Annotated in this window: 46 protein-coding genes and 1 pseudogene (1 of these 47 only partly in view); 22 read left to right on the top strand and 25 right to left on the bottom strand. The window is 55.6% G+C overall.

What is annotated here, in order from left to right:
* The 4 genes from H8B15_RS16200 to H8B15_RS16185 form a co-directional block, all read right to left on the bottom strand.
* Positions 1-1,042 carry the beginning of a SusC/RagA family TonB-linked outer membrane protein gene (locus tag H8B15_RS16200; protein ID WP_187320698.1) on the bottom strand. The gene continues 1,937 nt to the left of window position 1, outside the view, so only the first 1,042 of its 2,979 coding nucleotides appear in the window; it begins with the start codon at positions 1,040-1,042; its stop codon lies off the left edge, out of view.
* A gap of 407 nt (positions 1,043-1,449) precedes the next feature.
* Positions 1,450-2,721, bottom strand: coding sequence for an AGE family epimerase/isomerase (locus H8B15_RS16195; RefSeq protein WP_187320697.1), 1,272 nt, complete (start codon positions 2,719-2,721; stop codon positions 1,450-1,452).
* Complete coding sequence (locus H8B15_RS16190; protein ID WP_187320696.1) at positions 2,718-3,941, bottom strand: glycoside hydrolase family 130 protein; 1,224 nt, start codon at positions 3,939-3,941, stop codon at positions 2,718-2,720. The genes H8B15_RS16195 and H8B15_RS16190 overlap by 4 nt, the downstream gene beginning before the upstream one ends.
* 238 nt (positions 3,942-4,179) lie before the next feature.
* Positions 4,180-6,012 (bottom strand): sodium:solute symporter family protein, encoded by a 1,833-nt coding sequence (locus H8B15_RS16185; protein WP_187320695.1) that lies wholly within the window; start codon positions 6,010-6,012, stop codon positions 4,180-4,182.
* Positions 6,013-6,275: 263 nt separating this feature from the next.
* Here H8B15_RS16185 and H8B15_RS16180 point away from each other — a divergent pair, with 263 nt between their 5' ends.
* Positions 6,276-7,151 carry a helix-turn-helix domain-containing protein gene (locus tag H8B15_RS16180; RefSeq protein WP_187320694.1) on the top strand — a complete coding sequence of 292 codons (876 nt, stop codon included), beginning with the start codon at positions 6,276-6,278 and terminating at the stop codon, positions 7,149-7,151.
* Between the two features lie 462 nt (positions 7,152-7,613).
* Here H8B15_RS16180 and H8B15_RS16175 read toward each other — a convergent pair whose 3' ends face one another.
* On the bottom strand, positions 7,614-8,948 hold the full coding sequence (locus H8B15_RS16175) for an ATP-binding protein (protein WP_187320693.1): 1,335 nt from the start codon (positions 8,946-8,948) through the stop codon (positions 7,614-7,616).
* 712 nt (positions 8,949-9,660) lie between these two features.
* Between H8B15_RS16175 and H8B15_RS16170 the strand changes: the two genes are divergently transcribed.
* From H8B15_RS16170 to H8B15_RS16160, 3 genes are all read left to right on the top strand, one after another.
* Positions 9,661-9,921: a hypothetical protein gene (locus tag H8B15_RS16170; RefSeq protein WP_187320692.1), complete on the top strand. Its 261-nt coding sequence runs from the start codon at positions 9,661-9,663 to the stop codon at positions 9,919-9,921.
* A 783-nt stretch (positions 9,922-10,704) separates the two neighbouring features.
* The gene (locus H8B15_RS16165) at positions 10,705-11,004 is read left to right on the top strand and encodes a hypothetical protein (RefSeq protein ID WP_187320691.1); all 300 of its coding nucleotides are present in this window, start codon (positions 10,705-10,707) and stop codon (positions 11,002-11,004) included.
* 69 nt (positions 11,005-11,073) lie between these two features.
* Complete coding sequence (locus H8B15_RS16160) at positions 11,074-12,000, top strand: YitT family protein (RefSeq protein WP_187320690.1); 927 nt, start codon at positions 11,074-11,076, stop codon at positions 11,998-12,000.
* Positions 12,001-12,209: 209 nt separating this feature from the next.
* Here H8B15_RS16160 and H8B15_RS16155 read toward each other — a convergent pair whose 3' ends face one another.
* The 3 genes and pseudogenes from H8B15_RS16155 to H8B15_RS21420 all read right to left on the bottom strand — a co-directional run.
* Complete coding sequence (locus H8B15_RS16155) at positions 12,210-14,468, bottom strand: T9SS type A sorting domain-containing protein (protein WP_187320689.1); 2,259 nt, start codon at positions 14,466-14,468, stop codon at positions 12,210-12,212.
* 468 nt (positions 14,469-14,936) lie between these two features.
* On the bottom strand, positions 14,937-15,221 hold the full coding sequence (locus H8B15_RS21095; protein ID WP_187320688.1) for a LytTR family transcriptional regulator DNA-binding domain-containing protein: 285 nt from the start codon (positions 15,219-15,221) through the stop codon (positions 14,937-14,939).
* Between the two features lie 163 nt (positions 15,222-15,384).
* Positions 15,385-15,570: pseudogene (locus tag H8B15_RS21420) on the bottom strand (hypothetical protein); the annotation flags it as partial.
* On the opposite strand from H8B15_RS21420, the gene H8B15_RS16145 reads away from it, so the two are divergent.
* From H8B15_RS16145 to H8B15_RS16135, 3 genes are all read left to right on the top strand, one after another.
* Positions 15,485-15,847, top strand: a complete 363-nt coding sequence (locus H8B15_RS16145) for an aldo/keto reductase (protein WP_425489806.1) — start codon at positions 15,485-15,487, stop codon at positions 15,845-15,847. The pseudogene H8B15_RS21420 and the gene H8B15_RS16145 overlap by 86 nt on opposite strands.
* A 92-nt stretch (positions 15,848-15,939) precedes the next feature.
* Positions 15,940-17,484 carry an IS1182 family transposase gene (locus H8B15_RS16140; RefSeq protein ID WP_187320686.1) on the top strand — a complete coding sequence of 515 codons (1,545 nt, stop codon included), beginning with the start codon at positions 15,940-15,942 and terminating at the stop codon, positions 17,482-17,484.
* Positions 17,485-17,641: 157 nt separating this feature from the next.
* Complete coding sequence (locus H8B15_RS16135) at positions 17,642-18,241, top strand: recombinase family protein (RefSeq protein ID WP_187320685.1); 600 nt, start codon at positions 17,642-17,644, stop codon at positions 18,239-18,241.
* A 77-nt stretch (positions 18,242-18,318) separates the two neighbouring features.
* Here the strand turns inward: H8B15_RS16135 and H8B15_RS16130 are convergent, their stop codons facing one another.
* The 6 genes from H8B15_RS16130 to H8B15_RS16105 all read right to left on the bottom strand — a co-directional run bounded on the left by H8B15_RS16130 (position 18,319) and on the right by H8B15_RS16105 (position 29,324).
* Positions 18,319-20,568, bottom strand: a complete 2,250-nt coding sequence (locus tag H8B15_RS16130; RefSeq protein ID WP_187320684.1) for a xanthine dehydrogenase family protein molybdopterin-binding subunit — start codon at positions 20,566-20,568, stop codon at positions 18,319-18,321.
* A gap of 34 nt (positions 20,569-20,602) precedes the next feature.
* Positions 20,603-21,655 carry an FAD binding domain-containing protein gene (locus H8B15_RS16125; protein ID WP_187320683.1) on the bottom strand — a complete coding sequence of 351 codons (1,053 nt, stop codon included), beginning with the start codon at positions 21,653-21,655 and terminating at the stop codon, positions 20,603-20,605.
* A 14-nt stretch (positions 21,656-21,669) separates the two neighbouring features.
* The gene (locus H8B15_RS21305) at positions 21,670-22,671 is read right to left on the bottom strand and encodes a 2Fe-2S iron-sulfur cluster-binding protein (RefSeq protein ID WP_343069173.1); all 1,002 of its coding nucleotides are present in this window, start codon (positions 22,669-22,671) and stop codon (positions 21,670-21,672) included.
* A gap of 223 nt (positions 22,672-22,894) precedes the next feature.
* Complete coding sequence (locus H8B15_RS16115) at positions 22,895-23,824, bottom strand: replication initiation protein (RefSeq protein ID WP_185284462.1); 930 nt, start codon at positions 23,822-23,824, stop codon at positions 22,895-22,897.
* Between the two features lie 1,092 nt (positions 23,825-24,916).
* Complete coding sequence (locus H8B15_RS16110; RefSeq protein WP_187320682.1) at positions 24,917-28,981, bottom strand: toprim domain-containing protein; 4,065 nt, start codon at positions 28,979-28,981, stop codon at positions 24,917-24,919.
* Entirely contained in the window at positions 28,947-29,324 is a 378-nt protein-coding gene (locus H8B15_RS16105) for a hypothetical protein (RefSeq protein ID WP_187320681.1), read from the bottom strand. Before H8B15_RS16105 ends, H8B15_RS16110 begins: the two co-directional genes overlap by 35 nt.
* 625 nt (positions 29,325-29,949) lie before the next feature.
* Here H8B15_RS16105 and H8B15_RS16100 point away from each other — a divergent pair.
* Together H8B15_RS16100 and H8B15_RS16095 are read left to right on the top strand one after the other, a co-directional pair.
* Entirely contained in the window at positions 29,950-30,162 is a 213-nt protein-coding gene (locus tag H8B15_RS16100; RefSeq protein WP_185284465.1) for a hypothetical protein, read from the top strand.
* A 69-nt stretch (positions 30,163-30,231) separates the two neighbouring features.
* Positions 30,232-30,654, top strand: coding sequence for a hypothetical protein (locus H8B15_RS16095; RefSeq protein WP_185284466.1), 423 nt, complete (start codon positions 30,232-30,234; stop codon positions 30,652-30,654).
* A 75-nt stretch (positions 30,655-30,729) separates the two neighbouring features.
* Here the strand turns inward: H8B15_RS16095 and H8B15_RS16090 are convergent, their stop codons facing one another.
* Positions 30,730-30,933 (bottom strand): hypothetical protein, encoded by a 204-nt coding sequence (locus H8B15_RS16090; RefSeq protein WP_187320680.1) that lies wholly within the window; start codon positions 30,931-30,933, stop codon positions 30,730-30,732.
* 37 nt (positions 30,934-30,970) lie between these two features.
* Here H8B15_RS16090 and H8B15_RS16085 point away from each other — a divergent pair, with 37 nt between their 5' ends.
* The 8 genes from H8B15_RS16085 (at position 30,971) to H8B15_RS16050 (ending at position 40,045) form a co-directional block, all read left to right on the top strand.
* Positions 30,971-33,619: a VirB4 family type IV secretion system protein gene (locus H8B15_RS16085; RefSeq protein WP_187320679.1), complete on the top strand. Its 2,649-nt coding sequence runs from the start codon at positions 30,971-30,973 to the stop codon at positions 33,617-33,619.
* Entirely contained in the window at positions 33,616-34,755 is a 1,140-nt protein-coding gene (locus H8B15_RS16080) for a TraJ family protein (protein WP_187320678.1), read from the top strand. Before H8B15_RS16085 ends, H8B15_RS16080 begins: the two co-directional genes overlap by 4 nt.
* Before the next feature lie 144 nt (positions 34,756-34,899).
* Complete coding sequence (locus H8B15_RS16075; RefSeq protein ID WP_185284470.1) at positions 34,900-35,388, top strand: hypothetical protein; 489 nt, start codon at positions 34,900-34,902, stop codon at positions 35,386-35,388.
* 68 nt (positions 35,389-35,456) lie between these two features.
* The gene (locus tag H8B15_RS16070) at positions 35,457-36,170 is read left to right on the top strand and encodes a conjugal transfer protein TraK (RefSeq protein ID WP_187320677.1); all 714 of its coding nucleotides are present in this window, start codon (positions 35,457-35,459) and stop codon (positions 36,168-36,170) included.
* Between the two features lie 24 nt (positions 36,171-36,194).
* Complete coding sequence (locus H8B15_RS16065; RefSeq protein WP_187320676.1) at positions 36,195-37,142, top strand: DUF4138 domain-containing protein; 948 nt, start codon at positions 36,195-36,197, stop codon at positions 37,140-37,142.
* 18 nt (positions 37,143-37,160) lie between these two features.
* A complete protein-coding gene (gene traM / locus H8B15_RS16060; protein ID WP_187320675.1) occupies positions 37,161-38,573 on the top strand; it encodes a conjugative transposon protein TraM in 1,413 nt (470 codons plus the stop codon).
* 29 nt (positions 38,574-38,602) lie between these two features.
* A complete protein-coding gene (locus H8B15_RS16055; protein WP_185284474.1) occupies positions 38,603-39,511 on the top strand; it encodes a hypothetical protein in 909 nt (302 codons plus the stop codon).
* A gap of 162 nt (positions 39,512-39,673) precedes the next feature.
* Positions 39,674-40,045 (top strand): hypothetical protein, encoded by a 372-nt coding sequence (locus H8B15_RS16050; RefSeq protein WP_187320674.1) that lies wholly within the window; start codon positions 39,674-39,676, stop codon positions 40,043-40,045.
* A gap of 23 nt (positions 40,046-40,068) precedes the next feature.
* On the opposite strand, the gene H8B15_RS16045 is transcribed toward H8B15_RS16050, so the two are convergent.
* The 5 genes from H8B15_RS16045 to H8B15_RS16025 all read right to left on the bottom strand — a co-directional run bounded on the left by H8B15_RS16045 (position 40,069) and on the right by H8B15_RS16025 (position 45,875).
* Positions 40,069-41,274, bottom strand: coding sequence for a Fic/DOC family protein (locus H8B15_RS16045; protein ID WP_187320673.1), 1,206 nt, complete (start codon positions 41,272-41,274; stop codon positions 40,069-40,071).
* A 188-nt stretch (positions 41,275-41,462) separates the two neighbouring features.
* Positions 41,463-41,705: an antitoxin VbhA family protein gene (locus H8B15_RS16040; protein WP_187320672.1), complete on the bottom strand. Its 243-nt coding sequence runs from the start codon at positions 41,703-41,705 to the stop codon at positions 41,463-41,465.
* A 73-nt stretch (positions 41,706-41,778) separates the two neighbouring features.
* Positions 41,779-43,368 carry a TraM recognition domain-containing protein gene (locus H8B15_RS16035; protein WP_187320671.1) on the bottom strand — a complete coding sequence of 530 codons (1,590 nt, stop codon included), beginning with the start codon at positions 43,366-43,368 and terminating at the stop codon, positions 41,779-41,781.
* Between the two features lie 916 nt (positions 43,369-44,284).
* The gene (locus tag H8B15_RS16030; RefSeq protein WP_187320670.1) at positions 44,285-45,382 is read right to left on the bottom strand and encodes a DUF5712 family protein; all 1,098 of its coding nucleotides are present in this window, start codon (positions 45,380-45,382) and stop codon (positions 44,285-44,287) included.
* A gap of 19 nt (positions 45,383-45,401) precedes the next feature.
* Entirely contained in the window at positions 45,402-45,875 is a 474-nt protein-coding gene (locus H8B15_RS16025) for a hypothetical protein (protein ID WP_185284480.1), read from the bottom strand.
* 659 nt (positions 45,876-46,534) lie between these two features.
* Here H8B15_RS16025 and H8B15_RS16020 point away from each other — a divergent pair.
* Positions 46,535-47,260 carry a ParA family protein gene (locus H8B15_RS16020; RefSeq protein ID WP_187320669.1) on the top strand — a complete coding sequence of 242 codons (726 nt, stop codon included), beginning with the start codon at positions 46,535-46,537 and terminating at the stop codon, positions 47,258-47,260.
* A gap of 14 nt (positions 47,261-47,274) precedes the next feature.
* Positions 47,275-47,745 (top strand): hypothetical protein, encoded by a 471-nt coding sequence (locus H8B15_RS16015; RefSeq protein WP_187320668.1) that lies wholly within the window; start codon positions 47,275-47,277, stop codon positions 47,743-47,745.
* Between the two features lie 133 nt (positions 47,746-47,878).
* Here the strand turns inward: H8B15_RS16015 and H8B15_RS16010 are convergent, their stop codons facing one another.
* From H8B15_RS16010 to H8B15_RS16000, 3 genes are all read right to left on the bottom strand, one after another.
* Positions 47,879-48,250, bottom strand: coding sequence for a hypothetical protein (locus H8B15_RS16010; RefSeq protein ID WP_187320667.1), 372 nt, complete (start codon positions 48,248-48,250; stop codon positions 47,879-47,881).
* 149 nt (positions 48,251-48,399) lie between these two features.
* On the bottom strand, positions 48,400-48,963 hold the full coding sequence (locus tag H8B15_RS16005) for a hypothetical protein (RefSeq protein ID WP_187320666.1): 564 nt from the start codon (positions 48,961-48,963) through the stop codon (positions 48,400-48,402).
* Positions 48,964-49,351: 388 nt separating this feature from the next.
* Complete coding sequence (locus H8B15_RS16000; protein WP_187320665.1) at positions 49,352-50,278, bottom strand: ArdC family protein; 927 nt, start codon at positions 50,276-50,278, stop codon at positions 49,352-49,354.
* Between the two features lie 551 nt (positions 50,279-50,829).
* Here H8B15_RS16000 and H8B15_RS15995 point away from each other — a divergent pair.
* From H8B15_RS15995 to H8B15_RS15985, 3 genes are all read left to right on the top strand, one after another.
* Positions 50,830-51,297: a LexA family protein gene (locus H8B15_RS15995; protein WP_185284485.1), complete on the top strand. Its 468-nt coding sequence runs from the start codon at positions 50,830-50,832 to the stop codon at positions 51,295-51,297.
* Positions 51,298-51,361: 64 nt separating this feature from the next.
* The gene (locus tag H8B15_RS15990; RefSeq protein WP_187320664.1) at positions 51,362-52,678 is read left to right on the top strand and encodes a Y-family DNA polymerase; all 1,317 of its coding nucleotides are present in this window, start codon (positions 51,362-51,364) and stop codon (positions 52,676-52,678) included.
* 193 nt (positions 52,679-52,871) lie between these two features.
* On the top strand, positions 52,872-54,152 hold the full coding sequence (locus tag H8B15_RS15985) for a type I restriction enzyme HsdR N-terminal domain-containing protein (RefSeq protein WP_187320663.1): 1,281 nt from the start codon (positions 52,872-52,874) through the stop codon (positions 54,150-54,152).
* A 36-nt stretch (positions 54,153-54,188) separates the two neighbouring features.
* Here H8B15_RS15985 and H8B15_RS15980 read toward each other — a convergent pair whose 3' ends face one another.
* Positions 54,189-55,316 (bottom strand): McrC family protein, encoded by a 1,128-nt coding sequence (locus H8B15_RS15980; protein WP_281383955.1) that lies wholly within the window; start codon positions 55,314-55,316, stop codon positions 54,189-54,191.
* Between the two features lie 130 nt (positions 55,317-55,446).
* Entirely contained in the window at positions 55,447-57,651 is a 2,205-nt protein-coding gene (locus H8B15_RS15975) for an McrB family protein (protein WP_187320661.1), read from the bottom strand.
* Positions 57,652-57,671 lie beyond the last annotated feature (20 nt).

The following is a 57,671-nucleotide window of genomic DNA, read 5'->3' as shown; positions in this document are numbered from 1 at the left end:
CGTTGTAGCGGTCATAGTAATTCTTGATGGCCAGGCCTTCCTCGCGGTAATAGTTGCCAGACATGGAGAACTTGGTGCGGTCGGTACCGCCGGTGGCGGTCAGGGTGTAGCTCTGCGAGAAGGGGTTGCGGTACACCTCGTCGGGCCAGTACGTGCGGTAGGGCCAGGCGGGTTTGTTGGGGTCTTCGCCTCGCAACTCAGCCACCGAGGGGTAGTAGGTTCCTAGGTAATTCTCGCCCACAAACAGCGGCGCCAGCCCAGCATTGCGGCGCGATTCGTTATCGATAACGGCCACGTCCACCGGGTCCGACCATACGTCCAGCTTGCTGGGCAGGGTCGAAAGGGTGTTCAGCGTGCTCAGCGTGATGCTGGTTTTGCCGGCCTTGCCGCGTTTGGTGGTAATCAGAATAACGCCGTTAGCGCCCCGGGAGCCGTAAATAGCCGCCGAGGAAGCATCTTTCAACACCTCAATGCTGGCAATGTCCTCGGGATTGATTTGCTTGAGATTTCGGGCATCCCCCCACGGAAAACCATCCACCACTAGCAGCGGACTGTTGGATCCGTTGATGGAACTAGAGCCACGAATGCGAACTGTGGCATCGGCACCTGGCTCGCCGGAAGGCATTACTACCTGTACACCTGCAATCTTACCCTGTAATAATTGTTCGACAGATGCAGCAGGCTGCTTGTTCAGCTCGCTGCCTTTTAGCGAGGACACGGAACCGGTCACGTCGCTCTTCGCCACCGTGCCATAGCCGACCACCACTACCTCGTCCAGGCTCTTGTTATCCACTTTCAGGTTGGCATCCAGCACCGATTTCCCGCCGACGGGCAGCTCCAGCGGCAGGTAGCCGATGTAGGAAAAGGTGAGCACCGCATCGGTTGAAGGCACGGCGATGGAGTAGGCGCCGTCGGCTTGGGAGGCGGTGCCGTTTTGGGTGCCCTTCACCAGCACCGTCACGCCGGGTAGGCCTTCGCCGGTTGTCGCGTCTTTCACTACGCCGCGCACCGTCAGCGTTTGTGCCCAGGTAAATGCTGGCAACAGCAACAACCAAAACAGAGAAAAAAGGTACCGCTGTCTCATATACGTTGTGTCAAGTGTAAAAGAAAAGTTGAGTGGGAGTTGGGTCAGGCGAGCAATAGTTTTTTTAAAAAAAAACTATTGTATTCGAGTGCGGCAGCAATACACTTGCTACATCTACTTATAGGTACCGCATAGCTATTATTTCACTGCTATTCGCTGATTATTATTGATAGCGAAACAGCAATAATTAATTAACGAAGAGGTAATACAAACATACTATTTACCCTTCTCTGATAATGATACTTTTTTATCAATTACTTGCCATTAAAGCGCTATTCACAAGTTGCAGGCCTACTCGTTGTGCCAACAAAAGCCACCGCTCAACAAGCGTTGTGCGCTGGTAGCTACCGTATTTCCACTCGCTTTTAGAACGCGGCAGCAGCGGCCCCCGAGGCGCCGGCTTGGGCGTAGCGCATTGATTCATTTTTGCACCGGCGGCTCACTTCCAGGCAGGCGCGGGCGTTGTGGTAAGGGCATTTCCAGAAGCCTGCCTTGTCGTGGTCGGCCATGGGGCGGTAGTCGTCCCACACCCCCCAGCGCCACTCACCCAGGTCGAAGTCCAGCAGGTGCTGGCGGGCAAACTGCCAGGCTTTGTAGGAGTGCTCCAGCAGCGTAGCTTCGTGGGTAAGCTGGTAGGCGTTCAGGAACCCTACCATGGCCTCCGCACTCACCCACCATTCGCGGTGGGTGTCGAGGTGGCCGGTTTCGCAGTTTCGCTCGTGCGGGAGGCTGCCGTCAGGGAGTAGAGCAGCGGCTGTGGCATTGGTTAGCGCTAGGCACGCCGTTTTCACTTGCTGTAGCAACTGCTCGTCGCCGAGCACTTCGGCGGCTTCCAGCAGCAGCCAGGCCGCTTCAATATCGTGACCGTAAGAAATCAGGTCGACGGTAGGCGTCCAGTCGCGGGCGAAAAACAGGCGCAAGTGGCCCGTTTCGGCATCCATGATATGGGTAAGGAAGGTAGCGAGCAGTCCGTGCAGGCGCTCGGCCAGGTGGGCATCAGGCCAGCTGCGGTACAGATTGGCGTAGGCCTCCAGAATATGCAGGTGCGTATTCATGGTTTTAGGCGCGTTGTGGTCCTTCTCGCTCAGGCGCAAATCCTCCAGTAGCTCCCCCGTGCGGCTAAAGGCTTCGAAGTAGCCACCGTACTCGGCATCGTAGCTGTGCTGCTCAATCCACTGAAACAACGCCTGGCTAACTTCTAGGGCCTGTTGGTTTTGCGTGGCCAGGTAGTATTCACTTAACCCATATAGGGCAAAAGCCAACGCGTAGATCTGCTTGCGGGTATTCAGGGGCTGGCCCTGAGTGTCGAGCAGCCAGTAGATACCGCCATATTCGGCATCCATGAAATAATCGAGCAGGTAGCGGAAGGCGCGGGTGGCCGCCTCCCGGTAGTCGGGACGGGAGGTGTAGCGGTAGGCGGCCGAAAACGTCCACAGGATGCGGGCGTTCAGAATGCCCCCTTTGCCGGCCGCGGGGTCTACCTCGCCGGCGCTGCTCATCTGCCCAATAAAGCCACCGTGCTGGTGGTCCACGGTTTTTTCCAGCCAGAACTGCGCGATGCGGGCTAGCTCGGCCTCCATTTCCCGCTGGTAGGCAAGCAGCAGCTCTGGGGAGGTAGAGGGTAGGGGCTGGCTCATGCTCCTACCCCGTTATAAGACGGCACGCTCGTTAGCTGCGTCTGCTCCAGGTATTTTACATTTCTGTCAATCAGCTCGTTGATCTGTCGAACGGAGGCTGCCGAGGTAAACTCATCGGGGGGCGTATGCAGCACGTAATCTACCAGCTTGTCTAGGGTAGAGGTAGCCACGTGGGTGCGCGTGTCGGAGGAAGCGTAGTAGATAAATACGGTGCCGTCGTCGTCCAAGATCCAGCCGTTACCGAATACCACATTCGATACGTCCCCTACCCGCTCCTCGCCCTCGGGCGCCAGGAAGTAGCCGCCGGGTTTGTGCGTTACCTGGTCGGGTTGGGCTAAATCGGTCATGAACAGGTAGAGCACATAGCGCAGACCAGCGGCCGTGTTGCGTACGCCGTGGGCCAGGTGCAGCCAGCCTTTGTCGGTTTTGAGCGGGGCCGGACCCTGGCCGTTTTTCGCCTCGTACACCGTATGATACCGCTTGCGGTCCACGATGCCTTCGTGCGGCACCACGGCGTTTTCCATCGAATCAGCGAGGCCGAAGCCGATGCCGCCCCCCGCACCCGCCTCAATAAAGCTGTCCTGCGGACGGGTGTAGAGCGCATATTTGCCCTGCACAAACTCGGGGTGCAGCACCACGTTGCGCTGTTGGGGGGAGGGCGTTTGCAGGTCGGGTAGTCGCTCCCAGGTCACTAGGTCGCGGGTGCGGGCAATGCCGCACTGCGCTACCGCCGCCGACTCGTCGCCGGGCCGGGCCGCGGGGTCCTTGCGCTCGGCACAAAACAGGCCGTAGATCCACCCATCCTCGTGCTGCACCACGCGCATGTCGTACACGTTGGTAGCGGGTTCGTCGGTATCGGGCATGGTAATGGGCCGCTCCCAGAAGGTGAAATTATCGATGCCATTGGGGCTTTCGGCCACCGCAAAAAACGATTTGCGGTCCAGCCCTTCCACCCTAGCTACCAGCAAGTATTTCCCATCGAGCTTGATGGCGCCCACGTTGAAGGCCGCATTCACCCCTATACGCTCCAGGAGGTAGGGGTTGGTAGCGGGGTTGAAATCGTAGCGCCAGCAAAGCGGGGCGTGCTGCCCCGTGAGCACCGGATAGCGGTAACGGTCAATAATGCCATTGCCAAGGCCTTGCTTTTCGTTGGGGCGGGTCAGCAGCGTGCGGTGGAGGTTTTCCAGGTCGTGGCGGCGTTGATGGAAGCGGTTTTCCATGGCAGAAAACAAAAGTTAAGCGAGAAAATAACGGGTGGAAATAGGATGGGTGGGGGCAATAGCACGCTCTTTTCCATAGGGTTGGCACCGAGCCTACGCGGGGAACCAACAGCTCAAAATCAAACGGCACTACCCCTACCCTACAGGCGTTTAACTCAAATGTAGCGCTGGCTACCACGGGCAGGGTAATGCTTTTTTAGCCTTCTCTGGTACTGAAATGACAGCCGATGCGCCTGGCCTAATATTCGGCCAAGCGGTTCCACCAGGTCTTTTTCAGAATCAGCACCACCACGGCTAAAATGGCAACCGTAATCAACAGGGGCACGTGCTGGGAAAGCAGCAGGTACATGGGCAAAATGGTGAGGCAGAGCTGCGCGATGATGCCCAACACCACGTTGAACATGTTCAGACGGAAGTTGCGGTTGGGTTGAAACGCGGGGTCCTCGGCCACCACCAGGTCGTTGATGGGGCCCCAAAAGCCCCAGGGGCGCACGTTGCGGTAAAAGGTTTTCAGCACCGTTTCGTCGGTGGGAGGCGCCAGGTAGGTACCCACAATGGAGCCCGTGAGCGACAACGCAAACAGCACCGGGAAGTAGTAGAGAAACTCGACCCCCTCGAAAAAGCGCGTGAAGATGAGGGCCGACACGATACCCGTGAGCATGCCCCAGAAAAAGCCCGTGGCGTTGAAGCGCCACCAGTGCCATTTCAGCACGTTGGCCGCAATGTAGCCCCCGTACAGCGCCGACACAATCCACTGCAACACGCTGTTCACATCTTTGGCAATGAAGCCCAGCAGCACCCCCACGGCCACCACGACTACGCCCACCACGTAGTTCAGCGAAATAACCTCCTTGGTGGTGGCATCCGGGCGGATGTACTTCAGGTAGATATCATTAACGATGTAGGCCTGAGCCGCATTTACGGTGCCGCTAAACGTACCCATAAACGCACCGAGCAGCCCCGTGAGCACCAGTCCCATGAGCCCCACCGGCAGAAATTTGTTGATGGTTTCGGGTAGAATACGCTCGAAATCCAGCACGCCGGTAGGGCCTACCAGGTTCATCTGGTTGTAGTAGAGCAAGCCCAGAATGGTGAGCCCCACGATGAGCGAATAGCGAATGGGTAGCAGAATAATTGACACAAAGCCACTCATTTTGCTGGCTTCCTCGGGCGAGCGGGTAGAGAGAATTTTCTGCATGTCGTAGTTCGGCGCCGGGCCAGCCAACGACGCAAACACCCCCTTGAAGGCCATCATCATAAAAAACACCCCGAACAAAGAGTAGCCGTCCTCGTCGATTTTCTGATTCACCTGGCTGATGATGTTGGACCAATCCAGGTTGAGTCGCGCCCCGAAGAAGGGGTCGTACCAACCGGCCGGCACATTCAGGGTCTTGCCTTGCAGCTCCAGGTAGGCAATGACGGCAATGGCCAAGCACGCCACCGTCATGATGGCGTACTTGATGATGTCGCCGAGCACAATGCTGTGCATGCCCCCAATAATGGAATAGAACATGGCAAACAGCGTGAACACAATACCGTACACGTGCGGTACGTATTGCGGGGCCACGGCAAACGGCACATAGTCCTGCACCAGCTCCCAGGGCACGAATATTTCGATGAACTTGCCCAATCCCACGAAGCCGTAGGCCAGAAAGCCCAGGCAGCTCAGCAGGGCGAAGGCAATGACTACCTGGTGCGAGGCCCCTACCCCCGGCCCGCGGGTACCGAAGCGGGTAGCCAGCCACTCGGCGCCGGTGCTGGCGTTGGAACGGCGCAGCCAGCGCGAGAGGTACATCATCAGGAATACCTGGTTGAATACCGGCCAGAGCCACGGAATCCAGATGCTTTTCATGCCATACACGAAGCACAGGCTGACCATCCACATGGTACCGCTGATGTCGAACATATCAGAGGCATCGCTCAGACCCAATTTGTACCAGGGTAAGCTTTTGCCGCCAAGCAGGTAGCTGTCTTTGTTTTCGCGGGCTTTCTTACGGTACCACAGGCCAATAAATACCGTGGACAGTAGGTAGGCGGCAATAATGAGCAGGTCGAGTAGGTGCAGACGCATGTGGGTAGGGAAAGAGCAAAACCTGACATCCATCAACCGTAGCGGCAGCAGATGCGGAATGCTCAAATGTATGCTCCTACTTTATGCTATTTATAATACTATTTTACCCTTATCTGACACTCTATTGACAACAGCGAATCACGAATCATGCGCAAATGCGCATTGAGGTAGTTTTTAGCGTACTTACCATAATAACGCTCAGGGCAGAAGTGAAATACTATTTTATCAGAATCTGATAAATTTCGCTCCTTATTCCTACTGCCATGACGCACAACCTAATGCGGGAAATTACACCGCTGACGCAAAATGACTGCTTCACGCTGTTCACGCGGGTGAAAAAGGAGTTTAATTTCCCGTTGCACTACCACGAGGAGTATGAACTCAATCTGATTCTGAATGCGCCCGGCGCCCGGCGCATCGTGGGCGACCATATTGAGGATATCGACGACTTGGAGTTGGTTTTAGTAGGCCCCAACCTCAACCACGCCTGGTTTACGCACCAGTGTCAGAGCGAGGAAATCAAGGAAGTGACCATCCAGTTTCACAAAGATTTGCTGGACGACAAATTCCTGCGCCGAAATCAGCTCCACTTCATTCAGAAAATGTTCGAGAATGCGCAGCGCGGCGTGCTGTTCTCGCGCGAAACGGCCGAGCGCCTGCGCGGGCGCATTCTTTCCCTGGAACACAAAACAGGCTTCGACTCGGTACTGGAGCTATTGTCTATTCTGCACGATTTATCGGCCTCGCGCAACATGCGCATCCTCTCCGATGCTTCGTTCACCAACGAACAGTTCCACTATAACAGCCGGCGTATTGAGAAGGTGTTCGAGTACATGAATGCCCACTACAACCGCCAGATTACGCTGGCAGAGGTAGCCAAAATTGCCAACATGCCGGAAGTATCCTTTAGTCGCTTCATGAAAAAGCGCACCGGCACTACCTTCATCGACAGCCTCAACGAAATCCGGCTGGGGCATGCCTCCCGCATGCTTATTGACACCACGCATAGCGTGGCCGAAGTGGCGTACAAGTGCGGTTTCAACAACATTTCCAACTTCAACCGAATCTTCAAAAAACGTAAGAGCTGCACGCCTAAGGAGTTTCGTCAGAACTTTTCGGGTACGCGAATTTTTATTTAAAATACTATTTGCCAATTGTTTAACAACAAAATAAACGATGGTAAATTAATGAAGTGGCTAGCTAAGCCGGACGCCGCCAGGCTGTGGTATACAGATGGATATGTACCTAGCGGAGGCAGAAAAGCTAGTGCGACGCATTGGCATTTGTTAACTTTATCCTGCTAGCAGAATCGTCTGAGAGTAGCTCGAATACAGTCCTGCTAGGTCTCATACTCAGCGCCAACCCGTCTGGAAATTATAACCAGACTAGGATGCGCTGGCTATGGTAGACGGAAGCGGTTCCGCTACATTGCGGTATGCTCTCTTTATAGTGAATAAGAAGCTGAAGCTATGCCATTAGGGTAAGCTAGAATTCTTATGAGCCAATCATGAATCAGTAATACATAGCCAAAAAGTGCTTTTTTAGTCACGTAACGCCTATCTATAATCACTAGTTGCACTCTTGAGTAGGAGCCTATGAGCCTATACTGAGCCCACTAGGTGGTACTCCGTGCCAGCGCCTCGGGTACCTATCTTCTGCAGATAGCCCGCTTTCTCTAACTCCGTTAAGTAGCGTGTGGCGGTTGGCTTGCTCAGACCGGTGAGTTGTTGTACCAGCGAGTTTGTCAGCACCCCGTGCTCCTGCACATAGAGCACCAGCGGAATCAACTCTGGGCGCAGCCCCTTCGTGCGCAGATAGGCTTCCGTGTAGCGGACAAATTCCACCACCATGCCCGATGTTTCGAAATAGTAGCGGGGTGCGGGCAGTTGCCGCACCCGACACTCATGAATCATCTTCAGCGTGCCGCGCCCCCAGGATTCAATATAACCTGCTCGAAACAGCGTGTTGGCGACATCCGGGTTGAAGGGCTTGGAGGGGTGCTGGTGCCGCAGGTTTTCCACCGTCCAGCTATCGGGCAAGTGCCCCTCGTTCCAGAACACGATGCGGTCCTCGTGCACGCTGATCTGCACGGGCGTGCTCCCACTATAATCTTTGTGGGCCAAGGCATTGAGCAGGGCTTCGCGTAGCGCCGCTTCCGGAAACGTATACTCTTCGATACGGTTGGCACCCTCGTAGCGAATGTGCGCTTTACCATATTTAGTGCGCAGCAGCTCCAGGGTTTGTTCGATCTGCTGCAGTAAGGGGCCATGCACTTCGTCCTGGTAGCGTAAGTCCTCCTCCGTCGTGAAGTAGCCGATCTTTACGTAAGCACCAGTAACGTATTTCTCCGGCCGGGGGTGGAACAAGAGCACAGCGGCCCGCTTCAGGTACTCGCCTTCCAGTAAGTGTAGGTTGTCCAGCAGCGCCTCGGTGCTATCCTCTAGTACTTGTGCATCCACCCGCCCGCTGCGGGCAGCGCGCTGACGGAACAACGTCAAGGCCTCGGGGGCCAGATCAGCAAGGGTGACCCCGGGTACCGGTACCCCATCCCAATGTTTGCCTTGCTTACGCAGCAGAAACTTGTCGAGGGCTGCCCCCTTGAGCTCCTGCTTGGTGCTGCCGCTACGGTAGTGGTACTGGCCTTTGTAGCTGATCGGATAGGGGTATGCTTCCACAACAATTTCCAGATAGCTTCGCTCCCCTTCCTGACGGCTGTGCACATCCACGAGGATGCCGAGCAGGTCACGAACCTTATTCGGTATTTCTTCCAGCAGCTGGCGGCTGTTCGTGATACCCACCACCTGACCCTCGTCATTCACCCCGATCAGAAGCGTGCCGCCTTGTGCATTGGCAAAGCCGCAAAGCCACTTGATATACTCGTCGCGCCACGATTCTTTCCATTCGGTATTTTGACTTTCGTGGGTAGCGGGCAGCATGCGGACGGGAGTAACAGCAGAAAATGATGCCGTCAAATGTAGGCGTTAAACAGGCGAGCTACTAACAAACGGCTAGTTCCGTTACGTGGCTGCTATCGTAACCTTATATTCCTATTCAGGATAGCACAAGCGTACGAATCCGAATCCCTGGTTGGGCTGTAGTCCAATTTTTTTACTGTCTCGTCCCTCCCATAAAACGGAGGTATCTTGAAAAGACGTTTGGTTTAGCTCAATAAGTTAGGTTCAATAACCTGACAGCCGTTTTGTTTTTGGACTGTCTTCCTGAGCCTTCTTTGGAGCCTTTCTGTGTTACGAAAGCCTACATTGTGCAATAAATCAATAAGTTGTGAATTTCTGAGCCTTTCTCGGAGTCGCTTACCGTAATTTTACGCCCTCGCTGCTATTAAGTAGGCCAATACTCTTCGAAACGGACAACAAAATTGCAGGATCAACCGATAGAGAACTTTTTGTTTCTACTACAGTTCTTTTTGAAGTAGTTGCATTCCGCTAACCGCTAACACGGGTATCAGCTACCCCGGATTATTGCGTACGCCTCGTATCCATTCCAGCCCTTTTGAAACGACTCGCCCTTACCATTTATCTTCTGCTTCCTGTAGGACTACTACTGGGATGGTTAGGGTTGATTGGGCCTGTTGTTTCTACAAGCAGTCAACCCGCTGTCGTACACCAGGATCATCCTGCCCATCATGGCGTGATTCGTCCTTATCAGCAGAAAGGTAAGACGCTTGCACTGGATGAGCAAGAACGCGTGTGCAAGGACTCCATGGTACTGGCCCCGCGCGTGATAGTACTCCTGAGTGACCACCTGTGGGCTACGCTTGCAGGCCCGAACGAGCTACAGCGTTTTTGTTTGTATCCGGCCTTACCCGTGTTGGACCATGCCCTGCTGGCGGTACCAACCCGTACGTGCCACCGGTTACTACGCGCCATCTTGCAGCCTAATGCTCCTTAAATATGCCTAGCACCGGACACGACAGCTGCGTAACGAGTAGAGGCTGTCTGTAGGCTCGCAGCCCTCGTTCGCCTTATTTCTGCACTGCATATAAGCTGCTGCTTCAATCATATTCGGCAACGTCCCACTCCCGGCTACCCATGGTGCCGTACTTTTTACGCGGTGGCTCTAGCTGTGTGCATAGCACGAATGGCTGCTCGTAGCCGAAATGCTATCCTGTCGTTTCATCTCTACTCTGCCGCATTGTCGCGAATGGCAGCGTACGAAGCTGGCCTGTTCTATCGGCGTACAGGTGAGTCTTTTGCTTGCGCAAACCCATGTCCCCCCACTAGCACGACGTAGCACGAATACTTAGTGCGCGTAACACCACCACAAACCCAGTTGCGACGAAGCAACTCGCGGCTTTACAAGGGGGCGTGATAGTACTGTAGATTAGACACTCTACGCAGTGCCGTACTGGCTCCTGTACCCCTTCACAGCAATTGCCGATACCCTCTCTCGGTAATTGTCTGCCTTCTTATGTCAGCAGTGCAGCTGCTGGCTTGCGGCTGCGGTAGATTCTAACAGTACCCTGCTCTTAGCGGCTACTCTCCCCTATTACCGCGGAACTGCTGCTTACCCTTTAACCAATTCGCTCCAGTACCTGCCTCGACGGCTTGGTCGTGCTGTCCTTGCGCGATAAATGGGCTTCGACACGAAGTTGATGCATTCGTGACGCGCTGCTTTGGCGCACAGGCAATCCATGCCGCGGCAGGACCGGATTTCACCCTCATTCTGTTTTATATGGAAACGTTGTTCGGCCTGATCGTCTTGCTGAGCCTTACTCTCTTACTCACTGGGCTCATCAGCCCGCGGACCAGCATGTTCTGGGCCCCGCAACTGGCCACTCGCTGGACTTCTACCTTGCTCTACAGTGCCCTCGCGATGGGCGCCTTCTTAATATTCGGCTTACTAGTCGAAGTAAATGATCTGCGCAGGGAGTCGGCACAACTGGCTAGCCCAAGCCACGGTGCAGCGGTAGAACCCTTCTTCTCCAGCAGTAACCAACAGGACACACTTAACCTGCACACAGCAGACTGGTAATGACCGATTTCGCTTACGCAGGAATGGTCATCCCACTCGTCTTTACCCCCACAAGTCATTCTTTTGCTCATGTCTCAACATTCCACCACTCCTCCCTTAACGGGCGTCTCCACTCCTGCGCCTGCGCCATCTCCTACAAGTATTTTCACCCGCTTGAAAAGCCTGGGATTCATCCTACTGGGCATACTCTCCGCGGGGATGGGACTCAAGGGTTTTCTGCTCTCAAGTCACTTCATTGATGGAGGCGCTACGGGTATCTCCATGCTTTTATCGGCGGGGCTCGGCCTGCCACTTTCCTGGGGACTATTGCTCATTAATTTGCCCTTTTTGCTGCTGGGCTACCGGCAAATGGGGCTGCGCTTCGCCCTGAAAAGCGCCGCCGCTATTGCTGGCCTAGCGCTCTGCCTCGTCGTCATCCCCTACCCCGACCTCACCCCCGATTTGTTGCTTACATCCGTATTCGGGGGCGTTTTTATTGGGGCCGGTATTGGTTTAGCCATGCGAGGTGGGGCCGTCTTGGATGGCACAGAGATTTTGGCGCTACTTATTAACCGCAGTACCCCGCTACTGAAAGTAAGTGATATTATTTTGGTGGTGAACGTATTTATCTTCGGAGTAGCAGCCTTCATACTGGGGTTAACAGAAGCCCTGTACTCCATTTTAACCTACGTTGCCGCCTCCAAAACCCTGGACTTTATCCTGACTGGGATTGAGCAATACACGGGCGTTACAATCATCTCGGAGAATAATGAAGCCATTCGGGAGACGATTACCGCCCACCTAGGGCGAGGGGTTACCATTTACAAGGGGCAGAGTGGCTACGGAAAGCGGGGGCAGCAGCGCGAGGAACGCAACATCATTTTCACGGTCGTGACGCGGCTGGAATTACCGGGCCTGCGGGAGGAAGTGAAACGACTAGACCCCCACGCGTTTATCGTGCAGCATAGTGTCGATGATGCCGTTGGCGGTATGTTGAAAAGACGTCCCCTCCACTAATATTCCGAAGCCATTGGTAACGTTTTTGATGCGGCAGATACCCAAAATAGGGTGACTGGCGGTTTTCCGTCTGAATGTTTGGCTGCTGCGCTACACAGTCCTAGGTAGAAAGTGGCCAAGCTTTCGGTGGTACCCCGTGCTGTTTTACTGCGGCACGGGGTACCACGTCATCCCGAAGAAACCGGCGCGCAGTAGATGCGAAGGTCTTATTACTCTTTTATAAATTTATACACGCTGCCTTTCCCGGCCACGCGAAGCAAATAGACGCCGGGCTTCAGGTTTTTTACACTCAGCACCGGCTGGGTGGGTGCGACGCGCGTTGTGCTGACCAGCACTTTGCCCGTCAGATCGTAGATGGTCACGGCAGCCGCTTTCACTAGTCCGGTAATCGTCAGTTCATTCGTGGCCGGATTTGGATAGAGCGTTATTTCTCCTTTTCTCCCCACTGCCTCCGGCTGCGTCCCTAAGGGCCCACTGCCTGGATCAATGGCAAGGCCGTTTGCCTCCCGAATCAGCTGGAAAAGATGGTCTGGCCGCACCACCACATAATCGGTGGTGAGGGAGGCGGCCACGTTTTTGAAATTGGTGGGTTTCACATCGGTCCAGGGCTGCGCCTGGATGATGACGAAGCGTGGCGAGTTGCCATCCCACCCGGCCGAAGCCGTGGCAATGTGGTCTTGCATGGCTTGCTCGTTTGTGCAGTAGTTGCAGGCAAGGGCCATACCAGGCAACCGCTGCTGGTAGATGGTCAGGCCGCCGCCCGTGTTTTGGGCCGTCAACCCCAGCAAAGAGGGTGCTTGCTCGGCGAAGCTCTGGCCCACATTCTCGTTGATGCCGCCACTGATGGTGTTCCACACCGTGACCACTCGGAAGCCCGCCCGCCGGTTGTAGTCTTCGGTTTTCGCCACGAACTGGTTTAAAGCCTGCTGATTGGGAAAGTTGTTGGGGTAGGCATACCCGTAGCCCGAAGGGCCCGAAATCAGGTTGTCGTTGGCCGTAGCGGTTTGCCAGTAGTAGTTCAGGGCGCCCGGCATGGCATCCAGCATGGCCGGGGAGAGCGTCCAGCCCATCGGCACTGCTCCTCGGTCGGGGTTATTCCAGAGCTTTCGCATCAGGTGCTCAACGTATTGCAGGTTGTCGCCATCACTCAGGATAAAGGCCACGTAGATCTTGTTTTGCAGGGCGGGTTTCGGCGGAATAGGCTTCAGAGTTACTTTTCGGGGCATTCCGCTATGCATGGTCAGGTTGGTGGCGTAGTCGCTGGCGATGGTGGCAATGCCGTAGCTGGAAGCGCGCTCCACGCCGGGTTGCTCCTCCGGCCACCACCCCATCATGTTCGAGCCAGCCGGCATAGAGGCTAGGAAGCTATTCAGAAGTTCACTCTCCCCGGCCACTTTCGGATCCAGCCAGATTACGGCGGCTCCAAGCGCCGTGGCGTATTCCCGCAGAGAGGCTTTGTGGGCTTCTGGATTCAACCCAATCAGCAGCCGATGATCAAGCTTCGGCCAATACGTCTCATAAATGGTCTGATACACTTGCAGTTTGCTGCTAAACTGGCCGCGCAAATCAAGCAGGACCGGCAAATTGTAGGGCGCGGCCGTAAGCCGAGAAACCAAGTCTGGCGAGGCAATCAGGGCTTTTTTATCGTCGGCCAACAGTGTTGCCAGATTCACGGTGTGAATTTGAGCAGGATCATAGACGATCAGGCCCGCTACCTCGCCCCGGTACTTCGTAATCAGGTCCCACTTATCCGCGGGCTCCGACCAGTTCAATCCCAACGACTCCAGCCAGGTATAGGGGCCTTCCGCGAAGGCGTCGCCTTCGTAAGAGAAGATGCGTGGCTGTTTCTTATTCACGATGCCTTTCAGCGACGCAAACAAATACAGTTCGGCAGCCGATTGATTTTGCTGCAGGCCAACCCAGTCCACTTTCGTGTAGGAAGTGCCGCGCCAAAACACGCGCAATTCCAATGATTGGTTGGCCGCTGGTAGCGTAAATGGCAACGTAAAGGTGGTGTAGTCGGAGGCGACTGGAAATTGCCGTCGGGTGAGCGTCCGCACGGCCAGCGTCTGGCCCGTGGTGGCATTGCGCACGTCCAGATCCACAATCGAATCGTTGTTAGCGGTATTGTTATCGACCTTCAAGCGGAACTCGGCTACCTGGGCCCCAGCCGGCACAGTGGTGACATAGGGGCCGTAGACCATGTGCCGGTTAGGCTCGTCAATGCCCGTCTGGCACAGCCACCCATCGCTTTCCAGGCGTCCCGTACCATGTCCAAGCGACGAGCCTTCGGCTTCCCAACGGGAAGTAACTTCGCGTAAATAGATAAGATCCTGCGTTTGGGCGGGTGCCGGAAAGGATGGAAGCAGCTGACCAGCCGGCCATTTTACTTGGGCCTTTGTAGGAACGATAAGCAACTGGAGTAGGCACAAAAGCACCATACTCTGGATTCTGAATGAAGGAAGCATAAGCGTAAGGTTAGGTTGATAATGGATTGTATTTTAGTGGGTTGTCAGCTACACCGCAGTATAGCCGAATATAGAAAATAGGGTGTTAAGTTTACTAGGCTAATGCCGCGTAACAGCTTGCTAAACAGTTTTAGCATTTCTTTTTAGAACGCGTTCAAATCGCCAATATTCATCTGTTAACTATCAATAAGTCAATTATTTACAGGATAAATGCGTGCTGCACTGCCAAGCAACGTAGGAGAATATAGTCCCGAGTTTGACGCTTAAAACGCAATAATTTTGAACAATATGATGGTGGTCGAAGCTATATACTCCGTCATTTGTTGCGCCACTAACGAACAGAGAGTTGAGGTGGTCGGATACCTATGACATAATGTGTCCTGTTTCTCCTAAAACTCCCTCCTTACGCGTTACCACCGTGTACCAGTAGCCGTAGTTTTGCCCCTTTTCTGCTGTCCGGCTGGGCACTCATATCCGGTACCGCTCGACGGCTTCCTGGAAGCTTTTGCTGTAGGGTGCACTGATGGACAGCTGCCGCTCGCCGATTTGCACGTTGTCTTTGTGGGTTATATCAATGGCGTCCAGGGCCACGATGCAGGAATGGTGGATGTTGGCGGGGAGCTGCTGCTGCAAGGTTTTGAGCAGCTGCAACGTCACGATTTTGCGCTGCCGGGTGTACAACGTCACGTAGTCGCGCAGGCCCTCCACGTACAGCACATCGGCCCACCACACTTTGCGCAGCTGTTGCGCCATCGTTGACGAACAGATAGGCCGGCTCGTCGGACTTCAGTGTCGTCGCCGGCGGGGCGGTTAGGCCCGCTACCGGGGCGCGCTCTTGCCGGGCGTAGGCTTTGTGGATGGCCCGCAAAAACCGGTCGAATGTGATAGGCTTGAGTAGGTAATCCACCATATCCAGGTCGTAGCTCTCCAGCGTGTACTCGGAGTAGGCCGTAGTCAGGGTGACTATGGGTTTGCGGGGCAGCAGGCGCAGCAACGTCAGGCCTATTATTGCGGGCATCTGCACACCCAACAATAGCAGGTCCACCGATTGGCGGCGCAGCCCGGAGTACGACCTGTTGCCGTGGCTCGCGAGCCGGGGCATGCCAATGATGGCCTACAGCCCGATCGAACAAGGACGGCTGCTCCAAAACGCTCGGCTTCAAGAAATCGCGGCGGGCTTAGGCGCGACGCCGGCGCAGGTGGCCCTGGCCTGGGTCCTGCGTCAGGAGCAGGTGCTGGCCATCCCCAATGCAGGCAGCGTCGCCCATGTGCAGGAAAACCGGGCGGCCGCCGAGCTGCCCTTGTCGGTCAGCGACTGGGCCGCGTTGGATGCTGCCTTTCCCCTCCCCGGTAAACGCAGGCCGCTGGAGATGCTGTAGTGCCTGGTAGGCGTGTCTTATACGTCCCGTTAAACGGACGTGGCTGTTGCAGAAGGCCTATCCTTTTCCCTTGCCTAGTCCGTAGAGAGTGGATGCAAGGCAAGAAGCAGTTTCTCGACAAAGAGGTGGCTCGCTTTCGGCTCTCCGAGCGCGTTCCGTCGTATAATCTCTACCGCCGGCTGGCCGAGGTGGTGGACTGGTCGTTTCTCTACGAGCAGACCCAAGACCTCTATAGTCACACCGGGCAGCCCTCGCTCGACCCGGTGGTTTTCTTCAAGCTCGTGCTCGTGGGCCGGCTGGAAAACCTGGTTAGCGACCGCCGCCTGATCGAGCACTGTGCCCTACGGCTCGACATCCTCTTCTTTCTGGGCTACGAGGTCGATGAGAACTTACCGTGGCACTCGACGGTGAGCCGCACCCGCCAGCTCATCCCAGCCACTGTCTTTGAGCACCTGTTCGACCACGTGTTTGCCCAGTGCGTGGCCCGCGGCTTGGTGAGCGGAGACACACAGGCCGTCGATTCGGCCCCCGTGAAGGCCAACGCGTCACTGGACCGCCTCCAAGAAAAGCAACCGCCGGTCCCTGTGGCGTCCGAGCCGGTAGAGAGGGCATCCCTGGGGGCCACCCCAAAGCCGCCGCACCCCAGCGCGGTGTTATCAGCCCCAGCCCATCGCTTGCGGCGGGAGGCTGCGCGCCGTGCCCGTCGCCACGTTACTACCAGTAGCCCGTTAGGGGCGCAACACGCGCAGGCGCAGCTGGTGAGCAATAAAACGCATTACAGTCCCACCGATCCCGAGGCCCGTATCTCCGTCAAGCCGGGTAAAGCGCGGGCCCTGAATTACCTGTGTTCGTTGGCTGTGGACACCGCCCGGGGCGTGATCAGTCAGGTGCAAGCGGATTTCGCCGACAGCCGCGACAGTGTGCACTTGCCCGGCATCGTGCAGGGGCTGCAACAGCGCTTAGGCGCCAACGGGTTGTACTTACAGGCTGTGCTGGCCGATGCCGGCTACTCCAATGGCGTGAATTATGCGCTGCTCGAGCAACAAGGTATTACCCCGTGGATCCCCGTGTTCGGCAAGTACAAACCCATCATCGAGGGCTTTCCCTATGATCCGCAGACGGATCAGTTTACCTGTCCGGCGGGCGAGACGCTACCCTTCAAGACGTACGATACGAATGCCGACGGCGGGTTGCAGAAGATCTACCGCGCACCCTATCAAGCCTGCCAGCACTGCCCGCGCAAAGGGGCGTGTGCCCCCAAGAGCAAATGCCGCCAGATTACGCGCACGGCCTACGACGCGCACTATCGACGGGCCCTGCAACGACAGCAGAGCCAGCTAGGCCAGCAGATGCGCCTGCGGCGACAAAGCACGGTGGAACCCGTGTTTGGCAGCCTGTTACACCAGTACGGTCTGCGCCGGCTCAACACGCGTGGTCGCGCCAGTGCCCACAAGACGATGCTGCTGGCGGCGATGGCCTACAATCTGAAAAAGCTCCTGAAGTATCAGCCGAAGCAGCTCCTAGGCGTGGCAGTAGCCCTACCCAGGCCTCCTATACCTTGTCCGATTTGCCTGTTCCAGCGAGGCAAAAGGAGCCGCCAACTGACAAACAGACTTAGTGGTCGCGAAAGTACCTAGCAGCGCTTGAGTTCTGCAACAGCCACGGACGTTTTTCCAAGACGCCCGCCGCCGCCGATCCGGTAGCGGTCTGTCTGCTTGGTTTTGTCTCGCTTCCTGTTCTCAGCAATCAACAGCTCAGTATCTTCGTGCCCTTTGACTTTCTGAGAACACACCGATGATTTTTGGCTACGCCCGCGTGAGCACCGCTGACCAGCAGTTGCACCTACAGACCGATGCCTTGCAAGCCTATGGCTGCGATGAGATAGCCCAGGAAAAAGTATCTTCCGTGAAAGAGCGGCCGGCGCTACAACACTTACTCACGCGGCTTCGCGTGGGGGATACCCTCGTGGTGTGGAAACTCGACCGACTCGGGCGCTCGCTCAAAGACCTGGTGACCTTGGTGACCGGTTTTCAGGAGCGCGGGGTGCAGTTCATCAGTCTGCAGGACCACCTGGATACGACCACTGCCCAGGGCAGGCTTATGTTTAATCTGTTTGCTTCCCTAGCGGAATTCGAGCGCGATATCATTCGGGAACGCACTAAAGCGGGCTTAACGGCTGCGCGGGCCCGCGGTCGGCAGGGCGGCCGGCCCAAGGGGCTTTCAAAAGAAGCGCTGTCGAAAGCGCAGGCGGCGAAAACATTGTATCTGCAGCAGGACAAAACGGTAGCCGAAATCGGTCAGTTGCTGGGCGTAGGCCGTGCCACGATTTACCGCTACCTTCTCCTCCTAGGCGTGCCCACGGGCGGGAGGGTAGCCACACTACCAAGCGTTTAGCGTAGGGATATAGCCAACGCTTGGTTTGCTGGTGATGGGGTGCTACGTCAGAAGCTAAGAAGCCGTAATGCTTGGGGTTACGTTTGCAGTACTTTATCGGGGGTAAGGGGGATAGAGCGGTAGCGCCGGCCCGTGGCGTGATAGACCGCGTTGGTGATGGCCGCGGCGGTGCCGACGCAGCCAATTTCCCCGATGCCGCGTGCGCCCAGTTCGCTGATATGGGGGTCAGGGATGTGGAGCCACTCTACCTGAATGTCGGGTGTGTCGGCCATGCTGGGTACGTGGTAGTCGGCTAGGTTGCGCACCACGGCCCGCCCGTTCCGGGAGTCGTAGTGGGTGGCTTCCAGCAGGGCCGCCCCTACCCCCATGGACATGCCCCCAAGGATTTGTGAACGCGCGGTCTGCGGGTTCATTAGCCGGCCTACATCGTACACCCCACACAGCCGGGCCACCCGAATGGAACCGCTGGCCTCGTCGACCCGCACCTGGGCGAATACGGCTCCAAAGGAGTAGAACGAGTACGTATCCCGCTCGTCGCCCGGCTTCGCCCCGTCCGTCGCAACGACAGAAGGTAGCTTAGCCCGACGCAGGATTTCGCCGTACGTTTCGCCTGTAGCAGGGTTTGCTTGCAGAACCAGACGGCCCTGCCGGGCTTCAATGGCCTCGGCCGCCGCCCCAAACAGCGGCGACTGCGCATCGCGCACAGCGATGCGTTTGAGTGCCTCCAGCACCGCCCGGGCCGCCGCCTGTGCGGCCGGGCCGACCGTCGCCGTGGTCGTGGAGCCGCCCGTCGTGGGGGCCGAGGGCAGCGAGGAATCGCCTAATTCGAAGCGCACCTGCTCGACGGGTAGCGCCAAGGCATCGGCGCTGATCTGCCGGAAGATGGTGTAGGCGCCGTTGCCCAGCTCGTGGGTGGCGCTTTGCACCAGCGCCCGCCCGTCGGCGAAAATCGTGGCGCGGGCCTGGGCCTCCTTCCTCCCGGCCGGGTACATGGTCGTGGCCATGCCGTAGCCCAGCAGCTGGCTGCCGTCGCGCATGGAGCGCGGCTGCGGGTTGCGCGCATCCCAGCCGATCAGTTGCCGGCCCCGCGCGTAGCATTCGCGCAGGTGCTTGCTCGACCAGGGCTTGCCGGTTTCGGGGTTCTGCTCCGCGTAGTTGCGCAGGCGCAGCTCCACGGGGTCCAGCTGCAGCTTGGCGGCCAACTCGTCCAGGGCGCACTCCAGCGCCCAGCCGCCTACGGTTTCACCCGGCCCACGCATGGGGCAGGGAGAGGGCAAGTGCAAATGCGCGAGTTGGTGGGTAAAGCCCATATTGGGCACCGCGTACAGCATCCGCGACACCCGGGCGCAGGGCTCGGTGTAGCCGCTGGACTGAGACGAGTGCGTGAGCGTGTCGTGGCGCAGGGCCGTGATGTTGCCGTCGCGCGTGGCTCCCAACGACAGGGTTTGCCGGGTGCTGGGGCGTTGCCCGGCCACAGCAAACATGTCCTGCCGGCGCCACTCGATTTTCACTGGCCGGCCCACCAGCCGCGCCGCCATGGCCGTGAGCAGCGGCGGCGCATACAGCCAGCCCTTGGACCCAAACGCGCCCCCAATAAAGGGGCAGATGACGTGCACGCTGTCCTGGGGCAATCCCAGTGACGTCGCCATCACCTCCTGCAATACTTCCAGTCCACGCGTGGTGTCGTAGAGGGTAAGAAAATCGGTGCCGTTGCGCTTCTCCCAGCGGGCAATAGTCGCCAGTTGCTCAATGGGGTTGTGGTGAGTGATGGCCGATTCGTAGACCTGCCGCAGCTGCACCGGCGCGGCCGCCAACGCGGCATTGGGGTCCCCAATCGTCACCTGCAACTTCTCCTCGTCGTTACCCAAAAAGGTTTCGGGCCGGGTGGTACGGCTGGCGGAAGTCATCGCCAGCTCGGGTGGCTGCTCATTGTAGGTGACGCGCACGAGCGTGGCCGCATACCGGGCCCGCTCGTGGGTATCAGCCACCACCACGGCCAGCGGCTGACCGGCGTACTCCACCGTGGCGTTCTGTAGCGGCTGGCGGGTCTCCGTGATACCGCCTTCGCCCCGAAACTGAGTTCCCCTTACCTGCTCGGGAATGGGATGCAGGCGGGGCGCATTCTCGTGGGTCAGAACGGCTAGCACGCCGGGCGCTTTACGCGCCGCACTGGTGTCCAACGCGCGCACTGTGCCGTGCGCCCGGGCACTGTCCACCACGGCGCCGTACACCAAACCCGGCACTTCCCACTCGGCGGTGTAGCGCGCCGCGCCGGTGACTTTCAGGCGTCCGTCTACGCGGGGAAGAGGTTGTCCAGTGGCTTGCATCAGTATCGGGTTGTGATAAATATGGAAGGAGGAACTAGCGAGGCCCGGCTAACTGGCCGGCCATGCCGCCCACACTGGCCGCGAAGGCCGTGCCGGCTGGTCCGGCCAGGGGCCGCAGGCCGCTGGTTTCCAGCAAGGCCCGCACCAGCAGGTTGCGGCCCATCGGAATCTTGTAGGCGTTATGCGCCAGCGGCTTGGCGTCGGCAAAGGCCGCGTCGGCGGCCGTGCGAAACAGTTTTTCCGTGGGTACCTGTCCCGCGAGCATCGCTTCCATTTTGTGCAACCGCCAGGGCTTATGGGCCACTCCGCCCAGCGCCACGCGCACCCGGCGAATAGTCTGGCCGTTCATTTCCAGCGCGACGGCGCACGACACCAACGCGTAGGCGTAGGAGGCACGCTCCCGCACCTTCAGGTAGTGCGAGCGGCCGGCAAAAGCCGGCAGGTCAAGGCTGGTAATCAGCTCCCCGTGCGCCAGCACCGTGTCGAGGTGGGGGGTAGTGCCCGGCAGGCGGTGCAGCTCGGGAAAAACGATGGTGCGCGGGCCAGTAGGGCCGCTGGTTTGCACCTGGGCATCGAGCGCGGCCAAGGCTACCGCTACGTCGCTGGGATGGGTAGCGATGCAGGCGGTGGAAGCCCCGAACAGGGCATGCACGTGGTTGTAGCCGTTCAGAGCCGCGCAGCCGCTGCCGGGTTCACGCTTGTTGCAGGCCTGGGTCGGGTCGCGGAAATACGGGCAGCGGGTACGCTGCAACGGGTTGCCCGCCATGGAGGCCACGTTGCGAATCTGCACCGAGGCACCCGCCAGCAGCGCTTCGCTCACGGCCGTATACTGCTGCTGGATAGTGGGATGGTAGGCCGCCGCGGTGTTGGAAACGCCCGCGCCGATACGCAGGCCGCCTGCCAACGGGGTAATCTGCTGAAGCGGCAGGGCTGATACATCGACCAACAACGTGGGCCGGTGCACGCCTTCCTTCAGCAAATCGACGTGCGAGGTACCGCCGGCAATGAAGGTCGCGCCCGGATTCTGGGCCACGGCGGCCACAGCCTGGTCGGTGCTTTCGGCGCGCTGATACTGAAAAGGATGCATAGGCTAGGTCGGCGTTACGCCCGCTGGACGGCCTGGATGGCGGCGATGATATTAGGGTAGGCCGCGCAACGGCACAGGTTGCCGCTCATGGCTTCGCGAAGCTCCACAGCCGAGCCCGTGGGGGTGTGCGGGTCCTGCAGCAGGGCCGCGGCCGCCATGATCTGCCCCGGCGTGCAGTAGCCACATTGAAAGGCATCGTGTTGCAGAAATGCTTCTTGCACCGGGTGCAACTTGTCCCCTTGCGCTAATCCTTCAATGGTGGTGATGTTCTTGCCCTGGCTCATGACGGCCAGCGTCAGGCACGAGAGGGCGCTTTGCCCGTTGAGATGTACGGTGCAGGCCCCGCACTGACCATGGTCGCAGCCTTTTTTGGTGCCCGTCAGGTGCAGGTTTTCGCGCAGCGCATCGAGTAGGGCCACGCGTGGGTCGAGCTGCAGCTGGTGGGACAGGCCGTTGATGGTGAGCACCACGGGAACTTGGTCACTGCTCGTTCCCGCGGCGGCCGTTTCCACGGTGTGCGAATCAGATGCACTGCTCCCGCAACCGGGTAGCAGCAGCAACGCGGCCGCCGCCAGTGTCGCCGTCACAAAGGTGCGCCGCGAAAGTCCCCCACTTGCCGCCTTCTCGTTATCGGCTGTTACGGGTGAAGTATACAACGCTTCCAGGGCGGTCAGTACTTGGCCTGACTGCAGGTCTTGGCCGGGGGATACCACCGTTTTCCAGCGTACCACGCCCTGCTCATCCAGCAGAAACAGGGCGCGCTGCCCGGCTACGCCGAACTGCGCCGCCAGCGTGCTGCGGCAGTCCAGCGACTGCCAGTCGTCTGTTGCCGTGTCGACAAAGGCCGCTCCGTCGCCGAATTCCTGCGACAAGCGCGCAAAAATAGTGCTCTGGTGGGCCAGCATCGGGTTCCACTCGTCGGGGGCAAACGCCAGGATGACGGGCTGACCGCGCAACGAGGACAACGGTGAGCCGCTGGGTAACACACCGTCCGGCGCGAGGTCACCGGTTTGCACAGCTTGGAGTAGGGGTCGCCCCATCGGAATCGTTCTACGTGAGTAATCTCAGCAGATACGCACTGGCGCCTGCTACGTTGTGTCCTTGAAACAGGCAGGCGCAGCGCAGCTACAACACGGCCTATCGGTAGAGTGTAGTTTCATCCTTCATGCTGAGCCAAACCCAATCGTTGGCCGTCTAGTAGGTCGGCCTTGAAAAAAGCGTAGCGTATTTTCAAGCTAATTATCGAAGCCCTTGCATCTTAAGGAACAAGCCGCCAGGGTTCTTCGTAGCTTTGATCTTGTCGGTCTTGAGCTTAAAGATAAAAGAAAACAAGGCCTCAATGTGCGTAGTGGATTGCAGTATCTGCTGCACGAGGCTTGGCTCCTCAATGCCCAGATTTTCCAGGTGCTTGCGGGCGGCTTGAGCTTTTGCGTCCTCGGCAGCCAACTCAAAGGGAATGGGCAACTGCTGAGGTCTTACCTGACTCACGTAAAACTTGATGCTCTGATAGGAACGGCCTTTTTTCAGCAGTTCATACTTAATACTCAGATCTGTGTGTTCATTGATCTGGGTGGTGGCGATGTCCAGCACGTATTTCTGTAAGGCAGAAATCTGCGCATACTGCTCGGGCTCCTTGCCGGTCGGGTCCTTGAGCTTGAGCATGGCCTTGAACTCATCCAAAGAGTATGTTTTCGTCTCGCCGATGTCCTTCCACTGGGAGGCAAGCTGGTAGATGCGCTTCGCATACTTGCTGGAAAGATTAAAAGCAGCCTGCAAGCGGTAGCTAGTGAAATTGCTTTTCAGATCAATCAAATACGGGCGCATGCGCTCGGAAATCTCCAGTTCAATGGTGCCCTCCCCCTTGCGGTACAGGGCAGAAGCAAGTAGGCTGACTTGCAACAGGGTCTTGCCAGTGTCAATATGGTAGACCCTACTATTGAGGTTCTCGGTGGATTCGAGTAGTTGCTTGTAGTTCCAGGTGCGGCCGGTGAGCTCCATTAGTTCCTGCACACGAATCTCGTAGATCGTGCCGGCCTGGTCGTGTTTCGTGAGCTTGGAGAGCAGGGAAAAGACAATATCCATCTCGCAGGCGCTCATTTCGTAGCGTGCGGTCGTTAGCGCATTGTGCTGACGAATTTCAATTGGCGATAGAGTCTCAGACGCAGCCATAGGTAATAATTCTAGAGCATAGAGTAAGCAAACATACACTTTTAACCGGGAAATAATAGATACATAATATTGGTCTATTAGTAATAGGTTTTATAAGTCGCCTCTCACTTATAAAACCTATTAGTTCGGCTTATGAAACCTATTAGTTAGCCATCCGCAGCTTTTGTCAAGACTTATAAATTCTATTAGTTTGGAATGAAATGACGTGATGGCATCCTTACTGACTTGATACTTATGACTCATGAGAATCAATCACATGATATAATTAATAGATGTGCATATCTTACCTATTAATTAGCTTATGAAAGCTATTCTTTAGACTTATGAAACCTATTACTAAGCTTATAAAAGCTATTACTAAGCTTATAAACTCTATTGTTTCACTTATAAAACCTATTATATTTTGCTTGTAAATGACTGATAATATGCAGTTTATGGCCTCTGCAAATACTAGTAAAATCATAAATACTCACAAGATTGTTGAAGGTGGGGTACAAAAGCTTATAAAAGGTGTGTGGTTGAGGATGAGACGAGGAAAAACAACAAAAAAGGAGGCACAAAGTAGTAAAAAAAGGGATTGCACTTTTTAAAGATTTTTTTGCTTTTTTCTACTACGAAGTGCTTGTATCACTCACATTTGAGGTTATAGCATGTAAGCTATTTAGTCTAATTAATAGGTTTTATAAGTCTTTTCAGTAGGATTCGTCAAAACTAACAGTTAGTTGTGCAGGTACACATTACCACATTGATACAGTGCTGATAACTATACAATAGAATGTTAGAAAATCATCTAATTCCTGATTAAAGGCACCCGCTTGGTTACGGTATTCAACTGTTACCACGACTCAATCATGTACTAAAAAGCCGCTAAAGGCATTGATAAGACTCAAAAGGAGTAAGCAAGGTACCTTTAGACTTATAAAAGCTATTAGTTAGCGAATTGTCCTATCCTCTCTCAAGAGCAAGACTATTCCAACTAATAGTTTTTATAAGCGCTCGAAGACGAAACATGCTACATAATACATGTAGCTCTTTTCATTCAATCTGTTGATTAGTAATTGTTTATGAGTAAGTGCACAAAGTTGAACATAATCAGCGTTCAATTTCAGCTTCCTTAACTCTACTAGGTACTGTAGCGAATAGGGCAGCTTGCCGCCGTTCAGCGCGATCTGACGGCGATTCTTCTACTGTGACTCCCATCTGCTGCCCGACTTTATCTAATGTCTGACTAACCCGCTCAATTTGTGGCTGTCCAGTAGTATACAGGATAGGAATTTCGCTGTAGCGTTGGCTTCCTTTCTCACTACTTCTTATTTCGCCTACAGTTGCACCTGCCTGCTGCAAATCCTGCTGGATACGTGTCGCCTTCGAGGTTTCAGATTCTGCCCGTTCTAAAGGCTCCGCTACGCGCACTAGTGCAATCTTTTCCGCTGATTGTGTAACGTCTTCACTGTTAGTTTGTTTAGTAGCAGGTAGTGTTCTTTCTTCCCGTGCGGTACTGTCGTGGTTCTTATCAGGTGTGAGCTGCTTGTCGGTTAGCTGTTCAAAGTGCGCTTGTTGCACTACCTGTGTAGCATGCTGACGGCTGTGAATAACCCCATTGAACTCATGCACTTGAATCGTATCGCCGCGAGTAGATAGCTCATCTAAGGTTTGACTAATAGCTACTACGTGAGGATGATCTACTCGATACACTACTTCTAAGTGGCGCAGAGGCTCCTGCGTGAACGGCTGGGCGACCGTGGCTATGTCACTCACCTGCGCACCCTTTTGGGACAAGGACGATTGGATTTGCAGGGCAGTTTCTAGCGACTGATCACCTCTCACTTCTACCAATGCTTGGCGCTGGCCCAATGGCTGCATACGCTCCGGTATTGTCAGCAGCGCAACCGGTACCGCCTGCGCCTCATAGAGCTGCTGCCGCCGGGCTGCCTGGTCTACCTCGTAGTCAACTACGCGAATTCCGGGCTGACGAGCTAACTGATCCAGCGTCTTACTAAGTGCGGCCGCTTCGGGTTGGTCTTGACGGAAGGAGAAGTGCACCCGGTTTTCTTGTACACCCTCATTGGTTGCGTACGGCCGCTCACCAGGTGGTAGCGACGCCAGCGCTCCACGTCCTGCTAATGTTTCCTGAATGGCTGCCGCATACACGGTATTGCTGGGCGCTAAGGGGTGCGTAGCTGGCTCCTGCACGACTACATAGCCCGCAATTTCACGCCCTACTGCCTGACCTGTTGTAGTTGAAGTAGCCTCACGCGTTGGTAAAGAGGCAAGCTCCTTCGCGAATTGTGGTGCCTCGATTACCATCATTGGTACTCGACTCAACTCAGGTACTATACCCTCTTCCTTCTTTCGCGTAACAGGAACAGGTTGTAATGGTGCCTGAGCAGCTGCGCGCTGCCGGTCTACTGTATCCTGTTCCTGTTCTTCTACGCGAATGCCCGGGTAGTTGTGCGCGGCGTTCGTAAGTGTCTGATGTACTTGGGCGATAGTAGGCTGGTCGATGCGGTAGTGCACCGGAAAGGAACTGTGACGAATACCCTGTGCATCGGTAATGCTGGTTATCTCCCCTGTTTGCACAATGCCCGCCTTCTCCAAAACCGCTTGTAGTCGTTCAGCCCGATTAGTTGGTGTGGGAGTTAATTCTTGCACGTGGATGGTCGCTACCTTTTCGACAGTGTGTGCGTCATTTGTAGAGCTTTTGCTGGCTTCTACCTCAACGCTTCTACTAGGTGATTTTCCAGCGTTACTACTCTCTTGCTCTGGCGCTACCCGTCGGGCTGGCGCTGGCTGAGCAGCCTCAAATTCTTTGAGCAAGACCACCCCCGCCTCACGCAGAGCCGTGTAGAGCTGCGGATCCCGGCGTAAGGTTTTATCCTGCTCCCGCTCCGTAACGATTACACGGGCTGTTTTTTCCAGGGCATCCAGGGTTTGACTGATAACCGGTGCCTGTTCTTGACGCAGATCGTAGGTTACGGCTACTTCTGTTCGGATGCGGCCGCTGGCAAGCGTAGCCTGCAACTCCCCTACGAAGGCACCTGTTTGTTGCAGAAGCTTGGCAATCTGCTGCGCCTGCGTGGTTTTGCCTTCAGCCGGCCGTTCTTCATCGATCAGCAACATCGCTTTTTGCTGGCTGTTGCCCGCAACGATTGCCTGCACCGCAGCATCAAAAGCTTTGTCTTCTTGCCTTCTTTGCCGGACAGCTGCTACATCGGCCGCTGACTGTTCAGAAACATGTACGGGGGCAGCCGTAGCGGCGCTCGTCATGGTTTTTTCGCCTTGAAGCCCTGGGTTTTCCAGAATGCGTACAGCCGTCCGTAGTACCTCCGTTTGCGGACTGTCAGCCAGCCCACGCACTTTTTCCGTGCTATCCAGTGCGTGCCTTACCACTACCCGCGAAGCGCCGGTGAGGTGGAGCTCTTGATCAATTACCCGCACGACTTCCCGCAAACGAGCGGCTACTACCCCCTGACCGCCCTCCTCCAACTCTTTGGACACAGCAGTAGCGGCTGTTTTGAATTGCTGGCGGACCTCCTCCAGAGTAGGAGCAGCGCGCACCGCTACCGGTGGTTCGTTGCTGGCCGCTACCGCTGACCCCACCAATACGCGCACGGTAGTACGCTCCTGCTGCTGGCGGGCCTTAAGTACTTCGGGACTGTTCTCAGCTTGTTGTCGCTCAGCTTCCCGGCGTTGTGCTTCTTGTCGCTGCTGTTGCTGAAGTGCTTCTGCCTGCTGTTTTTGGGCTTGCTGCGCCTGCTTCTGCTCGGCTTCCAACTGCCCTTGTTGGCTGATTTCGGCAGCACTCAGCCCTTTGTTTTTCAGCTCTACATCCTGATTATAATCTTTGCTGAGCGGATATTCCACGCGCAGGAAGTTGGCTACTACTTTCTCCTGGCCAGCGGCACGTTGGGCTTCCCGCTGACGGTATAGCTCCTGCGCAATAACTTCCAACTGGCCCGTATCGGCATTCGGCACCACGAGGCGCACCACCGTCTCTTTGCTACCGGTGCGTTGCACCTGCATGCTCATGGAGTTTTCGCCATCCTGGGTAGCGTTGATCCGACCAACTCGTTCCGTCAACTCCCGGACGTGCGTGGCGCCCTCGTGCGCTTTTTCGTGCTGAAACGATACCCGTAGAGCCGAGTGATATTTTCCTACTGCCGTGGCGTGCCACTGCACGGAGCGAGTTGCATCCTCGTAGGTTGAATGGCCCTCTAGTTCCTTGGCCGTGCGCGGGGGCTGCAACTCATTGAGGTAGTTGATATTAAAGCGCCGACCGCCCGCATCTTTATCATTGGCCAGCACTGCTTCGTGGGGCTGGTGCTTGTCAATCACGCGTTGGATCAACTCCATCTGGCGCTCGGTAGGCGTACCCGTGGTGGCCACGTAGATGGTGTTGCGGCGGTCCGTTTCTTGTTTGAGCTGATGATAGCTCATGCTGTCCAAGGCCGACTCACTAATGACGACGCGCTCTACCTTGGTGCCTTTGCCTTCCGTGGGGCTCGTGGCAAAAATGCCATCTTTGGGCACTGCCAGCAATTGCCGGAACCCTTCGTTTTTCTGCTCGACGCTGGCAATACCCCGTTCGTTATACAACGGGAAAGCTACATTACGATGCCCATTCTGCTGCGCCGTGAAGACCCTACCCTGAAAGGCCGGATTATCAATCGTCTCGTCGGTGAGGCCCCGCTTATGCAAATAGCTGCGGTCGGTCAGTTGGGGCTGCACGCCCAGCACCTCCAGTACCAACCGTGCCCGGCGTTCCGCCTCATTCTCGTTCGGTGCTGGAGCTATTGAGCGCGGTGGACCAGAAATAGGCGATTGTCGTTCGGGTTGGGGCTGGCCTAAGTAGTCGCGCAATTCTTGCCGTACCTGGCCTAGGTTCAGCCCCGCCCCTCCCCCACCCCGGGCCTTCACAAAATCGATGATGCTTCCTTGGTCCCGCTCGTCATGCGGATTGAGGTACACTTGGTGGTCACCCTTGCGGGTAACGACGAGCTTTTCCTCCTGCCGCGACAGTTCGACGGAACTGCTGCGCTCTTTGTCGATGTGGTAGCCGTAACGGTGCTGCGCGTAGGATACCAAGTCTATCGACTGTTTGAACCGGGTGAGTTCGTCGGGATCATGCTCCCTCGGGGTTGTTGGTTGAGTTGTCATGCTGAGCTAGCTGGGCGTTGAACAAGTCCAGCAGCTCTTGATTCGGGAACACGAATTTGTAGTGTCGCTCATTGTCCACGCTGTCTGTTCCAATCAACTCGGCGGGAAAGTCGAACTCCTTCAATATCCGCTGAACCAAAAGCGGCGCCGGCTTGCGAAGCTTATTGTTCTTGAGCGTGACGAGCATCGAGTAGTTGATAGCCGGCTTACGGGTAGCGGCCCATTCTTTCAGCCCTCCGTGCGGGAAGGAGCGTAGCGCAATCTGCACGAAGCGCAGACCTTCAGAATAGGGAACGAGTAGGTGCGGGCTAGGAAAAGCTCGATGAAAGGAGGACAGCTGCATAGCGACGAACGGGGGGCGAGGTAGAATCGGGATAGAATTCAGGTGTGAGTACCTTGAAAGTAGTGGCAAAATTTCAAGGTCATTCCTGCCCACGCAAATTAATCCCGAGTCAACTCCTTGGCCGCTACGCAGCTTGTGCTGAACTCTACATCAAATATACACTTTGGACAAACTTTAAAAAAACTTTAATAAACTTTTGGATGAACTAATTATATCCTCTATACTTGCTCATACTCTTATGACTAGCTGGGCTTTACCGATTTGCGCGGTTGGCAGTAGTGCCCTCCTGATTGGGCTCATCATCTGGTGGCGATACTACAGCAGTTCCGCTCGTACGCTAGCAGAAGAAGAGGCAAATGAAATGTGTATCCCTGCCAATCACGCCTCTATTAAACAGTTCACCTATGCCCTTTCCGACTACCTGCCCACTCCGTTCCCACTCTCAGCTGATTCTCCCACCACTCCAAACACTACTTCCTCCCCAATCTCGGAACACGCGGCAGCTCATCGCCTCACTCAGCCTACCGCGAGCCCAGCTGCCGCACCCGCTCCGACAACAAAAGACGCAAAGCCTACTGCTCCTGCTGAAAAGGCACCCGTAGCTAATGCAAACCTAGCTACCAAGGTGGCCGCATCTGATTCCAATGCTGCGGTAGCTGCTACTGTTACACCTCTTCCGCCAGCACTGCTGGATAATGTCGTTGGCGCTGCTACGGAAGTGATGTCAGCCAAAGAGAAGCGGCGCCTGAAGCGTGGTATCGCTACTATCGATTTTCAAACGACGGTCAGTTGCACTAGCCCCGACGAAACGGCTCCTGTGATGGTAGAAACCGCCTAGTAGAACTGCTGGATTGATTTCATGGGGTTATACCCCCTCGTTTATTCTTCCACTTTATTTCTTCTACTCATGCGTAAACGTCTTGTTACCCTGCAAGCAGCGGCTCAGGCAATGGTTGGCCGCACCCTGACCAGTTGCCTGCAATTGGCCAATCACACGCTCTACTTCCGACCCAAAAGCCGCTGGGAAGCCCGCGCCCAGGCGTTGCTGCTTGCCTTACTGGCAACGCAGCAGGCCGCGCTGGCCCAGGGAGGCACGGCTGCCGCCCTGAACAAGGTGCAAACGACTATTTTCACTATCGTTCAGGTAGTCTTCATCATCCTGATCAGCATTGGCTTGGTGCGGGTGGTCATGAAGTTTGCCAACGGCGCCCCGGATGCGCTTTCGTCGCTGGGGTGGCTGGTGGGCGGTGTGGTGCTGTGGTTTGGCTTCCAGTTTTTCAAGAACGACTTGGCTTCGGCTATCGGCGGCACGGGCGGGGTTTCACAGTAGGCAAGCGCAGTAACACTTACCAGTATGCAATCCTACAAAAGCATTGAACGACCAGCCCAGGTTTTGGGGATGAATCTACAGGACTTGGGCTTGGTCGTGGGGCTCTTCATTGGATCTATTCTGGGGCTGGGAGTTGCTTCGTTGGTCGTGCATGTGCCCACGCTTCTCTACCTGATCATTTTTCTGCTCACCCTGGGCCTTCTGATGGGGCTGCGGTATCTGGCAAAGCACAAACCGCCCGGCTTCTTGCTGGGGTGGCTGGCTTTTCAGTTTGTGCAACCCCGACGAATTGCGCTGGGCTTAGAATCCGTGCAACATGAAACAGATCAGAACCACGTCCTTCCGGCAGGCCGACCCGGTCTTTAGCTTTGAGCAGGATAAAGTCATTTTCCGAGATGGGCGGGTAGGCATCGGCTTTCTGGTGGAACCCGCCGAAATGGAAAGCTGGGAGAAGAACGACTACGAAAGCGCGCAGCAGGCATTAATGAACCTGCTGCGCATTTTCCCCGCCCAAACCATCGTCCAGAAAACGGATATCTACTACGAGCGGGTAGCAGGCTACCAGAATACAGCAGCTACTTACTTCGAGAGTAAGATGAATGCGCACTTTGCGCCGCGGCCGGTTCTCTACCATAATTCTTACCTGTTCGTCAGCTTTGCCCCAACGGCAGAGCAAACACCGACGCGCACCAATGCCTTGAATGCGCTGATTGCGCGCGGTGGCGAAGCCATTCAGAAAAATCCGTTTGCCAGCCTCCCGCTCACACTGGAACTGGCCGAGCGCAACTCAGCGGAGCTGCTGCAATCACTGCGGGTACTGAAGGGGGTAACGCTCACCCGACTAAGCGAGAAGGAAATCCGGCGGGTGTACGCGCAGTACTTCAATCTGGACTTTGAGCACCAGCCCACCCAACCGGCTCGGGAACTGTCTAACGGCGGGGCTACTGGCTTGCGCCTCGGAGAGCATCAGATCAGTGTGGTTTCCATGATTGGGCAGGGAACCGATTCTTTTCCGGCAGTAGCGGGTGGTAAGGGCTACAACGTAACGCAGCCCATGATCTACCCACTCACCCACTACCTGCAGTGCCCCCATATTCTGACGCAGGCTTTTCTGGTAAATGACACGCGCACAGCTCTTAAATCTCTGGATAATGACCGAAAGCTGAACAAATCCCTGGCCCGCCTGGCCACGCAGGATAATATCCTCCGCTCTGAGGAAATTGAGTTATTTACGGCGGAGGTGCGCGCCGAGAACAAGTCCATCGTGGGCCTGCACACCTCCGTGCTGCTGTGGGAGAGCGACGCACGCGCCCTGCGCGAAAACGTGGAGAAAGTCACCAGCTCCTACCGGCAGGTATTCGGGACAGAATCGGTCGTAGAAAGCTTCCTGGCGCTCTACCTTTACTTTGGCCTACTGCCCGGCAACGCCTACCAGATTCCGGATCGGTGGCTGACCACTTCCACCGACCGCGCCCTGTGCTACCTGCACTGGATTACCTCCTACCGCTCCGATAAGAAGGGAGAGTACCTGTGTGACCGGTTTCGCAATTTGCTTAAGGTCAATCTCTTCAATACAAACCTGGATAACCAGAACGCTGTGATAATTGGGCCTTCTGGCTCCGGCAAATCCTACTTCTTTGGTAATCTGGTCGTACAGCGTTTCGAAAAGGGAGCCCGCCAGATCATCATTGATATTGGGCTGGGGGCGGGTCTGGGCTCCTACCGCAACGTGGTGCAGTCACTAAACGGTGCAGATTTCGAGAATACGTATTTCGAGTACGACCCGGAAAACCCAATTGAATTCAACCCCTTTCTGATTCCCCGCAAGGGAGATACTGGGCCGTGGCTCTACAACGATGACAAGCTGAACTTCCACCTGACGCTCATCTCGGCGCTGTGGAAGGGCACGACCAGCGGCAATCAGAAGATCGAGCTGGACAAGTCGGAGCGAGCCATTATCGGCCGCTTTCTGAAGGAGTACTACAAGACGCACCTCAACCAGCACGAGCGGCTGGGGCAGGTGGATGAGGAATTCCCGGGCATGCAGGGCTTCTTTGACTACCTGACCAGCTACCACTACCGAATGTCGCAGCCCGCCCCAACGGGAGTCGTGGATGCGGATCATCAGCTGCGCGTGCAGCACGGTATTGATTCCCGTTACATCGATTTTCCGCAGCTGTTTCTGATTCTATCGGAGTTTGTGGCGGGTGGACGCTACGAGAAAGTGCTCAACGCCCGTCGCGACAAGGACTTAAGTCAATACCACCTCATCTGCTTCGACTTGGCGAAGGTAAAGACCGACCCTACTCTGTATCCGGTCGTGGGGATGCTGATTACGGAACTGGCGCTGGATTTATTTCGCCAATTTCCGGACGACGTCAAATACATTGCCTTGGATGAGGCGTGGGCGCTGCTGGCCGGCGTGCTGGAAGAGTTCATTGTCAGTATGTACCGCACCATTCGCAAAACGAATGGCAGCATCACCATCATCACGCAGGGAATCAAGGAAATTACGGATTCTAGGATTGGCTACACCCTGATTGATAATAGCTCCACCAAGATTATCCTGCGACACTCCAACAAGGATTCGCTGGATCGGATACAGGTGCCGCTTGGTTTCACGGCCCACGAAATGGACTTGTGCCGCTCCGTGCAGAGCGGAGACAGCTTCCGGGAGTTTTTCATCAAGCAGGGTTCCAAAGGACAGATTTACGCTTTAGAAGTATCACCCCAGCTCGATGCCATTCTTTCCTCGAAGCCAACCGAGCGCAACTATTTGAATCGTTTGGTAGAGCACTACAAGCGGGAAATAACGGTGCCTGTGCGTGATAAAGAAGGTCGAGTGGTACTGAATCCGGAGACAAATGAGCCCGTCATGACAACCTTCGTGCAGAAGCGTCTGGCACCGGCGGTTGATCAGTTTGTGGAAGATAAGATGGCGCAGCGGGGGGCGCTGGCGGTATGATCTCCCCTACCCTGCTCCTGTTCGTTGATGTTGACCCCAAGTTTTTCACGGCTTGCGAAAAGTCGCTTATTACGGTACAGCATCTTTGTCAGGGCGTGCTCATACCCAGCTTTCTGGGTATTGCGCTGATTACGACCATCGGGCGGGGATATCTGCAAAGCAATTCGCTTTCCATGGATTTTGGTCCTCTGCTGAAAGGGCTGTGGCTTTACCTGTTAATCGGCTTTTACAGTGAGTGGGCAACGCTTATTGGCGATGCTATTGGAGGCTTCGTAGGGTTGTTGCGCTTACCTACAGCTGGTGACTCAGCTGGGCAGGCTATTTATCAGATACTCACGCCGGGGGCCTTGACGCAAAATTCGGCTGGGCAGACAGTTAGTATGGCCGAATTTATTGATCGAGCTGGCTCGTTGCTAAGCAATTTGAACGACGCTTGGCAATCATTCAGCTTTGTGGGTCTGCTCACGCGCTTTTTTACTGCCACAACAGTACTAGTGGTGCGCAACGTGATGCTGTACATCCGGCAATTCGTGCTTGGATTCCTGTATGTTTCAGGTCCCATCACATTGTCTTTGTCTGTTATTCCTGCTTTTGCACAGTTAGCAAAGCACTGGTTACAGAATTTCGTCTCCGTCCACTTATGGTCATTGACCTTTGCAGTTTTAGATCTGCTCTACAGCTTCTACGCCCAGCAGCAGACGCAGGTAGGGCCTATGTTACCCGGTACTCAACAAGCCGATCAGGATACTAGCTTCCTGATTATGTCGGTGGCATTTGTGGTGCTCTACTTCATGGTTCCCTACCTGACCAGTCTTGTCATCGGTGGCTCGGCGGTACAAGGATTTTTGGCATCATTTGGTGGCATGGTGGCAGGAGCTGCCACAGCGGCGGCAGGTGTTGCAGCCCCTGGTGGGGGCGGCCTGTCGAGCGCCCTCGGGCGAATAATGGGCAACGGCCGCAGTGCAGGATCCGGTGGAGGCAATAGCGGAGCAGCAGAAGTTCATAGTAATGCTGAGCAAATTGCTACAGCTCCAGCAGCTGAGAATTCAGCGGCGGCTTCGCTCCCGCGCGTCACGATGGCGGAAGCGTTAAACCCTACTTATCAGCAACGTAGCTCTGGCATCTGGACGCGCTAATACGTATTTTACTTTTTCACTATTGCCGATAGGTCTATGAAAAAGCTCCCGTTTCCCCATGCATTTTCAGTTGCTTTTGCAATGAGCTGCTTTCCGCTCTCCGCCTTGTCACAGCAACGTACACTACCCTCTCTGCCACCAGCCGTGAGCGTTGACATCCGGCCTGTGCTGGAGTCGTGGGTAGCTACCTTGGATCTACCCAGCGTTGCCAGCCAAAAGCGCGTGGAGTTAGTGAGTTTGGAGCAGGGCGCAGCCAAGCCTATGCTGCTCAATCGCCCCTCCCAATGGCCACGTACTAGCGCAGCTGAACCAGTAAAGCTGGCTGGCTATCGGGTACCCTTTACGGCCGTAGTGCGCAACGTGGCTAAGATGGGCGGTGACCCCATCCTGCTCTCTCGCTACGTTGCTGCTAAAAGAGATACACTCACGCCGTTCATCGTTGAATCACTCAGCACTGACTCTGCTATGGTTCGGCGGTATGGGGCGCCCCAGCTGATTGCGCCTAATCGCACCTTCACCGTCAGCGGCTTTTTCTACTGTTACGCCAGCACATCGCCCACGGTGGTCTTTAGCTATCCCTATTACCCAAGCGCGGCAGGTAAGATTACGCTGCCAGTGAAGCCTTTGCGGTAGAGCGAAGCTGCTCGCTTCATGCTGCTCTCTACCACCGTTTGTTCTTTCACTCCTTACTCAGTTTGCGGATGGAAACTTCAGTAGCTCCTGTAAAAGACTTAAACAAAGCCTTCTCCACCATGCAGATCGTCGCGCTGGCTTCAGCTGTGCTGAGCACTGTGGTCGTCGTGGCGGCAGGCTTTCTGGTGTGGTACGCGTTCAACGTGAGCGGCCAGCGCGTGTACGTGGTAGGCAATCAAGGCAGCTTTTCTGCGCTGGGTACGTCGGCTGAAGAGCACACGGCTTTCGAGGCGCGCAACTTGGTGCGCACCTTCATGACGACCATGTTCTCCCATGATCAGTACAGCTTCAAGCAGCACCTGGACTTGGCGCTGCCGCTAATTGATGATGCGGGCGGGCGGCGGATTTATGAAGGATTCAAGAAGAGCGACGTGTTTGCCAACTACGTGCGCTACGGTGCCCGGGCCACGCTCAGTGTAGACAGCGTCGCCCTACACCTGGAGCGCCGCCCCTACACTGGCACTGTCTACACTCGGCAACGAATTTTCATTGGGGATCAGCAAAGCAAGTCGTTACCCCTAGCAGCTCGCTTCACCCTGATTGAGACCAACCGCTCGGAAGCAAATCCATTTGGGTTGCTACTCAGCAATTTCGACTACATCCCCTACAACCCACCCGTTTCCGAGGAGGAGCGCAAGCTACTAGCCCAGCAGGCCGCCGAGCGGACGGCGCAACAAGCCGAAGCGGCCCGCCAGAACGGCATCGCCACGCCGGCCCAGTAACCTCTACTCTGTCAGTCTACGCTTATGAAAACTATTACTTCAGCGTGGCTAGCTGCCACCTCGCTACTGTTAGCCTTGTCGTTTTCTACTGCTGCAACAGCCCAAATCATTGGGCGACCAGCTGCCCGACGTCCGTTGCCCGCTCCCCTACCGCTTGGTACGGCCAAGCTAGCGCAGGAAGCCGTCGTTCGACCGGAAACCCGGCCAAGCACCGCGTCGACCACCCCGCTGCAGGACGTGGCCGTGTCGGATAGCTCGACTACTTACCTGGTGTTTCCTGCGGGCGTGAGCCTGGTGGATGTTGGCATGCTGAACAACTACTTAGTGAAGATTGAAGCTAACGCCGTCTTCGTTCGAGCCCGCCGCAAAAACCCGCCTCCTACCCCTATCCTGGTTCGGCACGGCAGCAAATACTGGATGGGCCGCCTCGTGTTTGTTAAAAGCCCAGTTCTTCAACTGTACGACTTCCAGAATCCTGCCACGGGTCTGCCCCCAAATGCTTTGGCACTAGACCGCGACCCGGAGCAGAAAGCTCAACTAGAAGATAAGCTGGCCTTACTCGACAAAGCCAAGGAAGAGCACCAGGCGGTGGCGGTGATGGATAACCGCTTGGTATTGTCCCTGGCCAACATTCGCAACGATAAGAATTTCACCTATCTACGGCTGAAAGTCATCAACAAATCCTCGATTGACTACAACGTGGATTTCACCGATTTCGAGCTCGTCGAGAATACGGATAAGAAGTTTTTGGGGAAGAAAAAGAATGAAGCCCGGCGTCCACTGGCTCCATCGGGCGGCCTTTCTAACCAGATCATTGCCGGCAATAGCACGGGCTACCTACTCTACGCCATCCCCCTATTTGCCGCCACGGACCAGGGTTTTCTGGAAGTGACCTTACGCGAACTGAATGGGGCGCGGGTACTTCGGCTACCGGTGCCATCCAAAGTAGTCAACACAGCTTCCACTCTGTAACGGCGCTGCTGCAAGCCAATGAATACTGTGTATGAAGGTGATGGTGCCGAGTTGCCCGTAGCTGAAAGCACGCCCGTCATGGGAGAGCCTCGGCAGCCCGTTACTGCTCTCAAGAAGAAGAGCGTTAGTCTGGGCCAACTTGCCCGAACATACTGGTGGGCTCTTATTCTTTTGATTCTGATGTGCCTGATTGGTGGGCTGGTGCTCTACGCCCGAATGCTGGTGCGCGAGGATCAGGCGAGCAAAGATCCTATTGCCGGTTCTTCGGCAAATATTGCGCAAGTAGTACCAAAGCCTGCCACGGAGGAGGTAGCCCCGCCGTCCGCTTCGGAAGTGATGGCGCACCGCGAAGACATAGAGCGACGCGAAGCCAGCACGGAAGTTAAACCAACCGCCGATCAGCTGGCGCACACCGCCTTCCCGGTTGATACGGTGGGAAGGGCAGCCCAGCAGCGCGCGCAACGGCAACAGATGATAGCTACTACCAGCCCTTCGGAGCCTGTCCTACTACCGCCGGCATCGCCTGCAAAGCCGACACCGGCCGCAGTAGTTAAGACTCGCAGGAGCAGCGCTCCGGCTCCTGCACAATTGAGTGCTGGTAAGGCCCGTGGGGTACGTGCAGCGCGGGTGTCACCAGCCGCTGTTGCACCGGACGGAGTGCCGTACGAAACCAACGAGGACGTAAACCAGATGCTGGCGGCGGCCCCAGAGGCTTCCCGCAAAGTGTACGAGCAAATGACCGGGCGGCGCTACCGGGAGCCAGCTGTAGTGAACAGAGCTGCGGGCACTGCCGCGCTGAATGCTCTACCTGGCATGGATGGTTTCTACACGATCAGGCAAGGAAGTGCCGGGACGGGCAGTGGCGAGTTAGTGCCCGAAGTTTTTTATAAGTGCCTGGTCAACGGCGCGCAGAAAGTACGCTCGGGCTCCGTCGTGCTGCTCCGACTCGCGGAAGACGCCGTAGTCAGCGGCGTCACGTTTCCTAAAAATACCGTCTTCGCGGGTATTGTTTCGGTTAACAGCAACCAGGTAACAATCACCGTCAATCGATTAGCTGCCTACCGAGTAGAGGCTAAAATATTTGACTACAACTACTTGCCAGGCATTATGATTGACCCGAGCAAGAAGGCGCCAGTTAACCCCAATACAGGCATACAGCTGAGCGCGCAGCAGGCAGGCTTCAACGAATTGGGCGCCGCCATTGACCGGTCGCAATCCGCTGCCAATAGTACGGCCGGTATCGCGGCCCGGGTAGGTACCTCGATCATTCAGCGTTTGCCGCGCTCCGGGTCGAGGTTGCGTGACGTGCTGTTGCCGGACGGCTATCCTATCCTTATCACCACCGCCACAGCGGGGCAGGTAAGCAATACGGAGACAGGCAGTAGCAATGCCGGTGGTGCTCCGCTGCCCTTTCTCAACAACGACAAGTAAGTAGTTCTCACCTTCACTCTTTTTGTCACATGAACCCGAACGCAAAGAAGTTTTTGGTGCTCCTGGCAGCCAGTGCCGCCTTATTAACCCCTGCTGGTCCCTCCTACGCCCAGTTTGTCGTGAATGATCCACTGCACATGGGCGCGCACATCGCGCAGTTTGCCAAGCAGTTGAAGGAGTGGGCTGAGACAATACAGAACTACAAAGTCATCGTCGATGCCAAAGATATTGCGGGCGTTACTCGCGACATCTCCGGCAAAATTCGCGACATCAGCGGCGACATCAAAGACCTGCAGAGCCGCGGTTTGGCCTTGCAGCAGCAAATTCAGGAGGACTTAAAAAAGGTGGCAAGCGTGAAGGATTTGCGACTTTCCAATCCGGCGCAGCTCTACGCGTACGGTATGGCCTTGAGCGGCATCGGTCGGAGCAGCGCCTACTATCCCAGCCTGAATAGCGCCAAACGCCTGAGGGAAGCGTTGGAAAGTGCGCAGCAGAAGGATGTGGCCACCGTTTTTGAAGTGTTTGATAAGCAAGATGTGACGAGCACCAAACGCCTGACGTATGATGAGTATAAGCAGTCGGGTACTGAACAGGTGGCCTCTACTATTGCTTTGGAAGAAAGCGTCAATAAGAAGAAGATCGAGACGGCCTTTCAGTACTACAAGATTGCCGACGAAATGACGGCCCAGAGCGTGGAGCTGCAAGCCACGCTGAAGAACCCCAACCGTTATTCTATGACGGAGGCCGAACGCATTGCCTCCATGAATACCGCCAACAACAACATGGTGGAAGCCATGAAGCTCCGCCAGGAGGCTGACCGACTGATTGCCGAGTCCGCCACTATGTCGCAGGCCAAGCAGATTGCCTCGGCCGCCTACGCCGACAACATGATGGCGCAATCTCTGATTCGGCTGGACGAACAACGCACCCGAAACTAGCCAGACGATGAAGACGCTGATACTGGTGGGTTGCCTGATGGTGGGCGCGGGTACATGGCTCCCTGCGCTGGCCCAGCGCCATATCAAGGGAGTGGGAGCTACGGTAGAACCGAGAAGGGTACGTACGCGGAAATCAGCTATAATCGATTCGTGAGCAATGCTTTGTCTCTACGCCTTGGCGCTACTCGAGAGCGGGGCACACTAGGGCTTAAGGGCGAATACTCAGCTTACGGACTCACGGCGCTGGCTGCCCCGCAGCTGTTCCGGCTTGGCGAAACGGCTTATCTGCATCTGCTGGTAGGTGTTGTCGGGCGCTATGAACGCACCGGTGAAAATGGTACCAATGGCCAGGACAGGGGCACAGATCCGCAACGCGCTACCGTCGGGCCACAAGCTGGAGCGGAACTGGATGTCTTCTTCGGGAATCGTTTCTCGCTGGTCGGTACCGCTACTAAAAGCGCCTTGTTTGGGGGCGCTCTTATCGACCGTTGGCCAGGCTTCTACGGGGTGGGGCTACGCTACCATCTTTACTGATCAATTGATTTGCGTGACCTAATTTACCGTTCCAAGCCACCCGCGTCTTTGCCGGGAGCACGCACGGCTAGCTGCTGGGCAATGCTGGGATGCTGCTGCAACTCTACCAATGTTTTGGTAGCATGGTGTAGTTCCTGACCAACGTTCCGTAACTCGGTTGATTGCAGAGCCAATCCTAGGGCTACATTCACAGGCTTGCCATTTTCGACACCTAATGGGGCGTTATGCTCTACTGCAGCTGCTACCTGGCGCAAGCTTTCCGCTTCTTTGGGCCAGTGTGACGTAAGACTTTCCGCTAGCTTACCCGCCTTCTCCACAAAGGTTTCGCGCGCCACAACGTGCTGAACAACTATAACAGTAGCAGCCAAGCGCTGGGTGTCCTTCACCAGTTCCGCATCTTGGCTTAGCACGGGATGCGTTCCTACTTCCCGTGCGGCCGCACGTATCTGATTGCCCAGTTCGGCTACCCGGTAAGGCTGAAAAATTACGTCATTTACCTGTCGTACCAACTGAGTGCCGCGGGTAGTGTCCCCCCTGTCTATGTCGCGTAGGCCTGCCCCTACTTCGTAGGAGCTGGCCTGCATCACGCGTAGCTTCTCCATCATGCTTAGTATGGGAGACGGCTCTAGCACGGGCCGGGCTTGCTGCGGATCACGGGCGGCCACAGCAGCCGGTCCAGGTAGGGGTTCGGTAATATGTTTGAACAGCTGCGCCAGCGCCGCCAGGTTTTGAACGGGGTGTTCAGGTCCGGCCGGTCGAAGCATGGCTAGATCCCGCGCCTTATTTAGCTCGCGTGGATCTACCCTGCTGAAATCTACAGCGTAGCCGGCCTCCTTTCCAAGCTGGGTAAACGCTATTTGCAGCGTGCGGCCGTTGCCTTCCCGAAAGCCATGCGTGTGGTTGAACTGATCGAAATAATAGGCGGCTCGCTCCGCAAACGTGTCTTTGGTTGGGTGCCCCCGAAGGATGTTTTCCCGCTGTAGCTGCTCGCCGATAGCATCTAAGCGCTGCTCAATCTGTGTGTAGGGAGCATAGCGCATGACGCGCGGCTGAAATTCGTTTTCGCTCGCGTAAGCAAACGTGCGTTTCTCCCCTTGGAATGCGCCTGCTGCTCGGGTCTGTCCGGCCCACTGGTACACATCCTGAAATATATGCTGGTGAATGGCCCGAAAGTATGCTGCATCGAATGTAGCAGCTAACTCTTTGGCTCCTCCCAGCAGTTGCGCCATGCGTGGAACGGAAAAATCGGCTTCGTGTAGCGCTAATTCCTTAGCGGAGGCAACGCCCAGCTTATTTTTTAATACTCCTGTTGTTTCATCGAGGAAACCATCCATTAGGCTATACTAGGTTGATTTAGCTGAAAACGCCCCGAGAAACACACTTTAACACGCTACGACAAAACGCCATAGAAACATAGCTAATTGCCAGTTTGCGCAAAGCCACTGGCCGCCCGCAGAATCTTACTTTGCATAATCTCAGCTACTACCTCTTCCATTGTTAGCTCGCCTTGTATGTAGCGGGCATATTGGGCATGCGCTTCCGCACTCGGCTCCCGATCCTGGCTTCGGCTAATAGCCAACGCCTGTTCCACAATGTGTTGCCGTTGCTCGGACGTCTGCTCGTTCGCCGCAAACTTGGGGTTGAAAGTGTTGGAATGCATATTGTTCACGGTTAAGATATTAGTTTATACGTAATTAACAAGCCAAACGCCTTACTACAGTGGGTCAGTTGCATCAGTACTGATAGGAATTGTTTGGGGCTTCGGCAGCACCCAGTCGATTGTAAAAGGAGTGAATAATGGTATACACGTCTTCCTGAATCAGCTCAAAATTTTTATCAAGAATTCTCTTTTGCACAGATAAATTAGTTGGGCGCCGAGCCTCCTGGCGAGCTAATTTCCGACGTTCCAACAGACTAAGTTGCGCAATGGCTGGCTGTTCGTCGGCCGCACCAAGAGAGCTGGGTGGTGTTTGGCTGAGCACTTCGGCTAACTCCTTCTCACTGTTTGGCTCCGCTCTTTCCATTGCTAGGGAGAACTGGACGAAAGGTTGAATGGGATGCTTTCCTGGGTACTCTTTGCGTAGGAACGTCGCCCGAAAGAAAGGCTGATCGGTTTCTACCGTCTGGCCCACAAACTCTCCTTGTTCCAAGGAAATCATATCTGTAGGCTGAAGGATGCTACGTTCTTGAAAGCTCACGCTTTGACTGAGGCTACGGTTGGTGTGGCTCCCCTTCGTCGCCCCACCCTGCGACTTGCCCGCACTCACGGATACCATCTCCTTATCCTGCTTCCCCATCATCTTCGACACGTATTCTGCGGTGGTCATGGAGTTTACCTTGCCAATCAGTTGATTGTTCAGGTTGGACACCAGCACTTCTGTTTTATCCGCACCCAGCGCATCCACCATCTGCGACTTGTCCTGGGTCATGTACACCATGGCTACCTCGTTGCTACGGGCCGTGGCCGGGAGAGTCTCCAGATCTGGAATGATAATGGTAGCAGCTTCATCCAGAAACACGAAGCTGGGATGCTTATGCTGCTGGTTCATCAGCTTGAGCGCCATCCCGATAATCAGAGCAACCAGCGGGGAAAAGGTAGCTTTAAGGGAGGCATCGTTGCCAATGGTGAGTAGCTTGGGCTCCTGCGGGTCATTCAGATTCAGCGAAAACCCCTCTCCCCTTTCCTCATCCGGACTCAGTACCCACACGATTTCGGGGCTGTTGATGGTGCTGAGCGCCAGCTGCAGCGTAGCAATCACCCCCGCCAGCTGCTTGCCGGCTTTTTCCTGCACGGCGGTGACCAAACTGGCAATGAGGGCCGCACATTCTGTATCGGTGCTGAGCATGCTGAGCACGTGTTTGTAGTTGGAATATACAGCAGTGGCCACCACGTGCGGCAGCGTGCAGAACTGCGGGAAGTTTTGCCGGTAAAACCAGATGATAGCCGTCAGGTAGGCGCCTGCACTGGCCTCGAAAAAATCGTCGCTGCCCCGGTGCGTACCGGGGTTTAAGTTCTTCAATATCGTCTTGCTCGCATCGGCGGCGTAGGCAATGACAGGCATGTTTTCCGGCCGAATAGGATTGACTTTCTCCGTCCGTTCCATATCCGAGAAGTTGATGATGTGATGCCGCAGCCGCCCTACCTCGGTCAGTGGACGGGCTATTCCTGCCAATGAGCTAACTCGGTATAATAAGCTTTCTTTCTTACGCTTATACCGCTGCTCGGCCACAACAATTGCTTTCTGCGCCGCACTGGCCAGCACCGGAAACTTAAAGTCGTAGATGAGGCCGCACATTCCATTTTGAATGAATTGCTCAACCATGGGCTCGCCAATGGAATATGTTTTGCCCGCCCCAGCGCCGCCGAATACCAACGTTCCCCGATACGGATTAGGGATGTTCACCCAGCCGCCATCTCGTGTCTGAAAACTGACTCCGTACCTGGTTTTCTGGGCCCTTGCCTCACTCCCTAAACCGAAAGCCGTTCTCTTCAGCGCAGCTCGCAGACTACCAACCACCATACTGCTCAGTAGCAGGATGCTAACAGTAGCTGGGTAAAGTACTGCAATAACCTCTGTGCTGTAAGTTTGAATGGTGACCAGTACATAAGTACCCAGAAGAAGCAAGCCGCAAACCACCCAGCTGATTTTTCGCACAAGCCGGCCGGCCGGTCGTTTGCGGCTGTTGGTAACGCTGGCCTCCCGCGCCTTCTGCAAGAACAGCATCGCCACTGCCAGCCCTACTACGCTGAGGCGAACGTATAGCCCAAAGGCTGCATAAAATCGCTGGATGCCTACCTGCACCCGCTGCGTCAGTTTCTCTTCAATACCCGCGAATTTGGGAGGTGCCTGGCTCTGTGTCGCGCTACTTGTTCTGCTCACTACCTCGGGTTGTCTTCCGGCAGGTGAGCTATGTGCCTTGCTTGCTTCAACCGTCCGTATTCCGGTAGCAGCCTTCGGTGTTGTTAGAGTGTAATACTCGCCACCTGCTGTAAGTAGCAATATGATAGCCGCAACGACTGTAACACTCAACTTATCAGGTGGTCGGGGAGTCGGTGTCTGGCTCATATAGATAAATAGTGGTGATACTTTGGACAAACTATTATAAGGTAAGAATCTTTCTCAGTATTTGCTTACAGGTTCTTATTTGTTGGGCGTAAGATATTATAGAGGATCGTGTACCAGCTGCTTCTATGCCAGCCTTAGGCGAATTGCGGTTGTAGGGAGAAGCTATTTGGTGCTAATACAAATCAATTTCTCCTTTGTCCCGATTGTGTCTTTCACCAATATCCTGTGTTCGGTAGCGGTTGATGTCCCGCTCATTTTGCACTATCTGCCGCAGCAAAGCTCCCATGCCGCGTCCAATTGTCGACGCTTCCTCCCGCTCTCTTCCGGTACGCAACAGAAAATAGGCGTTATCAACCGGCACACCCGCTTCCACCCGTTGCTCGAGCCTAGCTAAGCGGCTATAAAACGTTTTGTCATAGCTTCTTTGCTGGCCAATCTGTGTAATACGGTCCGTCTCAAGTCGCTGCTCTGGCGCCAAACGCTGATTCATCTCTCCTACCCTATCGGCAATGTGCTGGCTTCGTCGCTGCTCGCCTGCCGAGCTTTCTGCACGCTCCCGTTGCCGTCGTTGCTGCGCGCGTGCAATGGCTTCTTTTACGCCGTTCCGTAACTCATTGACGGTAGGAAAACCGAAGGTGCGTAACTGGCCCGCTAAGTCCGGTGGCCCAAACTGTTGAGCGAAATGGGCCGGCCCACTGTTTTGCCACTCTATCATGTCGAAGCGCTTTTTCGGCCCCTGCGGATTCAGGGTAATCTTCCGGGTAGCGTCGCGGGCCGACACGAGGATGTGCACATGTGTTTGCAAGCCTTCCCGCCGCTCGCCTACTTTAGCGCTGCCGGCTATTACGGCCTGGTCTGTTCCCCGATAGGTGCGCTCTTGGTGCAGGATAGCTCCCCACACCAAATCAGCGCTCTGTAGTCTCTTTCCTGCGGGTAGTGCAAAGTTCTGCGCGTAGTGCTCCATTCTGGCCCGTGTGTAAGCCTTCAGTTTCTCTAGGTCGTTACCAATAACGTCTAGCTCCCTAGCGTTCGGGCTGATAACCAAAGAGTAAAACTTGGCTTGCTCCTTCCGTAGTCCTTTGCTATTACGATCTATGGCTTGCTTTATCTCATCTGCTCCTATCCCATCCTGAGTAACTGTGAAAAACTGGGGTTCGTGCCCATCCTTCTTAGCTTCTTTAACCAAGTAGTTTATTGTGCGTACCACGCTGCCGGTATTTTGATAAGCTTGCTTTCCATGCGTGCGCGGGTCGATAATCTTGCAATACATATCACTAGTATTTGAGGTCTTATTTAGGTGTATTGGTAGACTGTTTTCTCGCTTCCGGTGCTACTTTTTGCAGGTCAGTCAACACCAAATCGACCATGGTCTCTATCTCCTTTTGGGCTGTTAGCAGCAGCTCGTGAATGTCTGTAGGAGACCAGTTATTCAGCCGGCCAACCACTGCCGTCAGCATTTGGAGCGTACGCTCCTGCGTTACGCGTGTCCTCACCAGCTCTGATAATACTTCCGCGTGTATACCGCGCTCTTGTTCTTTCAGGTAGCGGAACACCCGCTCGCCTACCTGGTGTACTTGGCCCATGATAAGCTCTCCTTCGCGCGCGATAGTGGCTTGGGGATTCAGCTTGCGCGTGGCGAAATACCGCACCGCGGCATCGGTGTAATCTTGGATGGAAAGCTTCCACCGTAAGGCTTCTTTCGCTGCTACCGCGTGGGTACTTGCTGGTAGTTTGACGTTCATCCGCTGATCTTCCCCTGCCATCTTCTGAGTTGGTTTTAGTAGAAGAATTTATCCAAAAAAATGCTGATATTCAATATGTTACGCTGAAAATTATCCGACCTGACCTTTTTATTTAATGTAAAATGCATATAGTCAGATAGTTAGCTTGAGATGCGCGATGGTCTTCTTGCTAAATCAAGTTACAGAAACCACTCTGTATAGCAGCGCTTCTCAATACGGATGAGTACTGAGCCAACCATCTATTCAGTACAGGATTGCTACTGTTGTTCTTAAGATGGCACGTGCTAACCCACCTCTCCAGGTTCATAATGAGGTCTATAAGCTCGCATGTAGCAGCGGTAATCGCCTGTTGTTATGTTGATTGTAATTTAATGAGTTAAATATTTAATGAATTCATTAAATACAATGAATGTAGAGTATGCTTCCTTTCTCCCTAATTAAAGAATTCTATAAATACAAAATTCTTTAATTAAAGAAATAATTGTATATGTATATAATGAATTCAAAAAGTTAATAAATCATAAATTCATTATATATTGATGTTGTTAGTCCATGTTTTAAGTAATTCATAAATTCATTAATTAATATGCATATGAATTATAAGAATAAAACACTCATGATTTTTTGAATTCAATAATTATATTTGCTGCGCACATTCTTCTTACTTGCTTCTCGAACCTATGGGAAAAATTATCAGCGTAGCCACCCAGAAAGGAGGTGCCGGAAAGTCGGCCCTTACCATGCTGCTTGCCTCTGCCCTGGCCGTTACCTATGACCTGCGCGTACTGGTAGTAGAGGCCGACTCACAGAAGACTATCAGCGACCGTCGCACTGAGCAGGATCAACCGTGGCTGGACGAGTTACAAACGGCCAATCCGGAAGCGGATTTCCCGTATCCCATCGTTTATCAGCCCATGGCTAAGGTGTTCGACTACCTGGACAGCGTAGAGGGACAGTATGATGTCGCTTTCGTGGATATGGCTGGCCGGGCCGATAATACTACCATGATCGAGGTACTGTCGGGCTGTGACATTATCCTGGTACCGTTGCTTTCTGACTTAGGGGAGCGGCAGAGCACCATTTCTTTTCTGCATGTGCTGGCGGGCATCAAGCAGCGCTACGCGGAGCGAAACCTACCCTTTGAGTTCTATGGGGTAGCCAACAAACGGACCCGCGCGAAGGAGGAGGAGGAGCTGGATAAAATGATTGAGGAATATCAGATTCCGCGCCTGAATGCCTTCTTGAGTGAGCGGGCCATTTTTAAGCGTGCTTCCACCTTGTACAGCCACCTAGAGCCCTCGTTCTTGCGTTGGCGCGGGGGCGAGAAAACAGCCGCAAACGAATTGCGGGCTTTATGTGATGAATTAATTGCGCGCACGGGGCTTACGGCCGAATCCGCCGCCTAACTTTCCTACCTGCCATGAAATTACCTCCATCCAAAGCAGCCCAAAGCCCCCGGCGGCCCCGCCTCACCCCTGCCGAAGCCTTAGCAACCCTGGAATCCACGGATCCGGATATTGCCGCCTCCGCTCGCAGTCAAATGCCGAATCCGCCCGCCGAGGAAACTGCACCGACCGTAGAAAACGAGGATGATCTAACGCCACCTTCACCACCAGTCGCATCAGCCCCCGTTAGCAAGCGCAAGCCCGCCGCCGAAAAGCCAGCTACTGCTCCGGCACGGCGCGGCCGGCCACCGGTGCATACGGCGGAAGGGGAAACCGAGCGGGTTGCGGTGTACATTGGCGCCAGCCTCAACCTGGAAGTAGCCGAGCACCTCGTTACGCTCCGGCGGCAAGGGGAAAAGAAGTCCCACCGGAGTTTTACGGAAGAAGCACTTCGGTTTTATATCAAGCACCTGCGTAAACAAGGGGTACTGCCTGCTGCGGAATAGCGGCTAGCGCGATTGAGTAGGAAAAGCTGCCTGCTTGTCCTTTGCACCGGCTACGATGGGGTAGGGGAGGGGGTAGGCAGTCTTTCTTAACTTATGCAGGCTTATATAGTCCATATAAGCTAACTGGATAGGGTTAAGCGTGGTCAGAGTCTGCTAGCTTGGTCTCAGGTAGCTCACCCTTCGCAACCAGTTCCCTTCGAATGAGTTCAAAAAGAACGTCGGGTGCCAAGTTGACAATAAGGGCTAGGCGGTATACCTGCACTACCGTTACTAACTCCGGATGCTTTCGCCGCTTTTGAATGGAACGGTAATCCAGCTTCCAGGCCGCAGTGAGTTCACGCACGGTCAGCTTCGTAGCATCCAGTAGTTCGCTGAGCGTGTGAATCTGCGTTGCAGTGGGGGTATAGTAGAGAGGCGTAGCAAGCGCTTGTTCCGGCGGCACGGGTTCAGCTTGATTTACGGTGACTTTTGGTTGTGGGGAGGTGCGTCGGGAGGGAGGCATCAAGCAGCAAACAAGTAGGATGAGGTAGCGCACCTATTACGCAACAACCGTTGTAAGTAGATAGCCTCAACCGTTTCGGAAGGGAAAAATGCAAGAATAGTACTTCGCCAACTAGCGCACGAAGTGAATTACATAATTCATTAATTATAGAATTAATGAATTAATAAATGCTCAATACAGGCTGACTCTCCTTGTGTAACGGCAGAGCGGTATGCAGTAGCTTCATCTAGTAAGCGGCCGGGGCAGGAGCGACGGTGAAGCAGCGCGGCGGCCTGCGCGGCCAGAACGGCTGGGCTCGTCGAAAAACTGGGGCGTTGTTGTGCTAAGCTGCGGCGAAGGCGACTCACAAAAGTCGGATGAGGACAAATAGACCGTACCGCTACTACCGTGTTGCTGGTGGCTTCCAGTAAAATCAGCTCCAGCACGGTACCCGATTTGGTTCTCAGCCACCGGGCGGCTTCTGCTTCGGTCATATCCAGCAGATTCAAGCCACTTTCAAAGGCCCAGCCGGTGCCGGCGAATTCACAGGCGACAAAGGGCAAACCGGTGCCGAGGATAGCGGCTCCGTAGTATAGTGGCGCGCAGGAAAAGAGGGCTTTGTCGTCAGGAGTCGGCGCTGGAAAGTAATAGAGGAAATTAATGAAGCCTTTGGTGAATACCGCCTGGGCGCGTTCTGTCCCTGGGTTATCGTTCGCGCACGCATAGGGTTGGCCCACAACGGCGGAGGGAACCGAAAATGGAGGAGTAGATAACATTAGACCAAGAAGCAATGAAGTGAATACTCATTTTTTCGTGGTTGCAATAGAATAGGTCAAAGCAGGGCAGGTCGAACCAACTGGTTTCTTTCAGAAGAGAAGATCGGAAACGCGTTATGTAGTAGCGTTAAACGGGGCTCCGGCAGGGGAGGCAGAGAGATGAAAGCAGGGCAGTAATACGCCTAAGCACCGAGAGAAATAAGCTTCCTCTTCACAAAACCAGGTAGCTTATGAAAGATAAGAGCTACGCAGCAGAAATCAGTTATTTACAGAAAAAAAGATTCTTAACTCCTCCTAATATCAGAATAGGAATACGCTGCTCACTAAGATCCCCTAGTTGCTGCAGCTACTAAGCAGCTGCAGCGGGCGCACAAGGGGCTTCAAGAGCCGACTCACTTGGGAGGATACCCAAAATCAACTCAGTGGCACGTTGCGCACGGCTGGCTGCTTGCACCACTAATTTTTTGTCTCCGTGAAGCTGGTCGAGCCAGAACTGCACGTAGGCTGCGGCGTTGTCTGTGGTGCGGGCCGGATCGAAGCCGGCATGCGCGCAGAGAAAAGCCGCCCCCATTTCAGCGGTTAGTTCCTCCCGTGCATAGCCTGCTTGGCCATTAGGGCGAAGCGCTTCCTCCAAATCGGGTCGGTGCAGGCGCTTGGGATGCCCGGTGGCGTGCGTCAATTCGTGAAATAGGGTTGCGTAGTATTCCTCCGCGCTATGAAAATGCTTCAACAGGGGCAAGCGTACGCAATCCAGTAACGGGCTGTAGCTGGCATTGCGGGCACCCAAGCACAGTAAAGGCCGGTTCGCCCAGCCGCTCACAATGGCTTCACCGGCCGTTAAGGGGGCATGCTGCATAGTAGCAGATGCTGGCGGAAGTGCAAGGTTTACGCCTTCTACATCCGTAATATTGAATACTATGTAATGCTTGATAAACGGGAGGCGTTGCTGCTCGCCCGTTTCAGGGTCTTCTTTGACCAGCGTATGGTAGTAGATGACTGGCAGCCCCTTCGCACCTTTGCGAATATATCCCCCTAACGCGCGGGCTTGGCGGAACGTCACAAAAAAGGGGAGGCCGTCGTTCGCTATGTGCAGCAGAAAAGCATTAATTCCACTGTAGGCCCGGTTGCTGACGTAATTGCGCGGCAACCCATACTGATGGTTCCACGGCTTGCGCCACGGAATAACGCCCGCTTCCAAAGCGGCCAGCAAGCGGTCGGTGACCAATTGATACACGTCAGGCCGTGTAGGGGAGGAGGGAGGTAGGTGCTTTTTCATAACTTGAAACATAATAATCTGTTTGTCAATTATTTGTGTAATGAATATACGAAATTTTATTATATAAAGTTGACTATTATACAACAAGTTATGGCATAAAAATCAACAAATTTTTGTAAGCCACACCGTTCTCCCAACTGCCCAACATTTGTGATTTAGGCAAAATGAAATCCAGTGCCATAGGCCTGGGAATGTGAAGTAGAGCCGCCGTCTCTAAAATGTCTCTGTAGTATGCGACCTGAAAATTAGAAATAGGAATCTACCTGATGCGCAAGTAGCTGTACCTACTCGTAATTGAGCAGTGAAAAATCGCTTTTCAGGTCCTATTTAGCTAGAAGTTGTTCGTTAATTACTATAATATTTAGTTGATTATTTAGAAAGTAACCTATGCTGAAGAAGGATAAAAATCTGCATAGTATATCGTTAGCCGATGTCATACACATTTTAAAAAATTATTTATGTGCAAAGTTTATGTACTTCATGAAACGGAACGCAAACAATATGCTAATATTTTTAGTATACTTGCTGTTCCTGTCCTGATTTCGTGCCGTATGACAACCATTGAATTAATCAAGGTTAGTAGCCCTACCACCACCGTGTGGCTTCCTTTGTTTGCCTGCCTCGTGCCGGCAGGCTTTCCCTCACCCGCCTCTGATGAGCTAGAAGAGCTGTTCGACCTAAATCACCTGCTTTTCCGCCATCCCGAGGCTACATATCTGGTGCGCGTCGCTGGCGAGAGCATGCAGGGTGCGGAAATCCACGCCGGCGACCTGCTCGCCGTCGATAAACACTTGGAGGCCGACCACAACCACATCGTGGTGGCCGTCGTCGAGGGCGAATGCACCGTCAAGCGCCTCGTACGGCGGGGGAGTAGCTGGTGGTTGCAGGCTGAGAACCCAGCCTACCCTGATTACGAAATTACCGAGCCCGAGAGCTTGCGCATCTGGGGCGTGGTGACGCATGTGGTACACGAACTGTTGCCTGGCAAGCTCACGGCCCTGCTGCGTAGCCGTGATTAGCCCCCAAGCGCTTCCTGCCGTTTCACTCTCATTTCTTTAGTCGCCCGCGGCGGCCCCTTCCTCTATGTACGGCCTCGTCGACGGCAACAATTTCTACGTTTCCTGCGAGCGGGTCTTCCAGCCCCGCCTCGACGGCCGCCCCGTCGTGGTCCTGAGCAATAACGATGGCAACGTCGTGAGCCGCAGCGCCGAGGCCAAGGCCCTGGGCATTGCCATGGGGGCGCCCTACTTCCAGGTGCGCGAACTGCTGCGCTACCACCAGGGCCACGCGCTCAGTTCCAACTACGCCCTGTACGGCGACATGAGCCGGCGCGTGATGGCCCGCCTCGCCGAGCAGGTGCCGGCCGTGGAAGTCTACAGCATCGACGAGGCCTTCCTGGACCTGCACGGGCTCACAACCTGGTGCGGCACCTTAGATAGCCGCGCCCAGGCCCTGCGCCGCGACGTGCTGGCCTGCACGGGCATCCCCACCTGCGTGGGCATGGCCCCGACCAAGACCCTGGCCAAGGTGGCCAACCGCCTGGCCAAGAAGTACCCTGAGTTGCAGGGCGTGCTACGCCTCGACACCGATAGCCGCCGGGAGCGGGCCTTGCGTGTGCTGCCCGCGGCCGACGTATGGGGGATCGGCCGCCAGTATGCCCAACTGCTCACGGCCCATGGCATCGGCACAGCGTGGGCGCTAAGTCAGGTCTCGGAAGTCTGGGCCCGCAAACATTTGGGCGGCGTGGTGGGCTGGCGCGTCGTGCAGGAGCTGCGCGGGCAGCCCTGCCAGGGCCTGCAGGCCAGCGAAGACGGGACGCTGGCCCGCCAGAGCATCAGGTGCTCCCGCAGCTTTGGGCAGCGGCTCACGGCCCTGGAGGATCTGTGGGGCGCGGTGAGCACGTACCTGAGCCGGGCCGCCGAGAAGCTCCGCGCCCAGGGAGAGCAGGCGCACTTGCTCACCGTCTTTCTCACCCAGGACCGCTACGATACCCGGGTTCCGCCGCCTTATACTCGTTCCGCCACACTGACCTTGCCGAGTGGACCGACCAATGACACCTTGCGGCTACTTGCGTACGGGCGGCGCTTGCTGGAGCGGATTTACGAGCCGGACCGTCGCTACGTGAAAGCGGGCGTCGTGCTTGACGGATTGGAACCGCCGGGCCGCGGGCAGCAACTGGACTTATTCACGCCCGCAGCTGCCTCGCCTACCGTTACAGAGGACCGCCGCCAACCGTTGATGGCGTGCGTCGATGCCTTGAATCAGCGCTTCGGGCGGGGCACAGTACGGCCCGCGGCAGCAGTAACGGCTGTGGGCCAGCCCACTCCCTGGCAGGGCAATGCCCAGTACCGTAGCCCGGCCTATACCACGCGGCTGACGGATCTGCTGCTGGTCGGATAAGCAGCGCCCGAAAAGCATAGCTAGGTTTCTCAAGAAGTTAGGAAGCGCAAAGATCGCGAGCCGTTGATTCGTGAGAACAGGGAATGAAACAATCTTTGGTCGCTTTTTGGGGCGCGAAGCAGCCCAGACGGGTGGGCCACTAAAACGTCCGTATTTTGGGACGGACGAGACACACTATTTTACTATCGAGTATATGAAACTATCTGTAACATCATCTTTGCCAGGAGAGGCCGTTGCATCCGATGGCCATATATTTCAAGAACGCCTATACACCTCTAAGCCGTCGTACCGACGAGGCGGTAAGTCTTGCTATCTGTGCCACGCGCGCAAACGCCTGATTCAAGCTACCCCAGAAGAAGCAGTACGCCAAGCGTTCATTCGATTTCTGCTACATGAAGTCAAAGTACCGCCAGACAGCCTGCGAGCGGAGGTGCCTATGTCTTATTTCGAAGTAGGCGCTGTCGGAAGAGCTGACATCATCATTTTTGCCCGGAAACGAGATGGCCTTGATGAAGCCGTAGCCATTATTGAGTGTAAAGCGCCTAGCTTACCTATTCTAGATAGTCATCTAACTCAGGTAGAGCGCTACGACGAGATAGTAGGTGCGGAGCTAGTCATTGTCACCAACGGTCGCGATATCCGGATTCGCCAGCGACGTAAGGGTGCCTATCAGGAAATAGTGCATGTACCGACGTATCAGCAAATGGTTGCTCGCACGAGTCTTAAGCTTCAAACGGACCTTGGGGTGTGGCTTTTCGAGCGGGCTACGCACCGCCCCCTTTCCAGAAAACTTATCACCTCACTACAGGATGAAGGCATTGTAGGGTTGGATACGCCCGCTACGCTGCACTCTTTTCTTGTGAATTTGCATGGGTTGTTCGAAAACGAGCCGACCGTTACTCCTACACTAACAACAGATGTCTTGAGCCGCTTTCATGATAATGGTCCCCGTTACGAAAGTTATGGCAATGCAGCCGGCGGGTCCTGGCCCAGCAACTACCGCTGCTTTTTGCTTCGGTACCGTCGTAACGACTACATCGTGGGCTTAACCATTTGTGCCAAGGAAAAACGTGAGCACACGTCTGCTCAAGGGACAAGTGCGGGCACAACTATGTTATGTGTGTCCGTTGATGAGGGCACCCGCAGCCACCTTTCTCTGCAACTTGCCCTCGACCGATTCACCCGTTGCGTAGGGGAACAAGTTACCATCTGGCACGACGGCACACTCACGAATGGGAAGAAGGGACCCGTGAAGCGTCAGCAAGTCCTTGCTTACGTCAGCAAGCATGCACCGGATCTGCTCAACGAGGAAGGGGAGATTGTATTAGGCCACGTTGATAATGCACAACGATTACTGTGGGATCAGCCCCCTACAGTCAGCTTGGTTGCCAATCTGATTCGGTACGCATTGCTTCGCGACGAGTACCGCCGGTTGTACAATCGACGCAGCAAAAAAACGATTGCAGCCCCCTAACGTTCACTGCGCACGCTGCATTGAGTAGTCTGTGTGTTATTGTGGTAGGGTCATTAAATAGCTAAGTAATTGCCGCCCGAAATCCAGATTCAGCCTTCCGTCTGGTAATAAGATGTCGGCAAATAACACGTGGCCCTGCACAGCTATTGCCAGCCGACCGGGCGCATAGGGCTGTTGCGTGGAACGACTCGGGTGCGGAGAAGGATTGGTGGGATACACCAGCAGGCCGTGCGCCGCTCCCCACAAATGGCAATAGGCGAGGAGTTGCTGTAAGTCGGCCGCGGAGGGACGCTGGGAGGTCGGTACCTTCCACTTCGTATCCAGCACCACCGTAGCCCCGCCCGGCAACGTGACGACGATATCGGGCCGAACGGCTACATCATGCCAGAGGTATTGACTGGCTTGGGCCGCCACCCGGCAATGCAGGGCAGGGGCTGCTCGTCTTACCTGCTGCGCGACATACGATTCGAATAAGCGGTTCATATCGAATAGCAACGCGACGGCGGTCGTGCGCCCCGCTTGGGGGGCCGGGCTATGCCGTTGTAGGAGCAACAACGCCAGCTCCAACGCGGGTCGGTAGCGCGCCGTCGCGTGCGTCAGCACCGGCAGTTCGGTAGGCACGGCAACGGGCGGCATTTCTGGCCACTGCCCGAGCATTGACCGGGCCCGCGTCGCGAGTTGCTCCGAGGTAGCTACTGCGCTGGCTACGTGCAGGGCCTGGCGAAGCAACGCATGCAATGGGTGCGTGGCATCGTAGGTATGAGCCCGGGTATAAAATTGTTCGGCATGGACCAAGTTGTGGCGCAATTGCTGGGCAAAGAGCAACCGGCCCCGTAACACCCGCTGATTCCCTTCCACGGGACGATACTGTTTCTTCAGGCCCTGTCGGAGCAGCGTCTCGACCTGGGTTAGGAAGGCAGCAATAAACACATCCAGCATCGAGTGCCGGGCCTGCGCGAGGGCCGCAGCACTAGGTACGGTCACCGGGAGCTGGTGCGTCGCCTTGAGCAGACGTAGCAAGACGTGTTGCCAGTGGGCGGCTTCTGCGTCCCCCGTCCTGGCGCGGTGCGGGTCATCCAGCTTGGGTAGTATTTCCAGCGTCAGACCGGGGACTTGCATCACGCCGACGTAGCTGGTGAGCTTGATGCCCTGGCGTAGCGGCATAAACCAGCGCGCCGCGTGCCGCTCTTGCAAGGCCAAGAGCGCCGTCAGATGCGCCTCGCGCAGGCCCGGGGTGTCCCCTAGTCGAAGCGTTTGGTGCTCGTAGGCCACCAGCGTCATGGTAGTCGCCATGTCACGAAGCGTACAGGCGACGGAACACCTCCGCAGTCCACTCGCTCACGGGCGTGATGTCGTAGCGGTACCGGGGCTCGTCGGGTAGGTCCTCTTCCTCAAAGCCGGGCAAGAGGCGAACTGCTCTCGGGAGGCGGCGCACAAAACCGGTTCCCAGCACTTGCCCCAGCCGCGCCCACTGGCCATAGAAGTACTCCTGCAGTTGGGGAATGATCTTCTGCTGAAAGACGGTCCGCAAGTCCTCTACGGTCCGTACCTGCAACAGCCAGGCGTGCCCGAGGCGGTGGTCCCGGTCCAGCAAGGTTTCCAGCCGCTCGTTGAGCGCCGTCAGCAGGGCTTGCACGTTGATGCCCTCCACGTTATCGGGCAGCTCCTGCGGCTGCGGCGCCAACTCATGGAAGCTGAAACGCCGCCGCAAGGCCGTATCGAGTGCTTCCACCGAGCGGTCTGCCGTATTCATCGTACCGAGCACAAACAGATTCGGTGGCACGGTGAACGATTCTTTGGAGTAGGGGAGAGTCACGCGCAGCTCATTGGCCTGCCCGCCGCGCTTGTCCTCTTCCAGCAGCGAGATCAGCTCGCCGAAGATGCTGGCGACATTGCCTCGGTTGATCTCGTCGATAATGAGCACAAAGCGCGGTGCGGCAGCGTAGTCTTCGGCCGTGAGGGCATGGAAGTCGTAGTCACGCGCGACACTCGCCGCTACTTCAGGCTGGTCGACGGCCCGGCGCAACTGCTCGGATAAGTCGAATGCGTCCACCGACGTCGTCGCCAGGGTCGGGAGCTGCTGGGCTTCGAATTCCTTGAGGGCACGAAACGCGGCCCAGTACACGGTCGTATTGGCCCCGCCGATGGTGCTGACAATATCGCGACTCACATTGGTAATAGCCGCGACGGTGGGAAACGTCCGGTAGACTTTTTCGAGACGGGTTTTGCTGACGGCAAATGTTTTGGTGGCATCCCCATTCTGGTGATAGAAGCGCAGCGTTCCCTTAGAGGTCACCTCGTCCAGCACCACACTACTATTCGAAATCGTGGGCAGGATCACATTGCCCACGCCGTGCTGTTGCAGGCGCTCCAGTAACTGGTTACTAAACAGGCTGAACAGGGTTTCGAAATCCAGCGCGACGGGTTCGGCCGTGCCAATGGCCTGCTCGCGTAGTTGACGTTGCAGATGCAAGCCGTAAATGGCCCGCTCGGCCAGGCGCTTGAAAATGCCGGCGGCAAGGTGGTATTGTAACATACTAGTACCCTCTTCCTCGTCCCTGTCGTCTAAGCCGGGCTTGATGCCTTCCACAAAATCTTCGTAGCCAAAGGACTGGTGAAAGGACACGAAGCCAATCTGCCCATCCCGACGAAACTGCTCGAAGGCTCCCCGCATCGCGCCGTGATTGTCTCCGTAATGACCTTTGACTTCGGCCAGCGGCAGGTTATTCGGATTGAGCAGGGTCAGCGCCCACAAAGACGTGCTGTACGTCTTGCCCGTGCCGGGCGGGCCGTACAGAATTTGATTCAGAGCATGTGGCATAGCACGCGTAATGGGAGGTTCTATCGAAGGATCAAATGACTGGCGGCGCAACACTTCGCCCAGCACGAGTGCCTGCGACAACTGGCGCAGCAGCAAGGATTTCGTGGAAGTCGTCGCGACCAGCGTCGTGGGCGTGGTGAGTGGGAGCCGCACCACCGTCAGCCACTGGTCAGGTAAGCCGGTGTCTGTCTCGTCGTTGTACTTGGCAAAGGCGCGGGTTAGTTCCTGTCGCAAGTGGCTGGTTAAGTTGGCCATCACCTGGGGCGAGCGCGTCTCAATGGCGCTATCGCGACGTCCGAACCAGCGATTCCGCCCCGCGCTGCCGCTGATCATGCGAAACCCGATGAGTACTTCCGTCTCCGTTTGCCAAGCGCTGCCGATGTCGTACACCAGATGACGCCACCCGCGCGCATACTGGAAGGCGTGCTCTAGCTTGTTGCCTACTTGCCGCAGGAGCATGCGAATAGTGCGTTGCGTGGCCCACTGCCCCGCCTCGGCGCTCCCGCGTCGTAACTGAAAGGTCGCCGCGTTGGTGCGAACCAAGGGTTGCAGGTTGTCCGCCGTCACAAAGAAGTCCTGATAGTGCACCGAAAACGGCTGCACTTGCAGCGTTACGTCGCGCACCAAGTCAAAGAACTGCTCCACCACTTCCGGAGCTACCAGGCGCACGTCACTCATAAAGCAAAGAAACGAATAGC

Source organism: Hymenobacter citatus (genome assembly GCF_014333615.1).
GTDB classification, from domain to species: domain Bacteria; phylum Bacteroidota; class Bacteroidia; order Cytophagales; family Hymenobacteraceae; genus Hymenobacter; species Hymenobacter citatus.
The sequence above is the reverse complement of the archived record's forward strand: the minus strand, read 5'-3'. Positions and strand labels throughout refer to the sequence as shown.

What these genes read in the sequence shown, in the direction of transcription:
- H8B15_RS16195 (WP_187320697.1), bottom strand. Translation starts at nt 2,721, where the DNA reads ATGAGCCAGCCCCTACCCTCTACCTCCCCAGAGCTGCTGCTTGCCTAC.
- H8B15_RS16190 (WP_187320696.1), bottom strand. Translation starts at nt 3,941, where the DNA reads ATGGAAAACCGCTTCCATCAACGCCGCCACGACCTGGAAAACCTCCAC.
- H8B15_RS16185 (WP_187320695.1), bottom strand. Translation starts at nt 6,012, where the DNA reads ATGCGTCTGCACCTACTCGACCTGCTCATTATTGCCGCCTACCTACTG.
- H8B15_RS16180 (WP_187320694.1), top strand. Translation starts at nt 6,276, where the DNA reads ATGACGCACAACCTAATGCGGGAAATTACACCGCTGACGCAAAATGAC.
- H8B15_RS16175 (WP_187320693.1), bottom strand. Translation starts at nt 8,948, where the DNA reads ATGCTGCCCGCTACCCACGAAAGTCAAAATACCGAATGGAAAGAATCG.
- H8B15_RS16165 (WP_187320691.1), top strand. Translation starts at nt 10,705, where the DNA reads ATGGAAACGTTGTTCGGCCTGATCGTCTTGCTGAGCCTTACTCTCTTA.
- H8B15_RS16160 (WP_187320690.1), top strand. Translation starts at nt 11,074, where the DNA reads ATGTCTCAACATTCCACCACTCCTCCCTTAACGGGCGTCTCCACTCCT.
- H8B15_RS16155 (WP_187320689.1), bottom strand. Translation starts at nt 14,468, where the DNA reads ATGCTTCCTTCATTCAGAATCCAGAGTATGGTGCTTTTGTGCCTACTC.
- H8B15_RS21095 (WP_187320688.1), bottom strand. Translation starts at nt 15,221, where the DNA reads ATGGCGCAACAGCTGCGCAAAGTGTGGTGGGCCGATGTGCTGTACGTG.
- H8B15_RS16140 (WP_187320686.1), top strand. Translation starts at nt 15,940, where the DNA reads ATGCAAGGCAAGAAGCAGTTTCTCGACAAAGAGGTGGCTCGCTTTCGG.
- H8B15_RS16135 (WP_187320685.1), top strand. Translation starts at nt 17,642, where the DNA reads ATGATTTTTGGCTACGCCCGCGTGAGCACCGCTGACCAGCAGTTGCAC.
- H8B15_RS16130 (WP_187320684.1), bottom strand. Translation starts at nt 20,568, where the DNA reads ATGCAAGCCACTGGACAACCTCTTCCCCGCGTAGACGGACGCCTGAAA.
- H8B15_RS16125 (WP_187320683.1), bottom strand. Translation starts at nt 21,655, where the DNA reads ATGCATCCTTTTCAGTATCAGCGCGCCGAAAGCACCGACCAGGCTGTG.
- H8B15_RS16115 (WP_185284462.1), bottom strand. Translation starts at nt 23,824, where the DNA reads ATGGCTGCGTCTGAGACTCTATCGCCAATTGAAATTCGTCAGCACAAT.
- H8B15_RS16110 (WP_187320682.1), bottom strand. Translation starts at nt 28,981, where the DNA reads ATGACAACTCAACCAACAACCCCGAGGGAGCATGATCCCGACGAACTC.
- H8B15_RS16105 (WP_187320681.1), bottom strand. Translation starts at nt 29,324, where the DNA reads ATGCAGCTGTCCTCCTTTCATCGAGCTTTTCCTAGCCCGCACCTACTC.
- H8B15_RS16095 (WP_185284466.1), top strand. Translation starts at nt 30,232, where the DNA reads ATGCGTAAACGTCTTGTTACCCTGCAAGCAGCGGCTCAGGCAATGGTT.
- H8B15_RS16085 (WP_187320679.1), top strand. Translation starts at nt 30,971, where the DNA reads ATGAAACAGATCAGAACCACGTCCTTCCGGCAGGCCGACCCGGTCTTT.
- H8B15_RS16080 (WP_187320678.1), top strand. Translation starts at nt 33,616, where the DNA reads ATGATCTCCCCTACCCTGCTCCTGTTCGTTGATGTTGACCCCAAGTTT.
- H8B15_RS16070 (WP_187320677.1), top strand. Translation starts at nt 35,457, where the DNA reads ATGGAAACTTCAGTAGCTCCTGTAAAAGACTTAAACAAAGCCTTCTCC.
- H8B15_RS16065 (WP_187320676.1), top strand. Translation starts at nt 36,195, where the DNA reads ATGAAAACTATTACTTCAGCGTGGCTAGCTGCCACCTCGCTACTGTTA.
- traM (WP_187320675.1), top strand. Translation starts at nt 37,161, where the DNA reads ATGAATACTGTGTATGAAGGTGATGGTGCCGAGTTGCCCGTAGCTGAA.
- H8B15_RS16055 (WP_185284474.1), top strand. Translation starts at nt 38,603, where the DNA reads ATGAACCCGAACGCAAAGAAGTTTTTGGTGCTCCTGGCAGCCAGTGCC.
- H8B15_RS16045 (WP_187320673.1), bottom strand. Translation starts at nt 41,274, where the DNA reads ATGGCGCAACTGCTGGGAGGAGCCAAAGAGTTAGCTGCTACATTCGAT.
- H8B15_RS16040 (WP_187320672.1), bottom strand. Translation starts at nt 41,705, where the DNA reads ATGCATTCCAACACTTTCAACCCCAAGTTTGCGGCGAACGAGCAGACG.
- H8B15_RS16035 (WP_187320671.1), bottom strand. Translation starts at nt 43,368, where the DNA reads ATGGTTGAGCAATTCATTCAAAATGGAATGTGCGGCCTCATCTACGAC.
- H8B15_RS16030 (WP_187320670.1), bottom strand. Translation starts at nt 45,382, where the DNA reads ATGTATTGCAAGATTATCGACCCGCGCACGCATGGAAAGCAAGCTTAT.
- H8B15_RS16025 (WP_185284480.1), bottom strand. Translation starts at nt 45,875, where the DNA reads ATGGCAGGGGAAGATCAGCGGATGAACGTCAAACTACCAGCAAGTACC.
- H8B15_RS16020 (WP_187320669.1), top strand. Translation starts at nt 46,535, where the DNA reads ATGGGAAAAATTATCAGCGTAGCCACCCAGAAAGGAGGTGCCGGAAAG.
- H8B15_RS16015 (WP_187320668.1), top strand. Translation starts at nt 47,275, where the DNA reads ATGAAATTACCTCCATCCAAAGCAGCCCAAAGCCCCCGGCGGCCCCGC.
- H8B15_RS16000 (WP_187320665.1), bottom strand. Translation starts at nt 50,278, where the DNA reads ATGAAAAAGCACCTACCTCCCTCCTCCCCTACACGGCCTGACGTGTAT.
- H8B15_RS15995 (WP_185284485.1), top strand. Translation starts at nt 50,830, where the DNA reads ATGACAACCATTGAATTAATCAAGGTTAGTAGCCCTACCACCACCGTG.
- H8B15_RS15990 (WP_187320664.1), top strand. Translation starts at nt 51,362, where the DNA reads ATGTACGGCCTCGTCGACGGCAACAATTTCTACGTTTCCTGCGAGCGG.
- H8B15_RS15985 (WP_187320663.1), top strand. Translation starts at nt 52,872, where the DNA reads ATGAAACTATCTGTAACATCATCTTTGCCAGGAGAGGCCGTTGCATCC.
- H8B15_RS15980 (WP_281383955.1), bottom strand. Translation starts at nt 55,316, where the DNA reads ATGCCGCTACGCCAGGGCATCAAGCTCACCAGCTACGTCGGCGTGATG.
- H8B15_RS15975 (WP_187320661.1), bottom strand. Translation starts at nt 57,651, where the DNA reads ATGAGTGACGTGCGCCTGGTAGCTCCGGAAGTGGTGGAGCAGTTCTTT.